Origin of the sequence: Cupriavidus taiwanensis, from assembly GCF_900250115.1 — a bacterium.
Classification (GTDB): domain Bacteria; phylum Pseudomonadota; class Gammaproteobacteria; order Burkholderiales; family Burkholderiaceae; genus Cupriavidus; species Cupriavidus taiwanensis_B.
In genome coordinates, this window is sequence record NZ_LT984803.1 from 1,107,000 (window position 1) to 1,162,187 (window position 55,188).

Annotated in this window: 57 protein-coding genes (2 of these 57 running past the window's edge); 39 read left to right on the forward strand and 18 right to left on the reverse strand. The window is 68.7% G+C overall.

All coding sequences use genetic code 11. The features are described 5' to 3' along the window. Window positions 1-347, forward strand: the 3' portion of a protein-coding gene (locus CBM2586_RS05370; protein ID WP_115662540.1) for an RNA-binding S4 domain-containing protein. Its footprint begins 49 nt before the window's first position; only the last 347 of its 396 coding nucleotides appear in the window; its start codon lies beyond the left edge, outside the window; the stop codon is at window positions 345-347. Window positions 348-413: 66 nt separating this feature from the next. Here the strand turns inward: CBM2586_RS05370 and CBM2586_RS05375 are convergent, their stop codons facing one another. Beyond that, window positions 414-587, reverse strand: coding sequence for a hypothetical protein (locus CBM2586_RS05375; RefSeq protein WP_172583265.1), 174 nt, complete (start codon window positions 585-587; stop codon window positions 414-416). A gap of 275 nt (window positions 588-862) precedes the next feature. On the opposite strand from CBM2586_RS05375, the gene grpE reads away from it, so the two are divergent. Together grpE and CBM2586_RS05385 are read left to right on the forward strand one after the other, a co-directional pair. Next, window positions 863-1,438: a nucleotide exchange factor GrpE gene (grpE, locus tag CBM2586_RS05380; protein ID WP_115662538.1), complete on the forward strand. Its 576-nt coding sequence runs from the start codon at window positions 863-865 to the stop codon at window positions 1,436-1,438. A gap of 112 nt (window positions 1,439-1,550) precedes the next feature. After that, complete coding sequence (locus CBM2586_RS05385; protein ID WP_115686981.1) at window positions 1,551-1,982, forward strand: thioredoxin family protein; 432 nt, start codon at window positions 1,551-1,553, stop codon at window positions 1,980-1,982. Between the two features lie 22 nt (window positions 1,983-2,004). On the opposite strand, the gene CBM2586_RS05390 is transcribed toward CBM2586_RS05385, so the two are convergent. Both CBM2586_RS05390 and CBM2586_RS05395 read right to left on the reverse strand, forming a co-directional pair. Next, window positions 2,005-3,303: a phospholipase A gene (locus CBM2586_RS05390; RefSeq protein ID WP_115686982.1), complete on the reverse strand. Its 1,299-nt coding sequence runs from the start codon at window positions 3,301-3,303 to the stop codon at window positions 2,005-2,007. A 131-nt stretch (window positions 3,304-3,434) separates the two neighbouring features. After that, window positions 3,435-3,866 (reverse strand): DUF1841 family protein, encoded by a 432-nt coding sequence (locus CBM2586_RS05395; protein ID WP_115686983.1) that lies wholly within the window; start codon window positions 3,864-3,866, stop codon window positions 3,435-3,437. 98 nt (window positions 3,867-3,964) lie between these two features. Here CBM2586_RS05395 and CBM2586_RS05400 point away from each other — a divergent pair, with 98 nt between their 5' ends. Both CBM2586_RS05400 and CBM2586_RS05405 read left to right on the forward strand, forming a co-directional pair. Then, window positions 3,965-4,903, forward strand: coding sequence for a DMT family transporter (locus CBM2586_RS05400; protein ID WP_115662534.1), 939 nt, complete (start codon window positions 3,965-3,967; stop codon window positions 4,901-4,903). Between the two features lie 88 nt (window positions 4,904-4,991). Continuing rightward, window positions 4,992-5,579, forward strand: coding sequence for a malonic semialdehyde reductase (locus CBM2586_RS05405; protein ID WP_115662533.1), 588 nt, complete (start codon window positions 4,992-4,994; stop codon window positions 5,577-5,579). Window positions 5,580-5,652: 73 nt separating this feature from the next. Here CBM2586_RS05405 and CBM2586_RS05410 read toward each other — a convergent pair whose 3' ends face one another. The 3 genes from CBM2586_RS05410 to CBM2586_RS05420 are packed head-to-tail and all read right to left on the reverse strand — an operon-like array spanning window position 5,653 to window position 8,937. Continuing rightward, on the reverse strand, window positions 5,653-6,378 hold the full coding sequence (locus CBM2586_RS05410; RefSeq protein ID WP_115686984.1) for a Coq4 family protein: 726 nt from the start codon (window positions 6,376-6,378) through the stop codon (window positions 5,653-5,655). Between the two features lie 16 nt (window positions 6,379-6,394). Next, a complete protein-coding gene (locus CBM2586_RS05415) occupies window positions 6,395-7,387 on the reverse strand; it encodes an alpha/beta fold hydrolase (RefSeq protein WP_373424194.1) in 993 nt (330 codons plus the stop codon). Then, window positions 7,384-8,937 carry a flavin-containing monooxygenase gene (locus CBM2586_RS05420; protein ID WP_115662531.1) on the reverse strand — a complete coding sequence of 518 codons (1,554 nt, stop codon included), beginning with the start codon at window positions 8,935-8,937 and terminating at the stop codon, window positions 7,384-7,386. The genes CBM2586_RS05415 and CBM2586_RS05420 overlap by 4 nt, the downstream gene beginning before the upstream one ends. A 97-nt stretch (window positions 8,938-9,034) precedes the next feature. Between CBM2586_RS05420 and CBM2586_RS05425 the strand changes: the two genes are divergently transcribed. Beyond that, window positions 9,035-9,700, forward strand: coding sequence for a TetR/AcrR family transcriptional regulator (locus CBM2586_RS05425; protein WP_115662530.1), 666 nt, complete (start codon window positions 9,035-9,037; stop codon window positions 9,698-9,700). Here the strand turns inward: CBM2586_RS05425 and nth are convergent. Then, entirely contained in the window at window positions 9,669-10,313 is a 645-nt protein-coding gene (gene nth, locus CBM2586_RS05430) for an endonuclease III (protein WP_115662529.1), read from the reverse strand. The two genes, CBM2586_RS05425 and nth, sit on opposite strands and share 32 nt — an antisense overlap. Further along, entirely contained in the window at window positions 10,310-11,131 is an 822-nt protein-coding gene (gene rsxB, locus CBM2586_RS05435) for an electron transport complex subunit RsxB (RefSeq protein WP_115662528.1), read from the reverse strand. The genes nth and rsxB overlap by 4 nt, the downstream gene beginning before the upstream one ends. A 335-nt stretch (window positions 11,132-11,466) precedes the next feature. Here rsxB and CBM2586_RS05440 point away from each other — a divergent pair, with 335 nt between their 5' ends. Then, window positions 11,467-12,102, forward strand: coding sequence for a TetR family transcriptional regulator (locus CBM2586_RS05440; RefSeq protein ID WP_018006923.1), 636 nt, complete (start codon window positions 11,467-11,469; stop codon window positions 12,100-12,102). 53 nt (window positions 12,103-12,155) lie between these two features. Here the strand turns inward: CBM2586_RS05440 and CBM2586_RS05445 are convergent, their stop codons facing one another. Both CBM2586_RS05445 and CBM2586_RS05450 read right to left on the reverse strand, forming a co-directional pair. Further along, window positions 12,156-13,424, reverse strand: coding sequence for a polyhydroxyalkanoate depolymerase (locus CBM2586_RS05445; RefSeq protein ID WP_115662527.1), 1,269 nt, complete (start codon window positions 13,422-13,424; stop codon window positions 12,156-12,158). A gap of 307 nt (window positions 13,425-13,731) precedes the next feature. Next, on the reverse strand, window positions 13,732-14,928 hold the full coding sequence (locus CBM2586_RS05450; protein WP_115662526.1) for an amino acid aminotransferase: 1,197 nt from the start codon (window positions 14,926-14,928) through the stop codon (window positions 13,732-13,734). Between the two features lie 172 nt (window positions 14,929-15,100). Here CBM2586_RS05450 and uvrB point away from each other — a divergent pair, with 172 nt between their 5' ends. The 14 genes from uvrB to iscX all read left to right on the forward strand — a co-directional run bounded on the left by uvrB (window position 15,101) and on the right by iscX (window position 26,724). Continuing rightward, a complete protein-coding gene (gene uvrB / locus CBM2586_RS05455) occupies window positions 15,101-17,185 on the forward strand; it encodes an excinuclease ABC subunit UvrB (RefSeq protein WP_115662525.1) in 2,085 nt (694 codons plus the stop codon). Window positions 17,186-17,266: 81 nt separating this feature from the next. Beyond that, window positions 17,267-17,488: a hypothetical protein gene (locus CBM2586_RS05460; RefSeq protein ID WP_111519641.1), complete on the forward strand. Its 222-nt coding sequence runs from the start codon at window positions 17,267-17,269 to the stop codon at window positions 17,486-17,488. Window positions 17,489-17,528: 40 nt separating this feature from the next. Beyond that, window positions 17,529-17,771 carry a hypothetical protein gene (locus CBM2586_RS05465; protein WP_062797958.1) on the forward strand — a complete coding sequence of 81 codons (243 nt, stop codon included), beginning with the start codon at window positions 17,529-17,531 and terminating at the stop codon, window positions 17,769-17,771. Window positions 17,772-17,867: 96 nt separating this feature from the next. Then, window positions 17,868-18,356, forward strand: a complete 489-nt coding sequence (locus CBM2586_RS05470; protein WP_115662524.1) for a low molecular weight protein-tyrosine-phosphatase — start codon at window positions 17,868-17,870, stop codon at window positions 18,354-18,356. 82 nt (window positions 18,357-18,438) lie between these two features. Continuing rightward, window positions 18,439-20,535, forward strand: a complete 2,097-nt coding sequence (locus tag CBM2586_RS05475) for a site-specific recombinase (RefSeq protein WP_115686985.1) — start codon at window positions 18,439-18,441, stop codon at window positions 20,533-20,535. Between the two features lie 118 nt (window positions 20,536-20,653). Next, entirely contained in the window at window positions 20,654-21,208 is a 555-nt protein-coding gene (gene iscR / locus CBM2586_RS05480) for a Fe-S cluster assembly transcriptional regulator IscR (protein WP_011614910.1), read from the forward strand. Between the two features lie 52 nt (window positions 21,209-21,260). Next, window positions 21,261-22,484, forward strand: coding sequence for an IscS subfamily cysteine desulfurase (locus CBM2586_RS05485; protein WP_269464852.1), 1,224 nt, complete (start codon window positions 21,261-21,263; stop codon window positions 22,482-22,484). A 75-nt stretch (window positions 22,485-22,559) separates the two neighbouring features. Next, window positions 22,560-22,958: a Fe-S cluster assembly scaffold IscU gene (gene iscU, locus CBM2586_RS05490; protein WP_010809025.1), complete on the forward strand. Its 399-nt coding sequence runs from the start codon at window positions 22,560-22,562 to the stop codon at window positions 22,956-22,958. Between the two features lie 40 nt (window positions 22,959-22,998). After that, window positions 22,999-23,319 (forward strand): iron-sulfur cluster assembly protein IscA, encoded by a 321-nt coding sequence (gene iscA, locus CBM2586_RS05495; RefSeq protein ID WP_115662521.1) that lies wholly within the window; start codon window positions 22,999-23,001, stop codon window positions 23,317-23,319. 24 nt (window positions 23,320-23,343) lie between these two features. Continuing rightward, window positions 23,344-23,568 carry a DUF3565 domain-containing protein gene (locus tag CBM2586_RS05500; protein WP_115662520.1) on the forward strand — a complete coding sequence of 75 codons (225 nt, stop codon included), beginning with the start codon at window positions 23,344-23,346 and terminating at the stop codon, window positions 23,566-23,568. 55 nt (window positions 23,569-23,623) lie between these two features. Continuing rightward, window positions 23,624-24,142, forward strand: a complete 519-nt coding sequence (gene hscB, locus CBM2586_RS05505) for a Fe-S protein assembly co-chaperone HscB (protein WP_115686986.1) — start codon at window positions 23,624-23,626, stop codon at window positions 24,140-24,142. 108 nt (window positions 24,143-24,250) lie between these two features. After that, window positions 24,251-26,116, forward strand: coding sequence for a Fe-S protein assembly chaperone HscA (gene hscA, locus CBM2586_RS05510; protein ID WP_115686987.1), 1,866 nt, complete (start codon window positions 24,251-24,253; stop codon window positions 26,114-26,116). A gap of 40 nt (window positions 26,117-26,156) precedes the next feature. Next, window positions 26,157-26,495: an ISC system 2Fe-2S type ferredoxin gene (fdx, locus tag CBM2586_RS05515; RefSeq protein WP_115686988.1), complete on the forward strand. Its 339-nt coding sequence runs from the start codon at window positions 26,157-26,159 to the stop codon at window positions 26,493-26,495. A 34-nt stretch (window positions 26,496-26,529) separates the two neighbouring features. Further along, a complete protein-coding gene (gene iscX, locus CBM2586_RS05520) occupies window positions 26,530-26,724 on the forward strand; it encodes a Fe-S cluster assembly protein IscX (protein ID WP_018006908.1) in 195 nt (64 codons plus the stop codon). A gap of 165 nt (window positions 26,725-26,889) precedes the next feature. On the opposite strand, the gene lysS is transcribed toward iscX, so the two are convergent. The 3 genes from lysS to prfB all read right to left on the reverse strand — a co-directional run bounded on the left by lysS (window position 26,890) and on the right by prfB (window position 30,455). Then, on the reverse strand, window positions 26,890-28,443 hold the full coding sequence (gene lysS / locus CBM2586_RS05525) for a lysine--tRNA ligase (protein WP_115662515.1): 1,554 nt from the start codon (window positions 28,441-28,443) through the stop codon (window positions 26,890-26,892). Between the two features lie 48 nt (window positions 28,444-28,491). Next, window positions 28,492-29,250 (reverse strand): SDR family oxidoreductase, encoded by a 759-nt coding sequence (locus CBM2586_RS05530; protein WP_115662514.1) that lies wholly within the window; start codon window positions 29,248-29,250, stop codon window positions 28,492-28,494. A 100-nt stretch (window positions 29,251-29,350) separates the two neighbouring features. Further along, window positions 29,351-30,455 (reverse strand): peptide chain release factor 2 gene (gene prfB, locus CBM2586_RS05535; RefSeq protein ID WP_115662513.1). Its coding sequence is split into 2 segments (ribosomal slippage): window positions 29,351-30,373 and window positions 30,375-30,455, totalling 1,104 coding nucleotides; the frame shifts between segments, so codons are not numbered across the junction. 192 nt (window positions 30,456-30,647) lie between these two features. On the opposite strand from prfB, the gene CBM2586_RS05540 reads away from it, so the two are divergent. Beyond that, window positions 30,648-31,373, forward strand: a complete 726-nt coding sequence (locus CBM2586_RS05540) for a peptidoglycan DD-metalloendopeptidase family protein (protein WP_115662512.1) — start codon at window positions 30,648-30,650, stop codon at window positions 31,371-31,373. Window positions 31,374-31,400: 27 nt separating this feature from the next. Here the strand turns inward: CBM2586_RS05540 and recJ are convergent, their stop codons facing one another. Beyond that, window positions 31,401-33,107: a single-stranded-DNA-specific exonuclease RecJ gene (gene recJ / locus CBM2586_RS05545; protein ID WP_115686989.1), complete on the reverse strand. Its 1,707-nt coding sequence runs from the start codon at window positions 33,105-33,107 to the stop codon at window positions 31,401-31,403. Between the two features lie 36 nt (window positions 33,108-33,143). Beyond that, complete coding sequence (locus CBM2586_RS05550; protein ID WP_115662510.1) at window positions 33,144-34,268, reverse strand: hypothetical protein; 1,125 nt, start codon at window positions 34,266-34,268, stop codon at window positions 33,144-33,146. 146 nt (window positions 34,269-34,414) lie between these two features. Here CBM2586_RS05550 and CBM2586_RS05555 point away from each other — a divergent pair, with 146 nt between their 5' ends. The 4 genes from CBM2586_RS05555 to CBM2586_RS05570 all read left to right on the forward strand — a co-directional run bounded on the left by CBM2586_RS05555 (window position 34,415) and on the right by CBM2586_RS05570 (window position 39,775). After that, complete coding sequence (locus tag CBM2586_RS05555) at window positions 34,415-35,665, forward strand: lipoprotein-releasing ABC transporter permease subunit (protein WP_115662509.1); 1,251 nt, start codon at window positions 34,415-34,417, stop codon at window positions 35,663-35,665. Further along, window positions 35,658-36,398, forward strand: coding sequence for a lipoprotein-releasing ABC transporter ATP-binding protein LolD (gene lolD, locus CBM2586_RS05560; protein ID WP_115662508.1), 741 nt, complete (start codon window positions 35,658-35,660; stop codon window positions 36,396-36,398). The genes CBM2586_RS05555 and lolD overlap by 8 nt, the downstream gene beginning before the upstream one ends. 12 nt (window positions 36,399-36,410) lie before the next feature. Beyond that, window positions 36,411-37,271, forward strand: coding sequence for a TatD family hydrolase (locus CBM2586_RS05565; protein WP_115686990.1), 861 nt, complete (start codon window positions 36,411-36,413; stop codon window positions 37,269-37,271). Between the two features lie 71 nt (window positions 37,272-37,342). Further along, on the forward strand, window positions 37,343-39,775 hold the full coding sequence (locus CBM2586_RS05570) for a DNA internalization-related competence protein ComEC/Rec2 (RefSeq protein WP_115686991.1): 2,433 nt from the start codon (window positions 37,343-37,345) through the stop codon (window positions 39,773-39,775). A 21-nt stretch (window positions 39,776-39,796) separates the two neighbouring features. Here the strand turns inward: CBM2586_RS05570 and CBM2586_RS05575 are convergent, their stop codons facing one another. Further along, the gene (locus CBM2586_RS05575) at window positions 39,797-40,750 is read right to left on the reverse strand and encodes a MurR/RpiR family transcriptional regulator (protein ID WP_115662505.1); all 954 of its coding nucleotides are present in this window, start codon (window positions 40,748-40,750) and stop codon (window positions 39,797-39,799) included. Here CBM2586_RS05575 and CBM2586_RS05580 point away from each other — a divergent pair. From CBM2586_RS05580 to ftsB, 13 genes are all read left to right on the forward strand, one after another. After that, a complete protein-coding gene (locus tag CBM2586_RS05580) occupies window positions 40,749-40,943 on the forward strand; it encodes a hypothetical protein (protein ID WP_145987391.1) in 195 nt (64 codons plus the stop codon). The two genes, CBM2586_RS05575 and CBM2586_RS05580, sit on opposite strands and share 2 nt — an antisense overlap. Before the next feature lie 74 nt (window positions 40,944-41,017). Beyond that, the gene (gene edd / locus CBM2586_RS05585; RefSeq protein ID WP_115686992.1) at window positions 41,018-42,910 is read left to right on the forward strand and encodes a phosphogluconate dehydratase; all 1,893 of its coding nucleotides are present in this window, start codon (window positions 41,018-41,020) and stop codon (window positions 42,908-42,910) included. Window positions 42,911-43,074: 164 nt separating this feature from the next. Next, a complete protein-coding gene (locus CBM2586_RS05590) occupies window positions 43,075-43,581 on the forward strand; it encodes a gluconokinase (protein WP_115686993.1) in 507 nt (168 codons plus the stop codon). A 354-nt stretch (window positions 43,582-43,935) separates the two neighbouring features. Beyond that, a complete protein-coding gene (locus CBM2586_RS05595) occupies window positions 43,936-45,411 on the forward strand; it encodes a circularly permuted type 2 ATP-grasp protein (RefSeq protein ID WP_115662502.1) in 1,476 nt (491 codons plus the stop codon). Between the two features lie 46 nt (window positions 45,412-45,457). Then, the gene (locus tag CBM2586_RS05600) at window positions 45,458-46,438 is read left to right on the forward strand and encodes an alpha-E domain-containing protein (RefSeq protein ID WP_115662501.1); all 981 of its coding nucleotides are present in this window, start codon (window positions 45,458-45,460) and stop codon (window positions 46,436-46,438) included. A 38-nt stretch (window positions 46,439-46,476) separates the two neighbouring features. Then, the gene (locus CBM2586_RS05605) at window positions 46,477-47,316 is read left to right on the forward strand and encodes a transglutaminase family protein (protein WP_115686994.1); all 840 of its coding nucleotides are present in this window, start codon (window positions 46,477-46,479) and stop codon (window positions 47,314-47,316) included. Window positions 47,317-47,430: 114 nt separating this feature from the next. Next, window positions 47,431-48,252: a peptidase gene (locus CBM2586_RS05610; protein WP_115662499.1), complete on the forward strand. Its 822-nt coding sequence runs from the start codon at window positions 47,431-47,433 to the stop codon at window positions 48,250-48,252. Window positions 48,253-48,265: 13 nt separating this feature from the next. After that, window positions 48,266-49,072 carry an alpha/beta fold hydrolase gene (locus CBM2586_RS05615; protein WP_115686995.1) on the forward strand — a complete coding sequence of 269 codons (807 nt, stop codon included), beginning with the start codon at window positions 48,266-48,268 and terminating at the stop codon, window positions 49,070-49,072. Window positions 49,073-49,211: 139 nt separating this feature from the next. Further along, window positions 49,212-50,864, forward strand: a complete 1,653-nt coding sequence (locus CBM2586_RS05620; RefSeq protein WP_115662497.1) for a CTP synthase — start codon at window positions 49,212-49,214, stop codon at window positions 50,862-50,864. A gap of 27 nt (window positions 50,865-50,891) precedes the next feature. Continuing rightward, complete coding sequence (kdsA, locus tag CBM2586_RS05625) at window positions 50,892-51,761, forward strand: 3-deoxy-8-phosphooctulonate synthase (protein ID WP_111519668.1); 870 nt, start codon at window positions 50,892-50,894, stop codon at window positions 51,759-51,761. An 88-nt stretch (window positions 51,762-51,849) separates the two neighbouring features. Then, window positions 51,850-52,143 carry a DUF1330 domain-containing protein gene (locus CBM2586_RS05630; protein ID WP_115686996.1) on the forward strand — a complete coding sequence of 98 codons (294 nt, stop codon included), beginning with the start codon at window positions 51,850-51,852 and terminating at the stop codon, window positions 52,141-52,143. Window positions 52,144-52,259: 116 nt separating this feature from the next. Further along, window positions 52,260-53,549: a phosphopyruvate hydratase gene (gene eno / locus CBM2586_RS05635; protein ID WP_115662495.1), complete on the forward strand. Its 1,290-nt coding sequence runs from the start codon at window positions 52,260-52,262 to the stop codon at window positions 53,547-53,549. A 168-nt stretch (window positions 53,550-53,717) separates the two neighbouring features. Then, on the forward strand, window positions 53,718-54,059 hold the full coding sequence (gene ftsB / locus CBM2586_RS05640; protein WP_115662494.1) for a cell division protein FtsB: 342 nt from the start codon (window positions 53,718-53,720) through the stop codon (window positions 54,057-54,059). A 53-nt stretch (window positions 54,060-54,112) separates the two neighbouring features. On the opposite strand, the gene CBM2586_RS05645 is transcribed toward ftsB, so the two are convergent. Both CBM2586_RS05645 and CBM2586_RS05650 read right to left on the reverse strand, forming a co-directional pair. Beyond that, complete coding sequence (locus CBM2586_RS05645) at window positions 54,113-54,532, reverse strand: hypothetical protein (RefSeq protein ID WP_115662493.1); 420 nt, start codon at window positions 54,530-54,532, stop codon at window positions 54,113-54,115. Window positions 54,533-54,687: 155 nt separating this feature from the next. Continuing rightward, a protein-coding gene (locus CBM2586_RS05650) for an Hsp33 family molecular chaperone HslO (protein WP_115662492.1) crosses the window boundary here: on the reverse strand, window positions 54,688-55,188 show its 3' end. The gene runs 501 nt beyond the window's last position; the window shows 501 of its 1,002 coding nt (coding positions 502-1,002); its start codon lies off the right edge, out of view; the stop codon is at window positions 54,688-54,690.

The following is a 55,188-nucleotide window of genomic DNA, read 5'->3' on the forward strand; positions in this document are numbered from 1 at the left end:
TGTGGTGCGCGCGTTTCTTCAAGACCCGCTCGCTCGCGGCCGAGGCCGTGGAGCGCGGCAAGGTCACGGTCAATGGCCAGCTGTGCAAGAACTCGCGCGAGGTCAAGCCCGGCGACAAGGTTGCGCTGGAGGCACACCAGCAGCGCTGGGAACTGGAAGTGAAGGGCATCGCCGCGGCGCGCGGGCCGGCGCCGGTGGCGCAGACGCTGTATCAGGAAAGCGCCGAGAGCCAGTCGCGGCGGGCCGCCGACGCCGAACGCCGGCGCCTGCAGCCCGAGCCTTCCGCGCAGATCCAGGGGCGCCCGACCAAGCGCGACCGGCGCCGCATCGACGACTTCAACGGCTGACATGGCAGCGCGGCGGCACCGTTGCCGGTGCCGCCGCGCCATGGACAGCCAGTTGGGTCAGTCAGCCTATTCCTGGGCGACGTCCGGGCTGACAAAGGGAACGATGTAGTGCTTGAACACCGCCTTGCCGCTGCCATACTCCGTATCGCGCGGGGTGAAGGCGCCGGACAGGCAGATAAAGACGGTCATGACCGCCAATGCGGCCACGAGGCACAGCGTTACGACTGGGAGCTTATGCATGGCCAACCTTTGGGAAGCGGCACAAAAATGAACCATCTCCAGGGCCCTCGCCATTTTTGTCATTTTTCTTACTAAGAATCTTAGTGAGCGCGCTGACGCAAAGCAATAAGGCGTCGATTGCAATGGGCCAGGCTTTGTAACCGTGTGTTTCCGCGTCGCGCCGGCGCCACTCTTGAAATGCGGCGAGCCGCCACCACCTGCATCGGACACACGCCGATTTACCACCCGCGGCCAGCCCCACGGCGGGCCGCGACACTGCATTGATACGGATCGACATGGAAGACCAGAAGCAGACGCCATCCAACCAGACTGCGACGCCTGCGGGCGATGAGGCGGCCAGCACCGCCACCGCCAGCCCGGAGACCGGCGCGCCCGACACTGCGGCTACCGCCGTGGACGACGTGGCGGCCCAGCTGGCCGCCCTGCAAGCCAAGGCCAGCGAGCATTACGACCTGTACATGCGCGCCGTGGCCGAAGGCGAGAACATCCGCCGCCGGGCGCAGGAAGATGTCGCCAAGGCGCACAAGTTCGCCATCGAGAACTTTGCCGACAACCTGCTGCCGGTCATGGACAGCCTGCAGGCCGCGCTGGCCGACGGCTCCGGCGATATCGCCAAGCTGCGCGAAGGCGTCGAACTGACCGCGCGCCAGCTGGCCGCCGCCTTCGAGCGCGGCAAGATCGTCGAACTCAACCCCGTGGGCGAGAAGTTCGACCCGCACCGCCACCAGGCCATCTCGATGGTGCCGGCGGAGCAGGAGCCCAATACCGTGGTGACCGTGCTCCAGCGCGGCTACACCATCGCCGACCGCGTGCTGCGCCCGGCGCTGGTCACGGTGGCGGCGCCGAAGTAAGCCAAGCCGCCTTCCGTTCCGGTCGCAACCCCACGCCCGGCGCCTGGCCGGCCCGGGCGTTTGCGATTGGCCGCGAGCCTCACCCGGGGGCGAACCGCATCAGGAGCGAAGCATGAGCACCGAACCGCAAGCCGGCGCGCCGGACCCGTCCGCGGGCCCGCATCTCGACCACCGCGCCTTTGATGCCTTTGCCATGCGCGAGGTCGATGACGCCACCATCGACGGCGCCATCGCCGCGGCCGGCGATGCGCTGGTGTGCGTGTTCTTCTGGGGCGTGGACTGCTTCAACTGCGAAATGGCCAAGAAGGCCATGCTGGCCAATCCCGGGCCGGTGCGCGCGCTGGAACTGCACTGGCTGCATGCCAACGTCTATGCGCACCCGGAACTGGGGCGGCGCTTCGGCCTGCACGGCATCCCGGTGTTCATGTTCTTCCAGAACGGCAAGAAGCTGGGCCGCGCCACCGGCTGGCACGGCCACGGGCAGTTTGCCGCGGCCGTGGCCAATGCGCGCCTGAAGGCCAGCGGCAAGCCGCTGGCAGGCTAGCGCGGGCCCCGCTTCGGCGGGGTCAGCGCGTCAGCGCGTAGCCGATGCGGAACTGCCACGGCAGCTTGTGGTTGTAGTCGAGCAGGCTCTCGCCATAGCCGACGAAATATCCCGCCATCAGGTACCCGGCCGTGCCGGGGATCAGCCGCGCCATCGGGTAGGTCAGCTGCGCGTCGACGCTGCCGTACCACTTGCGCGTGCCCTTGCGCAGCGTCGCCGAGAACTCCCATGAGTCCGGCCGCCCGTAGGCGATGCCGAGGTCCATGTAGCCGCGGTAGTGGGCGATGTCCGGGTTGTCGGCCTTTTCCACATAGGCGTAGAGCTTGGGCGCGACGCGCCAGTGCCAGTCGTTCTGGTCGCCGAAATAGAAGGTCGGCTTGACGAACACCGTATTGATGCTGCGCGAGTCCGCGCCGTTGCGGCCGTTGGATTCATGCTCCAGGCCGGCGGCCAGCGACAGCCGGCTGATCACGCTGTTGTGCACGCCGGTATCCGACAGGTAGTAGAACAGGCTGGGCCGGTAGTTGGTGTCGCGGAACGGCGCCGATTCCTCGCTCACGTCCCACAACGAGAACTGGGTGTAGCTGAAGTAGAGGTTGTCGAACAGGCGCTTGGAGGCAGGATCCTCGCCTTCGAAGATGCGGTACTTGAAGCTGAACTGGAACTTGGCATTGGCGCCATCGTGCGCGCCGACCATGAAGTACATCGGGTCGTGGAACGACAGCCGGGCGCTGTCGCGCAGGTCGGCCGGCGCGGGGGCCGCGGCCTCGGCGGTGGTGATCCCGGTCACCGGCACGGGCACGCTGTCGGCCGATTCCGGGCTGTCCGCAACCGCGGCCGGCGCCTGGCTGGCGACCGGCGGCGTCGACGTGGCCGCCTCGCCCGGCTGCGGCAGCCGGTTCAGCGTGACCAGCACCGGCGCGGCGTCGATGCCGGTGGCATCGAGCCGCACCTGGCCGCGCAGCGCCGGTGGCAGCGCCACCGTGTAACGAATGGCGCGATGCTCGCCACGGCGCAGGTTGACCACGGCGGGGCCGGAGACTTCGCGCCACAGCACCAGCCGCACCGGCGCCTGCAGGTCGCCGGAGGCGGTCACTTCGAGTGTGTCGGGAATACGGTAGCGGCGCGTGGTGGTGTCGGCCGACACCACCAGGGTCAGCGTCAGCGGCTGGTTGCCGTCGATCACGCGCGGCGGCTGCAGCAGCGCCACGCCGGCATGGCCGGCCAGCGGCCAGGCCAGCATCAACGACAGGCAGAGCGGGGCGACGGCGCGTCTGGCCGGGGCCAGGCGCTGCCGCGGGGAAAGGGCAGTACGGGGCATGAAGATGCGCGACGTTGCCGGGTGATGGCAGCGTAACTAGGGAAAACTCGGAGCCCGAAGCCTACCATGCACCCCCGCAATGGCTTGTGAGGAATTGTACGCTGCACTTTTCGCGCGTACGGCGGGGGCTTTCAGCGCTTGGCGCGGCGCTTGACGCAGTCGACGTAATGGTCGCCATCCGGCGGCTGGCCGGTGCGCTGCGCCTGCCACAGCATCTCGCCCAGGCATTCCATCACCTGGTGCTGGGCTTCGTGCGGGGAATCGAGCCGGCGCGCCAGCGCCTCGTAGGCCTGGCGGATGCCGCGCGGCTGGTCGACCGAGACCTGCTCCGAAATCGACAGGTGCATCGCCAGATGCAGGAAGGGATTGGTCTGGGCTTGCTCGGGGGTGTAGTCCTGCGCCAGCGCGCCTTCGGTGTCGCGCAGCAGCGCGTGGTACTCGGGGTGCTCGCCGATCCAGTCGACGGCGATGGCTTCCAGCGGGGTCAGCACGCCGCCTGCGATCTGCTTCTGCCAGGCATCGCAGAAGAACCGGCGGACTTCTTCTCGTGAGGGATTGAACATGGTGGCGCCATTGTAGTCGACGGGGGCAAGCCTTGCCGGCGGCCGGCCGCGGCGATGGCGCCAAGTAGAATGCGGGATCGCCGACCCCTGCCTGCCCGATGACCGTTTCCGCCCCCACCGCCCCGACCGCTGCCCGCGACAAGCTGGCCGGCGTGCTGCTGATCGCGGTCTCGGCCAGCGCCTTTGGCGCCATGGCCATCTTCGCCCGCTTTGCCTACGCCGCCGGCGCCGACGTGTACGGCCTGCTGCTGGTGCGCTTCATGCTGGCCGCGGCGGCGCTGGCGTGGGTGATGCGCACGCGCGGCATCGCGCTGCCGCCGTGGCGCCGCGTGCTGGCGCTGGCGGCGATGGGGGGCGTCGGCTATGTCGGCCAGTCGTTCTGCTTCTTCAGCGCGCTCAACCATGCGCAGGCCAGCCTGGTGGCGCTGCTGCTGTACCTGTATCCCCTGTTCGTGACGATCCTGGCAGCCATTTTCCTGAAGGAGCGGCTGACCACCGCCGCGGTGGTGGCGCTGGTGCTGTGCTCGGTGGGTGCCGGGCTGACGGTCGGCGGCGGCGCGGGCTCGCCGCTGGGGATCGCGCTGGGGCTGGCGGCGGCGGTGATCTACTCGGTCTACATCATCGTCGGCGCGCGCCTGACCGCCGGCGTCAACCCGATCGCCACCACCACCGTGATCTGCACCGCGGCGGCGCTGGTGTACGGCGCCGTCGGCGTGCTGCGCGCCGGCGCGGGCACGCCGCCGCAGTTCCCGGCCGATGCCGGCGGCTGGCTGGCGCTGGCGGGGATCGCGCTGCTGTCGACCGTGCTGGCGATCCTGACTTTCTTTGCCGGGCTGCAGCGGCTGGGCGCGGCGCAGGCGTCGATGCTGTCGACGCTCGAGCCGGTGGTCACCGTGGTGCTGGCGGCCTTGCTGCTGGGCGAGCAGATCGGCGCGGCGCAGGCCGTGGGCGGCGGCCTGATCCTGGCGGGAGTGCTGTGGCTGACCCGCCGCGGCAGCGCGCCCGCGCCGGCGCGCGCCGACATGCAAGGGAATTGAACGGGTTGCTCAAAGGCGCTGCCGTGGGGCGCGCCGGCGCTTGGGTACAATCGCGCCTTCACTCACCTCCCGTACAGAAAGGACGCGCATGTCCCAGATCGACCACGCCGCGCTGGCGCAACTGTTCACCGAAGCCCGCACGCACAACGTGTGGCAGGACCGCCATGTGGACGACGCCGTGCTGCACCAGGTCTATGAAGCGATGAAGTTCGGCCCGACCGCGGCCAACAGCAGCCCCGCGCGCATCGTGTTCGTCAAGAGCGCCGCCGAAAAGGCGCGCCTGGTGGACTGCGTCTCGGCCGGCAACGTCGACAAGACGCGTTCGGCGCCGGTGACCGCAATCATCGCCTTCGACACCGCCTTCCACGACCAGCTGCCCAAGCTGTTCCCGCACGCCGACGCCCGCTCCTGGTACGCCGGCAACGACGCCAAGATCGCCCGCGACGCGCTGATGAACGGCTCGCTGCAGGGCGGCTATTTCATCCTCGCGGCGCGCGCGCTGGGCCTGGACTGCGGCCCGATGGGCGGCTTCGATGCCGACAAGGTCAACGCGGCGTTCTTCCCGGACGGCAAGTGGCAGGTCAACTTCCTGTGCAACCTGGGCTATGGCGTGGCCGACAAGCTGTATCCGCGCGGCCCGCGCCTGTCGTTCGACGAAGCCTGCCGCATCGTCTGAACACGCCCGCTACCGGCAAGCAAAAAAGCGACCCGCGTGGTCGCTTTTTTTCAGGCTTTGCCCGGCGCCTCGATCAGGCGGTCCATTGCTGCATCGGATGGCAGGCCAGGTAGCGGCGCGGCGCGCCGATCCCAAGCCGCGCGCGCGCCGCGTCGATCGGTTCGTGCAGCAGCTTCTCGTAATCCTCGCCCAGCAGCCACCCGGCGCGGCGGCCCAGCCGGTAGCCTTCCAGCACGGCGCGCGCAAAGGCAAGGCTGCCGGTCACGCGCAGGCTCTTCAGCGACGCCGCGATGGCGATGAAGGCCCAGCCCCTGCCGCCGGTCTGCGCATAGCTGAACGCCACCAGCGCGGCTTCGCCCAGGCTTTCGTCGGCCCGGTAGCCGGTCAGCACGTGCCAGATATCGTGGATGTCGCGCGTGCGCCGGCCGAACCACAGGTAGGCGTCCTCGAGCACCGGCTCCTGGTCCAGGTTCGACACCCTGGCCAGCCCGTCGGCGCTGTATCCGGTCTGTTCGAGGAACGCGCGATAGGCCGCGCCGACCGTGCCCGGCGCGAAGCCGGCCACGTAAGCGGGATCGGACAGGCGCTCGGCCAGCTCGATGCGCTGGTAGACCATGCGGCGCCCGTCGTGCGTGGCCAGCAGGCGGCTGAAGTTGCGCGGCATCGACGGGCCGTTGAGCGCGCGCATGATGCGGAAGACCTGCTCGGTGTCGTTGCCGTCCGCCATCAGCTTGCGCACGGCGCGGAACGCGGCGAAGAGATCCTGCTGGTAGGGGTTGGAACCGGTCGTGGTGGCCATGGGCGGTCTCCCGGAATCAGGCGAATTGAGGCGGCTGCGGTGCCGACGCCCGCATCCGCGCGGCGGCGGCGCGCACGAAATCGACGCTGGTTTCGATGGCGGTCACCGGCAGCATGTGCCCGCCGCTGACCAGGGTCAGCGTGGCGCCCGGCAGCTTGCGCACCAGCGCTTCGCCATGCTCGGCGAAGTCGAGGATGCGGTCGTCGCGGCCGTACAGCACGCTGACCGGCACGCGCACCGTGCCGTAGTGGCGCAGCAGCGCCGGCAGGCTCTGCGCGGCGCCGAGCAGGTCTTCGGACGCCGCCAGGAAATGGCGCGGGCGCAGGGCCAGCAGGCCGCCGCCGCGGGTCGGGAAGTCGTCCGGCACCGGGTCGGGGCCGAACACGATGTCCATGACCTCGGCGCGATGGCGTATCGACAGCGGCACCACCAGGGTCCAGGCCAGCAGCCGGCGCTGCCATGCGCGCGGCACGGTCATGGCCCTGAACACCGGCGAGATCGATCTGGGCGGATGCGTCAGCGGCGCAATCAGCGCCAGGCCGCCGACGCGTTCCGGATGCCGGATCGCCAGCGCCAGCGCAATCGCGCCGCCCAGCGAATGGCCCACCACCAGCGGCCGTTCCAGGTCCAGCCGGTCGCACAGCGCGGCGAGCGCATCCGCCTGCGCGGGCAGGTCGGCGGCGCTGCCGGGCGTGCGCGTGGAATGGCCGGCGCCGGGACGGTCGACGGCGATGACGCGGAAGCTCTCCGCCAGCGGTGCGATCATGCCGTAGCCGAAGTTCTCGAGCTGGCCCGACAGCCCATGCACCAGCAGCAGCGCCGGGCCTTGCCCGCGCTCCACCACATGCAGCCGCGCGCCGGCCACGTCGACAAAGCGGCCGGGCGGCGGCATCGCCGCTTCGATGCGGCGCGCGGTGCGCCGGGTGTATAGCCATAGCGCGATGCCGGACAGCAGCAGCAAGGCCAACAGCACGGCCAGGAAGGCGAGCACGATGAGCACGACCGTCATGGCTGCGCCTCGCTGGCGGCGACGGCGGCGACTGTGTCGGCGCCCGTTGCCGCCGGCGCGTTGCGCGGCTCGCGCAGCGCCGGCGGGGTGCCGAACTGCAGCACGCCATCGGCGATGCGCCCGTGCCGGATCGTCAGCAGGTCTTTCAGGTAGTTCTGGTGCACGCGCCACGGCTTGCGGTCACCCTGGCGCGGCAGCACGCTGGCGGCGCGCTGCACATAGCCCGAGGTGAAATCGAGGAACGGCGTCGGCTGCACCGCCGCGGGCGCGCGCGGCACGGCGATGCGGTGGCCATGGCGGTCCATGTGGCGCAGCAGGCGGCAGACGTACTCGGCCGTCAGGTCCGCCTTGAGCGTCCACGAAGCGTTGGTGTAGCCGAACGCCAGCACCAGGTTGGGCACGTCGCTGAGCATCATGCCCTTGTAGGCCAGGCATTCGGCGGGGCGGCGCGGCTGACCGTCGACGTTGAGCGCAATGTCGCCCAGCATGTTCAGCTTCAGCCCGGTGGCCGTGACCACGATATCCGCGTCGAGCGACTCGCCGCTGGCCAGCTCGATGCCATGTTCGGTGAAGCGCTTGATGGTGTCGGTCACCACCGCGGCGCGGCCCTCGCGCAGGGCGCGGAACAGGTCGCCGTCGGGCACCAGGCACAGGCGCTGGTCCCAGGGTTTGTAGCGCGGCGTGAAATGCGTCGCCACGTCGAAGCCCGGCGGCAGCTGCGCCGCGGCCATGCCGACCAGGCGCGCCTTGATGCGTTGCGGCCGGCGCCGTGCCAGCTGGAAGAAGGTCATGCCGAGCAGCACGTTCTTCCAGCGCGTGGCGGCGTAGGCCAGCCGCTCCGGCAGCACGCGGCGCAGCGCGCGCGCCATGGCGTCCTCGCCGGGGCGCGCCACGATATAGGTGGGCGAGCGCTGCAGCATGGTCACGTGCGCCGCGCTGGCGGCCATCGCCGGCACCAGCGTGACCGCGGTGGCGCCGCTGCCGATCACCACCACGCGCTTGCCGGCGTAGTCGAGCGCCTCGTCCCAGAACTGCGGATGCACGATGCGGCCGCGAAAACGGTCCTCGCCATCGAAGGCGGGACGGTGCGCCTCGGCATAGCTGTAATAGCCGGCGCAGACATAGAGCAGGCGCGCGCGCAGCCGCACCCGGCCGCGCCCGGCGCCGCGTTCGGCCTCGACGGTCCAGCAGGCCTGGGCGCTGTCCCACGCCGCGCTGACCACGCGGTGGCCGAAGCGGATCTGGCGCGTGATGCCGGCTTCTGCGGCAGTCTCGCGGATATAGGCGCGGATCGACGGGCCGTCGGCGATGGCCCTGGCGCCGCGCCAGGGCTTGAAGCGGTAGCCCAGCGTGTACATGTCCGAATCCGAGCGGATGCCCGGGTAGCGGAACAGATCCCAGGTGCCGCCGATGGCGTCGCGCGCCTCGAGGATGGCGTAGCGCTTGCCGGGGCAGCGCCGTTGCAGCTGGCGCGCCGCACCGATGCCGGACAGGCCGGCGCCCACGATCAGGACATCGAGAACTGCGTCATCGGAACTGGCATCGCGCATGGGAAGCATCCGGACGAGTGGCGCTTCTGACAACATAGATTGTCAGAAGCGATCCGGCAAGTTTTCTGCAGGTTTTCTGGCCATAGGGAATGCCATAATGGCGCACATGACCCCCGAGCTGACTCCCGCGCGCCGCTACCGTGGCGCCGAAGCCGAAGAGCGGCGTGCCCAGCGCCGCGCGCAACTGGTCGCCGCGGCCGTGCAGGTTTACGGTGAGCGCGGTTACCAGAACGCCACGGTCAAGGCCGTGTGCGAGGCCGCGGGCCTGACCGAACGCTATTTCTACGAGTCATTCGCCAACAGCGAGGCCCTGCTGCTGGCTTCGTTTCAAACGGTGACCCACCGGTTGCTGCACACGCTGGTGCAGGCGGGCGAGGCCGCCGGACGCGACGGACCGCCACGGGCGCTGGCGATGCTGCGTGCCTATTTCGGCGCGCTGCAGCGCGAACCGCGTTCGGCGCGCGTGTTCCTGGTGGAGATCCGCGGCGTCAGCAAGCTGGTCGACGGCGCGCTGGCCGACTCGCTGGATGAGTTCGGCGGGCTGCTGGCGCAAGCGCTGCTGCCGCCGGGGCGCGAGCGCGATCCGCTGCTGGCGGCGGGCGTGGCGGGCGGCGTGGTCCACCTTGCCGTGCGCTGGATCCGCCACGGCTACAGCCCCGATGTCGAGGTGGTCGCGCGCACCGCGCTGCAGCTTGCGCTGGTCCTGGCGCGCGCGCCCGAGCCGGCCGCGGCTACAGCGCCGGCGCCGGGGTTTTCTCCCTGAACTCGCACAGCGGCTCGATCGCGCAGTGCCAGCATTCCGGCTTGCGCGCCTTGCACACGTAGCGGCCGTGCAGGATCAGCCAGTGATGGGCGTCGTGCAGGAATTCATGCGGCACGCACTTGAGCAGCTTCTGCTCGACCACGTCCACGTTCTTGCCCGGCGCCAGGCCGGTGCGGTTCGAGACGCGGAAGATATGCGTGTCGACCGCGATGGTGGGCTGGCCGAAGGCGGTGTTGAGCACCACGTTGGCGGTCTTGCGGCCCACGCCCGGCAGCGCCTCCAGCGCTTCACGCTGTGCCGGCACCTTGCCGCCATGGCGTTCGACCAGGATGCGGCAGGTCTCGATCACATGCTTGGCCTTGGTCTTGTACAGGCCGATGGTCTTGATGTATTCGCTCAGGCCGGCTTCGCCCAGTTCCAGCATCTGCCGCGGATTATGCGCCACCGGGAACAGCCGGCGCGTGGCCTTGTTCACGCCGACGTCGGTGGCCTGCGCCGACAGCAGCACGGCGATCAGCAGCTCGAATGGCGAGCTGTACTCCAGTTCCGTGGTCGGGGCCGGATTGACTTCGCGCAGCGTCTCGAAGATGGCACGGCACTTGGCAGCGTTCATGGTTCTTTTTTTAGGTCGTTGGCCGGGTCCTGGGCGGGCTTGGCTTCGTCCTGCCGCGGCGTCAGCCCGGCGCGCGCGCGCCGCGCTTCGGCGGCGTCGATCTGCGCCTGCACCGCGGCCGACACGTTGTCGGTATTGCGCGGCCGCGCGGCCTGCTGCTTCTGCCGCGCGCGTTCGATCGCGGCCTGGATGATGGCGCGCTTGCGTTCCTGCGCGGCGCGCTCGGCATCGTTCTCCGGCGTCTCGGCCTGCACCGCGGCAAGCTTGGCGGCGGCCTTGGCGGCCAGCCGCGCATCGTTTTCCTCGCGCTCGCGCACCTGCCGCGCAGTGCGCGCCAGGTAGCGTGCGTGCGCGGCATCGGCCTGCGCCTGCGACCACGCGTCCCAGCCGGTACGGTCGCCGGTGACCGGCACCATATCGATGCAGTCGACCGGGCAGGGCGGCACGCACAGGTCGCAGCCGGTGCACAGCTCGGGGATCACGGTGTGCATCTGCTTGGCGGCGCCGGCGATGGCGTCGACCGGGCAGGCCTGGATGCAGAGCGTGCAGCCGATGCACAGGCTCTCGTCGATGCGGGCGACCGCGCGCGGTTGCTCGGTGCCGCGTTCCGGATCGAGCGGCAGGGGCTCCGTGTCCAGCAGCGCGGCCAGGCGCACGATGCCCTGCGCGCCGCCGGGCGGGCAACGGTTGCAGGCGGCTGCGCCGCTGGCCATGGCCTCGGCATACGGGCGGCAGCCGCTGAAGCCGCACTTGGTGCACTGGGTCTGCGGCAGCAGCGCCTCGAGACGGTCGGCGAGGGACTTGGCGACGGGATTCACGACAACGGACGGCAATTCAGGGGACAAGAGCGGGGTCAAAAAGGCGCACCAGCAGCCGCAACGGCAGCGGCGCCAGCGTGGCGGCGACCAGCGGCACAGCACGAAATTTGCGCGGTGCTGTGAGCGGTTGGCGACATAACGGCGGCCCTGTCGGGGCGGACAATGTGCTGGCGGCCCGTGCGGCACTGGGGTCTCTGCGGACCCTGCGGTTTTCGCGCCGCAAGGGATTATCCCCGATTTCGCCGGCGGACAGAAACGGCGATGATGCGCGTCGCGCGGCCGGATTGCCGCAATCCGGCCTGTGCCATAATCCGCGCAACGATCGACCACACCCCATGTCAACAGAGCCCAAGACCAAACGCGACCCGGAAGGGACGCGCCGACGCATCCTCGCTGCGGCCACCGAGGAATTCGCCAAGGGTGGTCTGGCCGGCGCCCGCGTCGACCAGATTGCCCGGCGCGCGGAAACCAACGAGCGCATGCTGTATTACTACTACGGCAGCAAGGAGGGCCTGTTCCTGGCGGTGCTCGAGAAGCAATACGCTAACTTCCGCGCCGCCGAAGAGCAACTGCACCTGGTCGACGAAGACCCGGTCGAGGGCGTGCGCACGCTGGCCCGCTTCGTCTGGGACTGGTACTACGAGCACCCCGAGTTCATCCGCCTGGTCAACAGCGAGAACCTGCACGAGGCGCGGCACCTGAAGAAATCCGCGCAGCTGCAGCAGCTGATCAACCCGGTGGTCGACGTGCTCGCCGACGTGATCCGGCGCGGCCAGCAGCAGGGGCTGTTCCGCGACCATATCGACGTGCCGCAGTTCTACCTGACGATTTCCGCGCTGGGTTACTACGTGCTGTCGAACCGCTACACCATCAGCGCCGTGATCGGCCGCGACGTGGCGTCGCAGCAGGAACACGAGCGCTTTGCCGAACTGCACACGGACATGCTGCTGAGCTACCTGAAGAAGCCCTGAGCCGCCGGCAGCGCTGCCCGGACAGAAACGCTCGCTTGCGCGGGCGTTTTTTTTTACTTGCTAGCCACGGCCACCGGGGCCTGGTGGTATTTGCGGATAAACTCGCGCAGCTGCGGGTAGATGTCCTCGCGCCAGCGCCGGCCCGAGAAGATCCCGTAGTGGCCGCAACGCTCGGCGTTCAGGTGCAGCTTGCGGTTTTTCGGGATGCCGGCGCACAGGTCGTGCGCGGCGGCGGTCTGGCCCGCGCCGGAAATATCGTCGAGCTCGCCCTCGATGGTCATCAGCGCCGTGCCCTTGATGTCCTGCGGGCGCACCGGCTTGCCGTCGATGGCCCAGGTGCCGTTGGCCAGGCGGAACTCCTGGAACACCTCGCGGATGGTGTCGAGGTAGTACTCGGCGGCCATGTCGAGCACCGCGTTGTATTCATCGTAGAAGCGCACGTGGGCCTCGGCGTCGTCGGCATCGCCCTCGACCAGGCTCAGGTAGTAGTCATAGTGCGACGACAGGTGCCGGTCCGGGTTCATCGCGACGAAGCCGGCATGCTGCAGGAAGCCCGGGTAGACGCGGCGGCCGTGGCCGGGATAGTTTGCCGGCACGGTGTAGATGACGTTGTTCTCGAACCACTCGTAGGACTTGTTGGTCGCCAGCGAGTTGACCGCGGTCGGGCTTTTGCGGGCGTCGATCGGGCCGCCCATCATGGTCATGGTGCGCGGGGTCTTCTCGCCGGCGGACGCCATCAGCGAAATGGCGGCCAGCACCGGTACCGTGGGCTGGCACACCGAGATCACGTGCAGGTTCTCGGCGCCGATATGGCGGATGAATTCCTGGATGTAGTAGATGTAGTCGGACAGGTGGAAGGCGCCTTCCTCGACCGGCACCATGCGCGCGTCGATCCAGTCGGTGACATAGACCTTGTGGTCCTGCAGCAGCGTGCGCACGGTGTCGCGCAGCAACGTGGCATGGTGGCCAGACAGCGGCGCGGCCACCAGCACCACGGGCTCGTCCTTGAGCAGCTTGATGGTCTCGGGGTCGTCGGCATAGCGCTTGAAGCGCAGCAGCTTGCAGAAAGGCTTTTCCAGCACGGTCTGCTCGACGATGGGGATGTCGCGCCCGTTGGAGCGCACCGACTTGATGTCGAACGCCGGTTTTTCGTATTCCTTGCCGAGCCGGTACAGCAGTTCGTAGCCGGCGGCCAGGCGGGGTGCGCCAGGTACCAGCGACATCGGGCTGAGAGGGTTGGTGAAGGTCTTGGCGGTCGCCTGGGCCCACGCGGTCAGCGGGTGCAGGATCGAGCGCTGGAACTCATGCAATTGATAGAGCATGCCGTTTCTGCCTGGTCTTACTGAGAATGCGTACCACCAAGTAACAATGTACTGACAATACACCTTGGATCGTGTGGCGCCGATTATGCCTGAACCGAACGACCGTGCTAACGATCTTGCTTTGCAGCATATACCTTAAAGTACTTCCCTATGCGCGGAACACAATAAGGCATAGGCCTGATTTTTCGGTGACAACGTCCTACAACATCGCAAACAAATGCAAAAAGCGGCCGAAGCCGCTTTTTTGTTATTGCTTTGTGATGCAAGCGCCAGTTCCCGCTGTTGCGGCGCGGCAACTGGTGGCGGGTTACATCACGGCTGCGATCGCGTCGACGACTGCATCGATGTTGCGGCTGTTCAGCGCCGCCACGCAGATGCGGCCGGTGCCGACGGCGTAGATGCCGTGCTCGTTGCGCAGGCGGTCGACCTGGGCCGAGGTCAGGCCCGAGTACGAGAACATGCCGCGCTGGGCCTTGACGAAGGAGAAGTCGCCCGGCACGCCCTTGGCGGCCAGCTTGTCCACCAGCGCGTGGCGCATCAGCTTGATGCGGTCGCGCATTTCGGCCAGTTCTTCTTCCCACATGGCGCGCAGTTCCGGGCTGTTCAGCACGGTGGCGACCACAGTGCCGCCGTGGGTCGGCGGGTTGGAATAGTTGGTGCGGATCACGCGCTTGACCTGCGACATCACGCGCTGCGCTTCTTCCTTGCTGGTGGTGACGATCGACAGCGCGCCGACGCGCTCGCCATACAGCGAGAAGCTCTTCGAGAACGAGCTCGAGACGAAGAACGGCAGGCCGGAGTCCGCGAACAGGCGCACCGCGGCGCCATCGGCATCGATGCCGTCGGCAAAGCCCTGGTAGGCCATGTCCAGGAACGGAATCAGGTTGCGCTCCTTGACCAGTTCGACCACTTGCTGCCACTGCTCGGGCGACAGGTCGACGCCGGTCGGGTTGTGGCAGCAGGCGTGCAGCACGACGATGGTGTTGGCCGGGAACGACTTCAGCGATTCCACCATGCCGGCGAAGTTCAGGCCGTGGCTGGGGGCGTCGTAGTAGGCGTAGTTGACTACCGGGAAGCCGGCGGACTCGAACAGCGCGCGGTGGTTTTCCCAGCTCGGGTCGCTGATGGCGACCTTGGCCTCCGGGTACAGGCGCTTCAGGAAGTCGGCGCCGATCTTCAGCGCGCCGGTACCGCCAAGTGCCTGGGCCGTCACCACACGACCTTCCGTGATCAGCGGAGATTCCTTGCCGAACAGCAGCGTCTGCACCGCCTGGTCATACGCCGCGATGCCTTCGATCGGCAGGTAGCCGCGCGGGGTGGCGGTGCTCAGACGGGCTTTTTCTGCCTCCTGGACGGCGCGCAGCAGGGGGATTTTCCCTTCGTCGGTGAAGTACACGCCAACGCCCAGGTTGACCTTGGTCGGGCGGGTGTCGGCATTGAAGGCTTCGTTGAGGCCCAGGATCGGGTCGCGCGGGGCCATCTCGACGGCAGAAAACAAACTCATTTGGAATCTCGTGGTCGGCTATGTGAAAAACGGAAGGCGTAGAATGCTCCGTACTGCGCTGGAGGCTGGCAGGCCCGGCCGCGCTCTTCTTGGCTTGAAGCGGGGGCTGACAACCCCAAGATTCTAGCGTAATCCGCCCGTTTTCCTCAGGTATTTCCCTAGTCGCGCCCCTATGACGAACCTTGCCGAAGCCGCGCCGGCCCTGGACGAAGACAAATTCGTCACATTTCCCGGCTCCCCGTTCCAGCTGTACCAGCCGTTCCCGCCCGCAGGCGACCAGCCCGAGGCAATCCGGCAGCTGGTGGAGGGGGTGGAAGACGGCCTGTCGTTCCAGACCCTGCTGGGCGTCACCGGCTCCGGCAAGACCTTCACCATGGCCAACGTGATCGCCCGCATGGGGCGGCCGGCCATCGTGTTCGCGCCCAACAAGACGCTGGCGGCGCAGCTCTACGCGGAATTCCGCGAGTTCTTCCCGCGCAATGCCGTCGAGTACTTCGTCAGCTACTACGACTACTACCAGCCCGAAGCCTACGTCCCGCAGCGCGACCTGTTTATCGAGAAGGACTCGTCGATCAACGAGCATATCGAGCAGATGCGGCTGTCGGCGACCAAGAGCCTGCTGGAGCGCCGCGACACCGTCATCGTCGCGACCGTGTCGGCGATCTACGGTATCGGCAACCCGACCGAATACCACCAGATGATCCTGACGCTGCGGGCCGGCGACAAGATCAGCCAGCGCGACGTGATCGCGCGCCTGATCGCGATGCAGTACACCCGCAACGAGACCGACTTCCAGCGCGGCACCTTCCGCGTGCGTGGCGACACCATCGACATCTTCCCGGCCGAGCACGCCGAGATGGCAGTGCGGCTGGAGATGTTCGACGACGAGGTCGAGTCGCTGCATTTCTTCGATCCGCTGACCGGCCGGGTGCGGCAGAAGATCCCGCGCTTCACGGTCTACCCGTCGAGCCACTACGTGACCCCGCGCGAGACCGTGCTGCGCGCGATCGAGGCGATCAAGTCCGAGCTGCGCGAGCGGCTCGAGTTCTTCCACAAGGAAAACCGGCTGGTGGAAGCGCAGCGGCTCGAGCAGCGCACCCGCTTCGACCTCGAGATGCTGTCGGAGCTGGGCTTCTGCAAGGGCATCGAGAACTATTCGCGGCACCTGTCCGGCGCGCGCCCCGGCGAGCCGCCGCCGACGCTGGTCGACTACCTGCCGCCCGACGCGCTGATGTTCCTGGACGAGTCCCACGTGCTGATCGGCCAGCTCAACGGCATGTACAACGGCGACCGCGCGCGCAAGACCACGCTGGTGGAATACGGTTTCCGGCTGCCGTCGGCGCTGGACAACCGGCCGCTCAAGTTCGACGAGTTCGAGCGCAAGATGCGGCAGGTGATGTTTGTCTCCGCGACGCCGGCGCAGTTCGAGCAGGAGCACGCCGGCCAGGTAGTGGAGCAGGTGGTGCGCCCGACCGGTCTGGTCGACCCCGTGATCATGGTGCGCCCGGCGACCACGCAGGTGGATGACCTGCTGTCCGAGATCCACGTCCGGGTCGAGGCCGGCGAGCGCGTGCTGGTGACCACGCTGACCAAGCGCATGGCCGAGCAGCTGACCGAGTTCCTGACCGAGAACGGCGTCAAGGTGCGCTACCTGCACTCGGACATCGATACCGTCGAGCGCGTCGAGATCATCCGCGACCTGCGCCTGGGGACCTTCGACGTGCTGGTGGGGATCAACCTGCTGCGCGAGGGCCTGGACATTCCCGAGGTCTCGCTGGTGGCGATCCTCGACGCCGACAAGGAAGGCTTCCTGCGCGCCGAGCGCTCGCTGATCCAGACCATCGGCCGCGCCGCGCGCAACGTCAACGGCACCGCCATCCTGTACGCGGACCGCATGACCGACTCGATGAAGAAGGCCATCGACGAGACCGAGCGCCGCCGCGCCAAGCAGATCGCCTTCAACGAAGCCAACGGCATCACGCCGCGCGGCGTGGTCAAGCGCATCAAGGACATCATCGACGGCGTCTACAACGTCAGCGATGCGCGGGCCGAGCTGCAGGCGGCGCAGGAGCAGGCCCGCTATGAGGAGATGAGCGAAAAGCAGGTCTCCAAGGAGATCAAGCGGCTGGAGAAGCTCATGCTCGAGCATGCGCGCAACCTGGAGTTCGAACAGGCGGCGCAGGTGCGCGACCAGCTGGCCAAGCTCAAGGCGCAGGTGTTCGGCGCCAGCGGCGAGGGCGCGCTGCCGCCTGCCTGATACGCCGCAATGCCCGGCGCGCTTCGCCTATAGTGAAATCCTCGGCGGCGCCTACAGCAGAGGCGCTGCAAAGGAGGCACGATGGAACGCCAGTTTGAATACGGCGGCTACGCGGTGGTGGTCACCGCGGTCCCGAATGCCGCCGGCGGCTTTGCCGCGCAGATGCGCATCGCCGACGCGTTCGGCGAACCGACCGGGCCGAGTTTCGAGGCGATCGCCGGCGACGCGCCGACGCCCGAAGCCGCCATTGCCCTGGCGGAGGCGGGCGCGATGCGCGCGATCGACGCGGGCGAGGTCAGCTAGCGCGCCGGCGGGTACCCCCATATCCCGTGGAGACACCACAATGACCGACATCGGCGAATGGAAAAAGAAGGTCTATGAAACCCACGAAGTGCAAGTGCAGGTCAGGCAGCGTTCACAGAGCGAATGGTCGTACACCGTGCGCGTCTGCCGCCCCGGCACCAATATCCGGGCGGCCGGCACGCTGACCGATAGCTCGCGCATCACCGACCACTACAAGTCGGCCGAGGCCGCGCAGGTGGCCGGGTTTGCGCACGGCGAGAGGCTGGCCAAGCAGCTCGCCTAGCGCCGCGATCCGTCGCGACCCGCGGCAAGCCCGGCCGGCGCAAAGGGCGGCAGGTAGAATCGCGCCTGCCTTGCCACCTTGCCAAGCCTTGATCCGATGAAGCCATACGCCATCCTGATGTGTTGCATGGGAAATATCTGCCGTTCTCCCACGGCGGAGGGCGTGCTGCGCGCCAAGCTCGATGCCGCCGGGCTGGCAGCGCTGGTTGAGCTGGATTCCGCCGGCACGCATGAATACCACCTCGGCCGCGCCCCCGATCCCCGTACCCAGCGCCATGCGTTGCGGCGCGGCTATGACCTGTCGGCGCTGCGGGCGCGCAAGGTCGGCGTGCCGGACTTCGAGCGCTTCGACCTGATCCTGGCGATGGACCGCGAGAACCTCGCGGGCCTGCTGCGGCTGCGCCCGGATGCCGCCGACAAGGTGCGGCTGCTGATGAGCTTCGCCACCCGCCACGACGCCGACGAGGTCCCGGACCCGTATTACGGCGAAGGCGACGGCTTCGAGCGTGTGCTCGACTACATCGAGGATGCCTGCGACGGCCTGGTGGCCGAACTGCGCCAGCGCCTGCAGCATCCGGCCGGCTGAGCCGGCCCGCCGCACGGTCTTCCCCGGCCCCCGCCGCGGCGTGCTGCGCCCGCCGCCGGCGGCCCGATCCCGACGAGAATCCATGCTTCGCAAACTGTTCCGCAAATGGCGCGAGTCGCGCAATGCCAGCCTGCAGCTCGACGCCATCCTGGCCGCGGCCGATCCGGACGCGCCGCTGGCCGAGCGCAACGGCTGGCTGATCGAACTGGCCTTCTGGATCCGCCGCGATGGCGGCCTCGGCGCCGATGCCGACAGCCAGGAAGACGGCGCGCCGCGCCGCCATCCGGAGCACGTGCGCCTGCGCTACCTGCTGCAGGTGCTGGAGCGGCATCCGGACTGGGCCGCGCGCTTTGCCCAGACGGTGCGCAGCCTGCTGCGCGACAACGACCCCACCGGCCTGTTCTGCGATACCGGCGTGGCGCAGCATCCCGGCTTCGTCAGCGAGATGGTGAGCCGGCTGCAGAGCCGCTTCCTGCCGCCGCCGCCGAACCGCAGCGACATGGCCGCGCTGTTTGCACTGGTATTTGTCGGCGACGACGACGCCGACTGGGTCGAGGCCATCGACGCTGCGCTGATGGCGCGGCTGGCACGCGTGCTGGAGGCCGGACGCGCCGCTGGCGCGGCGGCGGGCCTGGCGCGCTATCGCGAGGCGCTCGGCCAGACCCTGGCCACCAGCATCGCGGTGCTGGTCAGCCAGGTGCGCGCCACCGGGCTGAGCCAGGCGATACGCTCGCGGCTGGCCGGGCGGGTCGAGGACACGCCGTTCTTCCGCCTGGACGACGCCATCCAGGCCCTGCGCGAGGACGGCCTGCGCCGCGACGACAACAGCTTCGGACACCGCCTGAACTACTTCCGCGCGCTGCTCGATGGCTGCCACGCGGCCGCCCGCCATGTGTACGAGGACCTGGACGAGAACGGCGTGTCGGTCGAGGTGGTGTTCCAGATCGAGCGCATGAAGGTGCAGCTGAGCCGCATCGAGCTGCTGCTGGCGGCATGGGTGGAGCCCGGGCGCCCCGGCATGCCGGCGCACCTGGTGGCCGAGCTGATCCGCTCGACCCAGGCGCGGCGCAGCATTGCGCATCTGGCCGGCACCTCGTTCGCGCAACTGGCGCGCAAGGTGGTGGAGCGCTCGGCCGAGACCGGCGAGCACTACATCACGCGCGACCGCCGGGAATACGCGGAGCTGGTGCGGGCGGCGGCGGGCGGCGGCCTGGTCTCGGTGGCCACGGTGTACCTGAAGTTCCTGATCTACGGGCTGCACCTGGACAAGTTCAGCGAAGGCCTGCTGGCCTCGCTCAACTACGCCGGCAGCTTCCTCGCGATCCATTTCGCGCACTTCACGCTGGCGACCAAGCAGCCGGCCATGACCGGGCCCGCGCTGGCGCACCGGCTCGATCACGCGGGGCGGCCGGAAGGGCGCGAGATCTTCGTCGACGACACCGTCGCCATGATCCGCTCCAACGCGGCGGCCATTGCCGGCAACCTCGCGGTGGTGTTCCCGGTGGCGCTGGGCGTCCAGTGGCTGGCGCACAGGCTGCTGGGTACCAACCTGATCACGCCGGCCAAGGCGATCGCCACCATCGAGTCGTTCTCGATCCTGGGCCCGACGCCGCTGTACGCTGCCTTTACCGGCGTGCTGCTGTGGCTGTCGAGCCTGTTCGCGGGCTGGGCCGACAACTGGTTCGCGCTGCACCGCGTGCACGACGTGATGGCCTACCACCGGCGCCTGCAGTACGTGCTCGGCGCGCACGGCGCCACCCGGGTGGCTGACTTCTGCAAACGCAATTTGTCGGGGATCGTCGCCAATGTGTCGCTGGGACTGCTGCTGGGACTGGGGCCCGAGATCCTGAGCTTTTTCGGCCCGCATATGGAGGTGCGCCATGTGACGCTGTCGACCGGCTCGGTCGGCGCGGCGCTCGGGGTGCTGGGCTGGGACGCGCTGCGCCTGCCGGCGCTATGGCTGGCGGTGGCGGGCATCGCGCTGATGGGCATGCTGAACGTGGCGGTCAGCTTTGCGCTGGCATTCAATATGGCGCTGCGGTCACGCAATCTGCGGCGTATCGATCGCGCCGCGCTGAGCGCGGCGGTGCGGCGGCGCATCCTGAAACAGCCGCTGTCGTTGCTGGTGCCGCCCCGCGCGGCACGCACGCAAGCGGCTGCGGGCGGGCGCCAGGCCTGAGGACGGGGTGGTGCGGTGCGCCAGGGGTAGTTGACTGAATTAGTCGGGTACCTTTATACTTGACGGAAACGATCAAGTATTAGCTTCACCCCCACGCTTCACGCCAGAGCCCTGCACCATGAGACTGACCACCAAAGGCCGCTTCGCGGTCACTGCGATGATCGACCTGGCCATGCGCCAGGACCAGGGACCGGTCACGCTCGCCGGCATCAGCCAGCGGCAGAAAATCTCGCTGTCGTACCTGGAGCAGCTGTTCGGCAAGCTGCGCCGGCATGAGATCGTCGAAAGCGTGCGCGGCCCGGGCGGCGGCTACAGCCTGGCGCGCAAGGCCGAGGACGTCACCGTGGCGGACATCATCATCGCCGTGGACGAGCCCCTGGATGCCACCCAGTGCGGCGGCAAGGGCAATTGTAACGGAGATGACGGCTCGGGGCGTTGCATGACCCACGAACTGTGGGCCACGCTGAACCAGAAGATGGTCGAGTACCTCGACTCGGTTTCCCTCAAGAACCTGGTGGACCAGCAGCGCGAGCGCCAGCCCGCCGTGCTGCACGACATGCGCGAAGACGCCGCGCAGCCGGTCGCCGCCGCCGCGCGCGGCAAGGCCGACAAGCAGGAAAAACCGGTCCGGGCCAGAATGGTGAATTCAGTTTTCAGCCTGGCGCAGTCCTGAGCGCGCCGGCAAGACAGCAACACAGCGATCAGCGGTCCCTTACAAGGCAGTCATAACGATGAGCACCCCACATTTCCCCATCTACATGGATTACTCGGCGACCACGCCGGTGGACCCGCGCGTGGCGGACAAGATGATTCCGTACCTGCGCGAGCAGTTCGGCAATCCCGCCTCGCGCAGCCATGCGTACGGCTGGGAAGCGGAGCGCGCGGTGGAAGAGGCGCGCGAGCAGGTGGCCGCACTGGTCGGCGCCGACCCGCGTGAAATCGTGTGGACCTCGGGGGCGACCGAATCGGACAACCTTGCGATCAAGGGCGCCGCGAATTTCTATTCGGGCAAGGGCAAGCACATCATCACCGTGAAGACCGAGCACAAGGCCGTGCTCGACACCACGCGCGAGCTGGAGCGCCAGGGCTTTGAAGTGACCTACCTGGACGTGAAGGACGACGGCCTGCTCGACATGGACGTGTTCAGGCAGGCGCTGCGCCCGGACACCATCCTGGTGTCGGTGATGCTGGTCAACAACGAGATCGGCGTGATCCAGGACGTCGAGCAGATCGGCGAGATCTGCCGGGAGAAGGGCATCATCTTCCACTGCGACGCCGCGCAGGCGACCGGCAAGGTGGTGATCGACCTGAACAAGCTGAAGTGCGACCTGATGTCGTTCTCGGCCCACAAGACTTACGGCCCGAAGGGCATCGGCGCGCTGTACGTGCGCCGCAAGCCGCGCGTGCGCATCGAGGCGCAGATGCACGGCGGCGGCCATGAGCGCGGCATGCGCTCGGGCACGCTGGCTCCGCACCAGATCGTCGGCATGGGCGAAGCCTTCCGCATCGCCCGCGAAGAGATGGCCACGGAAAACGAACGCATCCGCATGCTGCGCGACCGCCTGTGGAACGGCCTGTCGGACATGGAAGAGGTCTACCTGAACGGTGACCTGGAACACCGCGTGCCGCACAACCTGAACGTCAGCTTCAACTTCGTCGAAGGCGAGTCGCTGATCATGGCGATCAAGGACGTGGCGGTGTCGTCGGGCTCGGCCTGCACCTCGGCCTCGCTGGAGCCGTCGTACGTGCTGCGCGCACTGGGCCGCAACGACGAACTGGCGCACAGCTCGATCCGCTTCACGGTCGGCCGCTTCACCACCGAGCAGGAGATCGACTACACCGTCGAGCTGCTCAAGAGCAAGATCGGCAAGCTGCGCGACCTGTCGCCGCTGTGGGAAATGTTCAAGGACGGCGTCGACCTGAATTCGATCCAGTGGGCCGCGCACTGAGCGCATTGGGTACCCGCAGGATCCCGCGAAAATAACAGCAAGACCCCCGTAAAAGATACGCAAGAGGTAAGCCAAATGTCATACAGCACGAAGGTTCTCGATCACTATGAAAACCCCCGCAACGTCGGTTCGTTCGACAAGAACGACGATGCGGTCGGCACCGGCATGGTCGGCGCCCCGGCTTGCGGCGACGTGATGAAGCTGCAGATCAAGGTCAACGAGGCGGGCGTGATCGAAGACGCCAAGTTCAAGACCTACGGCTGCGGCTCGGCCATCGCTTCGTCGTCGCTGGTGACCGAGTGGGTCAAGGGCAAGACCGTGGACCAGGCGCTGGAGATCAAGAACACCCAGATCGCCGAGGAACTGGCGCTGCCGCCGGTGAAGATCCACTGCTCGATCCTGGCCGAAGACGCGATCAAGGCCGCCGTCGAAGACTACAAGAAGAAGCACGGCGCCGAGCAGAAGGCCGCCTGATCTGTCGCACCGACCACGGCACCGACGAAGGAACGCAACGATGATCACCATGACCGAGAAGGCCGCCACCCATGTGGCGCGCTACCTGGAACGCCGCGGCAAGGGCGTGGGCCTGCGCCTGGGCGTGAAGACCACCGGCTGCTCGGGCCTGGCCTACAAGCTGGAATACGTCGACGAACTGCTGCCGGAAGACCAGGTGTTCGAATCGCACGGCATCAAGGTCATCGTCGACGCCAAGAGCCTGCCGTATATCGACGGCACCGAACTCGACTACGCGCGCGAAGGGTTGAACGAAGGCTTTCGCTTCAACAACCCCAACGTCAAGGACGAGTGCGGCTGCGGCGAGTCGTTCACGGTCTGACGCGCGCTCACGCAGGCAGGGCCGGTGGAGCGCAGCATCGTCGGCTTCCGCCGGGACGAGGAAGGCCACTGGGTGGCCGAGCTCGACTGCGGCCATGGCCAGCATGTGCGGCACGATCCGCCGTGGCAGTCGCGGCCGTGGACGCAAACCGAGGCGGGCCGCGCCGCCATGATCGGCACGCGGGTCAATTGCCTGAAGTGCGACCGCAACGAGCCGCCGGCCGAGTGGGCCAGCCAGCCCGCGCGGTAGCACTGGCAGCACGGACGAAGGGCGGCGCGGCCGCTCTTTTTTCTTGGGGAAGCAGTTGAAAGACGATTTTTTTGCGCTGTTCGGCCTGCCGGTGCAGTACGGCGTCGACGAGGTCGCGCTGGACGCGGCGTACCGGACCGTACAGTCGCAGGCGCACCCGGACCGCTTTGCCAAGGCCGGCGATGCCGAGCGCCGCGTGGCGATGCAGTGGGCCGCGCATGCCAACGAAGCCTACCGCACGCTGCGCCAGCCGCTGCGGCGCGCGACCTACCTGCTCAAGCTGCGCGGCGTCGACGTGCAGGCGGAGAACAACACCGCCATGTCGCCCGCGTTCCTGATGCAGCAGATGGAATGGCGCGAGGCGCTGCAGGACGCGGTGCAAGCGCGCGACGTGGACCGCCTTGACGCGCTGCTGCGCGAGCTGCGCCAGGAAAAGCGCGAGCGCCACGCGGCGCTGGGCGCGCTGCTCGATGCCGGCGACAACGACGCAGCCGGCGGCGCGGTGCGGCAACTGATGTTTATCGAGAAGATCGAGCACGATACCAGCGAGGCCATCGACCGGCTGGAAGACTGACCGGCAAGATCGCCGGGGCCATGACACAATGGCGCCCGGCCTGAAAACCGCACGCATGCCGCCCCGCATGGCGGTTTCCCCTGCCGTACAAGACAGCGAAGAATTACCATGGCACTGCTCCAGATTTCCGAACCCGGCATGTCGCCGGCGCCCCACCAACGCCGCCTCGCCGTCGGCATCGACCTCGGCACCACCAACTCGCTGGTGGCCGCGGTACGCAGCAGCATTCCCGAAGTGCTGGCCGACGAGCGCGGCCGCGCGCTGCTCCCCTCGGTGGTGCGCTACCTGCCGGACCGTACCGCGCATATCGGCTACCGGGCCCAGGAAGAAGCGGTGCGCGACCCCAAGAACACCATCGTCTCGGTCAAGCGCTTCATGGGCCGCGGCCTGCGCGACGTCGCCAATATCGAGCACAGCCCGTATGACTTCGTCGATGCGCCCGGCATGGTGCAGATCAAGACCGCGGCCGGCGTGAAGAGCCCGGTGGAGATCTCGGCCGAGATCCTGGCCACGCTGCGCCAGCGCGCCGAAGACAGCCTCGGCGACGACCTGGTCGGTGCCGTGATCACGGTGCCGGCGTATTTCGACGAGGCCCAGCGCCAGGCCACCAAGGACGCGGCGCGCCTGGCCGGCCTGGAAGTGCTGCGCCTGCTCAACGAGCCCACCGCCGCGGCCATTGCCTACGGCCTCGACAACGCCGCCGAAGGCATCTACGCGGTGTACGACCTGGGCGGCGGCACCTTCGATATCTCGGTGCTCAAGCTGACCCAGGGCGTGTTCGAAGTGCTGGCCACCGGCGGCGATTCGGCGCTGGGCGGCGATGACTTCGACCAGCGCCTGCTGTGCTGGATCGTCGAGCAGGCCAGCCTGCAGCCGCTGTCGGCGCAGGACATGCGCCTGCTGATGGTGCGTGCGCGCGCCGCCAAGGAAGCGCTGTCGGAAGCGGACAGCACGGTGATCGACGCGGTGCTGGAGTCCGGCGAGATCGTGCACCTGACGCTGACCGGCGAGACCTTCGAGGAGATCACCGCCCACCTGGTGCAGAAGACCCTGGCGCCGGTGCGCAAGGCGCTGCGCGATGCCGGCGTGACGCCCGCGGACGTCAAGGGCGTGGTGCTGGTCGGCGGCGCCACGCGCATGCCGTCGATCCGCAAGGCGGTGGGCGATTTCTTCGGCCAGAACCCGCTCACCAACCTCGATCCGGACCGCGTGGTGGCGCTGGGCGCGGCGATGCAGGCCAACCTGCTGGCCGGCAACCATGCCCCGGGCGAAGACTGGCTGCTGCTCGACGTGATCCCGCTGTCGCTGGGCGTCGAAACCATGGGCGGCCTGGTCGAGAAGATCATCCCGCGCAACAGCACCATTCCGGTGGCGCGCGCGCAGGAATTCACCACCTTCAAGGACGGCCAGACCGCGATGGCGATCCACGTGCTGCAGGGCGAGCGCGAACTGGCCAGCGACTGCCGCTCGCTGGCGCGCTTCGAGCTGCGCGGCATCCCGCCGATGGTGGCGGGCGCGGCGCGGATCCGCGTGACCTACCAGGTGGATGCCGACGGGCTGCTGTCGGTGACGGCGCGCGAAACGCATTCGGGCGTGGAAGCCTCGGTGGCGGTCAAGCCGTCGTACGGGCTGGCCGACGACGATATCGCCCGCATGCTGCAGGACAGCTTCCGCGAAGCGGAGCACGACATGAAGAGCCGCGCCCTGGCCGAAGAGCGCGTGGAAGCGGACCGCCTGGTCGAGGCCACGCAGCGCGCGCTGGAAACCGACGGCGACCTGCTGTCCGCCGACGAGCGCGCGGCGGTGGAAGCGCTGATGGCAACGGTGCGCGAAATCGCCGCCGGCGAAGACCATCTCGCCATCCGCGCCGCGGTGGAGCAGCTCTCTCACGGCACCGACGAATTTGCGGCGCGCCGCATGGACCGCTCGATCAAAAGCGCACTGGCGGGGCGCAAGGTGCAGGAGCTGGGCTGATCACCACATCCGCACCGCACTACAGAACCCAGGAAACGACATGCCACAGATCATTGTTTTGCCCCACGTCGAATACTGCCCGGAAGGGAAGGTGATCGAGACCGAGAAGGGCGTCAGCGTGCTCGACTCGCTGCTCGCCAACGGCATCGATCTCGAGCACGCGTGCGAGAAGTCCTGCGCCTGCACCACCTGTCACGTGATCGTGCGCGAGGGCTTCGACTCGCTCAACGAGGCCGAGGAGAAGGAAGAGGATCTGCTCGACAAGGCCTGGGGCCTGGAGCCGAATTCGCGCCTGTCGTGCCAGGCCATCGTCGACGAGGACGACCTGACCGTCGAGATTCCCAAGTACACCATCAACCACGCCAAGGAAGGCCACTGAGCGGCCGGCACAGACCTCAGCGGAGAACAAGCCCATGAAGTGGACCGATACCTACGCCATCGCCGAAGCGCTGTACGACAAGTTCCCGGATGTCGATCCGGCCGGGGTGCGCTTTACCGACCTGCGCCGCTGGGTGCTGGAGCTCGACGGCTTTGCCGACGATCCCGCGCGCTCGGGCGAAAAGATCCTGGAGGCGATCCAGCAAGCGTGGATCGAGGAAGCGGAATAAATTCCTGACGTCAGGAATAAGCAAAAGGCCGGCTTGATGCCGGCCTTTTGCTTTGGTGCGTGGCGACGCGATCTGCTCGACCGCTTGGTTGCTCCCTCTCCCGCACGCGGGAGAGGGGGAGCACACCGCCGGTACCACAAGGCGCTAGGGTAGCAACAGCTCCGATCAGTCTTCCCGCCGCAGGTGCGGGAACAGGATCACGTCGCGGATATTCGGGCTGTCCGTCAGCAGCATCACCAGCCGGTCGATGCCGATGCCGCAGCCGCCCGTGGGCGGCATGCCGTATTCCAGCGCGCGGATATAGTCGGCGTCGAAGTACATCGCTTCCTCGTCGCCGGCGTCCTTCTGCTCGACCTGCTTGCGGAAGCGGTCGGCCTGGTCCTCGGCATCATTCAGCTCCGAGAAGCCGTTGGCGATCTCGCGGCCGGTGATGAACAGCTCGAAGCGCTCGGTGATGCCCGGTACCATGTCCGAGGCGCGCGCCAGCGGGGAGACCTCGACCGGATAGTCGACGATAAAGGTCGGCTCCCACAGCTGGCTTTCGGCGGTTTCCTCGAACAGCACCAGTTGCAGTGTGCCCAGTCCGGCGTTGAGGAACTGCGGCGCATTGGTGTTGACGCCGAACTTCTTCAGCTCGGTGCGCAGGAACTCGGCATCGGCCAGCTGCGCGTCGGTGTACTGCGGCGCGAACTTCTGGATCGCCTGGCAGATGGTCAGGCGGTGGAACGGCTTCGACAGGTCGAGCTCGCGCTCCTGGTAGGTCAGCACGGCGCTGCCGCGCGCGTCGATCGCGGCCTTGCGGATCAGGTCCTCGGTGAAGTCCATCAGCCAGCGGTAGTCGGTGTACGCCGCGTAGAACTCCATCATGGTGAACTCGGGGTTGTGGCGCGGGCTCACCCCCTCGTTGCGGAAGTTGCGGTTGATCTCGAACACGCGCTCGAAGCCGCCGACGATCAGGCGCTTCAGGTACAGCTCAGGCGCGATGCGCAGGAACATCTGCATGTCCAGCGCGTTGTGGTGCGTGATGAAGGGCTTGGCCGCGGCGCCGCCCGGGATCGGGTGCAGCATCGGCGTTTCCACCTCCATGAAGCCGGCATCGGCCATATGGCGGCGCAGCGACGAGATCGCGTCGGTGCGCGCGCGGAAGGTGTTGCGCGTCTCCGGCGACACGATCAGGTCGACATAGCGCTGGCGGTACTTCATTTCCTGGTCGGCCAGGCCGTGGAACTTGTCCGGCAGCGGGCGCAGCGACTTGGACAGCAGGCGCAGCTCGCGCACCTGCACCGACAGCTCGCCCTTGTTGGTGCGGAACAGTTCGCCGCGGGCGCTGATGATGTCGCCCAGGTCCCAGTGCTTGAAGGCGGCGTAGACCTCTTCGCCGACCTTGTCGCGGGTGATGTAGAACTGGATCTGGCCGCTGCCGTCCTGCACCGTGGCGAAGCTGGCCTTGCCCATCACGCGCTTGAGCATCATGCGGCCGGCGATGGCGACCTCGACCGGGCTGGCTTCGAGCGCGGCCTGGTCGGTCTCGCCATATTGCGCATGCAGCGCGGCGGCCTGGTGGGTGGGGCGGAAATCGTTGGGGAAGGCCACGCCTTGCTGGCGCAGCGCCGCCAGTTTTTCGCGCCGCTCCGCAATGATCTTGTTTTCGTCGACGGCGGGCGTGTCGGCGGCGGCCTTGTTCTGCGCCTGGGCCTGGGCGCGGTTCGGTTCGGTCATGATGTCGTGTCGGTCGCGCGCCGGATGGCGTGCGGGTTCAGTATGGCTTCAGTAGTTGCGGAGATCGTCCAGCTCGGTGCTGCCGAAATCCGGGCGGTGCAGGTAGGCGACGATGCGGCCGGCGGTTTCCTCGGCTGAGGCGAGCTGCTGGTTGGCCTTGAGCTCGCGGAAGCGCTGCACCTGGGCAAAATCGGCATCGCGGATGGTGGCCTGCATGCCGGTATCGATCACGCCCGGCGCCAGCGCCACCGCGCGCACGGTGCGCGGCGCCCCGGCCTGGGCGTACTCGGCGTTGACCGAGCGCATGAACATGTCGAGCCCCGCCTTGCCGGCGCAGTAAGCGCTCCAGCCTTCGATCGGGCGCCGTGCCGCGCCGGAGGAGATCGCCAGCACCTTGCGCGGGCAGCCGAACTTCTCGGTGCGCTCCAGGAACGCCGCGGTCATGGTCATCGGCGCGGCCAGGTTGGTCAGCAGGTGCGGCACCAGCGTCTTTTCCTGCAGCGCCGCGACCGGCCCGATCGGCTCGACCACGCCGGCGTTCAGGATCAGCGTGGCGCTGGTCGGCGGCAGGTCGAGCGTGTCGAGCACGCTGGCCAGCCAGGTCGCCGCGGGGCCGGCCTGCGCCAGGTCCTGCAGGTGCCAGGCCACCGGCACGCCGCTGAGCGTGGCGATGCGTTCCAGTTCGGTGTTGCGGCTGCGCGCAACGCAGATCAGGCGGTTGCCCGGCACCAGCAGGGCGTTGGTCAGTGCCGCGCCCAGCCCGCGCGAGGCGCCGGTGATGATGTACAGGTGATTGGCTTCGCTCATGGTGCCCCGGTCGGAAAGGCCGTCGTGCCGGCATGGCGCGGGCGGCGGTACAGCGATGGATGGGTTGCTGTGCCGCCGCCGGCCGGCGGCGGGTACGGTCTCAGAGTCCCTGCTTGAGGCTGGCCTCGATGAACGGGTCCAGGTCGCCGTCCAGCACCTTCTGGGTGTTGGACATCTCCACGTTGGTGCGCAGGTCCTTGATGCGGCTCTGGTCCAGCACGTAGGAGCGGATCTGGTGGCCCCAGCCCACGTCGGTCTTGCCGGCCTCGAGCTTGTCGGCCTCGGCCTGGCGCTTGCGCATCTCGTGCTCGTACAGGCGCGACTTCAGCATCGACATGGCTTCGGCGCGGTTGCGGTGCTGCGAGCGGTCGTTCTGGCACTGCACCACGATCCCGGTCGGAATGTGCGTGATGCGCACGGCCGAATCGGTCTTGTTGATGTGCTGGCCGCCCGCGCCCGACGCGCGGTAGGTATCCACGCGCAAGTCCGCCGGGTTGATCTCGACCTCGAACGAATCGTCCACCTCGGGATAGACGAACACCGACGAGAACGAGGTATGGCGCCCGCCCGACGAATCGAACGGCGACTTGCGCACCAGGCGGTGCACGCCGGTTTCGGTGCGCAGGTAGCCAAAGGCGTATTCGCCCTCGATCTTGATGGTCGCGCTCTTGATGCCGGCCACGTCGCCTTCGGACTCTTCCAGCACCTCGGCCTTGAAGCCCTTGCGCTCGCAGTACTTCAGGTACTGGCGCAGCAGCATCGAGGCCCAGTCGCACGCTTCGGTGCCGCCGGCGCCGGCCTGGATGTCGATAAAGGCGTTGGCCTGGTCCATCTCGCCGGCGAACATGCGGCGGAATTCCATGTCCGCCACCACCGCCTCGAAGCCCTTGACGTCGGTCTCGATCGACTCGAGGGTGTCGTCGTCGCCTTCTTCCCGGGCGAGCTCGAACAGCTCTTCGGCACCGACGAGGTCATCGGTGAGCTTGCCCAGGACGCCGACCACGCCCTCGAGCATCTTCTTTTCCTTGCCTAGGTCCTGGGCCCGCTTGGGGTTGTTCCAGACGTCGGGGTCTTCCAGCAGGCCGTTGACTTCGTCCAGCCTTCCTACTTTGACATCGTAGTCAAAGATACCCCCGTAGATCTTCCGTCCGGGAACGGAGATCGGAGATGGCACCGGAGATGGCGTTGAGGCGTTCTGCTTCCATGATGTTCCTGCGCTTCGAAAACCTCGAATTATAGCGGATCGGCACGGCAGATCGGGGCTTCGCGGGCGCAGCGGCGCGGCCGCGAACCGAACGGAACTGCGCCGGCGCGGTCTATCCCGCGGTGCCGGCCGGCGCACGCGGCGATAATACGGGTCGCAAGCCGCCCCCGGCACAGACCAAGAACAGGGACGCATGACGAAAACCAGACATGACATCGAGCCAGGCCGGCGCCGCGCGCTGGGCCTGCTGCTGGCGGCCGCGACGGCGGCGCTCACGGCCGCCTGCGGCACCACGGGCGGGCCCGTGCCGGACGGCTACTACCGCGTCGAGCGCGGCGACACGCTGTATTCGATCGCGCGCAAGCACCGCCGCAGCGTGCGCGACCTGAGCCGCTGGAACAGCGACATCACCAGCCCGGGCCAGATCGAGGTGGGGCAATTGATCCGGGTGCGGCCGCCCGGCGCCGCGGCCAGTGGCGCCACGGCGTCGAGCGGCACCGGCCAGGCCGTGACCGATACGCCGCGGGTCGACGGCGCCGCGGCATCGCGGCCGCCGGCCAGCAGCATCAGCCTGCAATGGCCGGCCGACGGCCGCGTCACGGCCGGCTTTGCGCCGCCCGCCAGCAAGGGCCTGAGCATCGCCGTGCCGGCCAACGGCACGGTGCGCGCCGCCGCCGCCGGCCGCGCCATCCATGTCGGCAACCTGCGCGGCTATGGGATGCTGGTGATCGTCAAGCACAACGACGACTGGCTCACCGTCTATGGCAACCTCGACCAGCCGCTGGTCAGCGAGGGCGCGCAGGTGTCGGCGGGGCAGGACGTGGGCCGCATGGGCGCGAGCCCGAGCGAGCTGCACTTCGAGGTGCGCGGCAACGGCAAGCCGGTGAATCCGGCCAGCTACCTGCCGTCGCGCGGCTGAGCGGGGCGCGCCGCGCCCCCGGGCACGCTACTGCGCGTGCTCGATCACCAGTTGCACGCGGGTAACGCCGTTGAAGGTGTTGTTGTCGAGCCGGTAGGCCACCTGCGCGCTGGCGCCGAGCGAGTCGGCATGGTTGAACCAGATCGCGTCGAAGCGCTGGCTGCCGCGCCCCAGCTGCAGCTTGAGGTGCTTGCCCTTGAGCACGCTCTGGCGCAGCACCTCGAATTCGCCGCAGAAGGTCGGCGCCGGAAAGCCCTGGCCCCACACCTGCTGCTCCAGCAGGGTGACGAACTCCGGGCTGAAGCACTGGTCCTCGATATCGCCGTCGGTCTCGATCACGCGTGCCAGCTGGTCGTCGGTCAGCCACTCGCGCCCGACCGCCTCGAACGCTTCCTGGAATTCGGCAAAGCGCTCGGCGCGCACGGTCAGCCCCGCCGCCATGGCGTGGCCGCCGAACTTGAGGAGCATGCCGGGATGGCGCTTGGACACCAGGTCGAGCGCATCGCGCAGGTGGAAGCCCGGGATCGAGCGGCCCGAGCCCTTGACCGTGGTCTCGTCGCCCGGCGCGAAGGTGATGGTGGGGCGGTGGAACCTGTCCTTCAGCCGCGACGCCACGATGCCGATCACGCCCTGGTGCCAGGTATCGTTGAACACGCTCACGGTATAGCGCGCCGACGCGTCGGCGCCGGCGAGCCCGGCCATGGGCTGCTCCAGGATGCGCAGCGCCTCCTGCTGCATGCCGGCCTCGATGTCGCGCCGCTCGCGGTTCATGCTGTCCAGCTCCTGGGCGATTTCCCAGGCGCGGCTGGCATCGTCGGTGAGCAGGCATTCGATGCCCAGCGACATGTCGGCCAGCCGGCCGGCCGCGTTCAGCCGCGGCCCGAGGCCGAAGCCCAGGTCGAAGGTATTGGCGCGCGCGGCCTCGCGGCCGGCGGCGCGGAACAGCGCGGCCACGCCGGGCTGCATGCGGCCGGCGCGCATGCGGCGCAGGCCCTGCGCCACCAGGATGCGGTTGTTGGTGTCCAGCTTGACCACGTCGGCCACGGTGCCCAGCGCCACCAGGTCCAGCAGGGTCTGCAGCGGCGGCTGGGTCTGCTGGGTGTACACGCCGCGCCGGCGCAGCTCGGCGCGCAGCGCCAGCAGCACGTAGAACATCACGCCCACGCCTGCCAGGTTCTTGCTGGGGAATTCGCAGCCCGGCTGGTTCGGGTTGACGATCACCGCGGCCTGCGGCAGTTCCGAGCCCGGCAGGTGGTGGTCGGTCACCACCACGTCGATGCCCAGCGCATTGGCCGCAGCGACGCCGTCGACGCTGGCGATGCCATTGTCGACCGTGACGATCACGTCCGGATTCTGCCTGGCCGCCAGCGCGACGATCTCCGGGGTCAGGCCGTAGCCGTACTCGAAGCGGTTGGGCACGATGTACTCGACCCGCGCGCCCAGCATGCGCAGCCCGCGCACGCCCACCGCGCAGGCGGTGGCGCCGTCGCAGTCATAGTCGGCGACGATCAGCAGGCGCTTGCCGGCGGCGATGGCGTCGGCCAGGTAGGCCGCGGCGTGGCCGATGCCCTTCATGGCCGCGGGCGGCACCAGTTCGGGCAGATCGGTGGCCAGTTCGGTGGTGCGGGCCACGCCGCGCGCGGCCAGGATGCGCGCCAGCGTCGGGTGCAGGCCGGTGGCCGCCAGCGCGCTGGCGTGTTCAGGGGAATATTGGCGGATGGCGATCCGGGTCATGGGCGGGGCGGCAGTGGGGTGTCGGGGGCGATAACTTCAGGCGGCGAGGGCGAGGTCGGACAGCAGCGCGCGCCAGTCGCCGCGCTGCCCCATGCCGCGCCAGAACTTGCGCAGGTCGGCGCGCCGCACGGTGAACTCGGCAAAGTGGTTCTCGCCGCCCAGCACCAGCGTGATGGCGCCGATATTGCCGGCCGCCAGCGCTTCCAGCGCCGGGCCGAACCAGTCGGCATCGAGCGCGTGCATGCGGTCCAGCCACAGCCCCCAGTCTTCGGCGATATGCGCCTCGGTGGCGCTGTCGAGCATGGCCAGCACCGAGCCCTCGAGCGCGGCCGCGCCGGCCAGCCCTGCCGGCGCCGGCAGCACGCGGCTGCCGGCGGCCAGCGCCAGGCCGCTCAGGAACGGGTCGTTGCTCAGCACCGTGCCGGCCAGTTGCGGCACCGGCTGCAGCGCGCCGCCGCCGTACAGCCAGACCGAATTGACCGGCACCTCGCCGGCGGCCTCGCGCGCCTGGTTGACGCGGTGGTCGAACCACGTCATCTGGATTTCGTTCTGCAGCCGGCGCCAGTCGCGCGCGCGCGCGCCGGCCTGCATCCAGATGTCGATATTGCGGCCCGCCGCGCGCAGCGGCGTGGTCGCCTCGAGCGGGCCGAACACGGCTTCGGGCAGGTACCAGCGCTGCGGGCAGGGCGTCTCCAGCGCGATGCCGGACTCCTGCAGCAGCGCGTCGATGGCCTCGCGCAGCGCGCTCGCTTCCTGCTGGCGCAGGCCGAGCTGGCCCGGCGGCATCAGCACCAGGTGATCGCGCGCGGCATGGATGTGCACCGGCTGCAGGCAGGCCCAGGACTGGCCGTCGGCGGCGCTGCCCGCGGGAGTGCCGGCGGCCGCGCCGCCGCTGTCGGCCAGCCGCATATAGGGCGCCAGCGGCACCCGCACCGTGTCCAGTCCGGCCTTGCCGGCCAGCCAGCGTTCCTGCGGCAGGCTGCGCAGGAAAGGTTCGTCGTGCCGCTCGCGCGGGCCGGGGGCGGCCCGGGTCAGCAACTTTCCGAGCGCCGGCAGCTCCAATTGCCGCAGCAGCGCGCCGGGGACGACGTCGTCGCGGCCGTCGTCGCCGGCGCCGGGCGGGACGGAAAAGGGCACAATCAGGGTCAGGTGCGTCATCATGGTGGCGAGATTGTAAACTCCCGGCTGGCTCGCGCCAGTCCCGGACGCTGCCGCGGCGTGACCGTGGCGCCGCCCTCCCTTGGCGAGCGTGCCGCCGGCGGCGCCCCGAAGGGCACTGGCGCTATCCCGAAACAACAGGAATCCTCTTGAAATTTCCCTACGAGTGGCAGATCGGCTGGCGATACACCCGCGCAAGCAAGCGCGCCAGCCGCAACACCTTCATTTCGTTTATCTCGATGATCTCGATGCTGGGCATCGCACTGGGCGTGGCCGCGCTGATCGTGGTGCTGTCGGTGATGAACGGGTTCCAGAAGGAAGTGCGCGACCGCATGCTGTCGGTGCTGGCGCATATCGAGGTGATCGGCCCGTCGGCGCTGCCGGACTGGCAGAAGACCGCGGCCGAGGCGCTGCAGAACAAGGAAGTGGTCGGCGCCGCGCCCTACGTGGCGGCGCAGGCCATGCTGACCCGCGACGATGCCGTGCGCGGCGTGCTGCTGCGCGGCGTGGAGCCGTCGCAGGAACCCAAAGTGTCCGAGATCGGCAGCCAGTTCCGCGCCGGCAGCATGGCGGCGCTGGTGCCGGGCAGCTTCGGCATCGCGCTGGGCAACGAGCTGGCCAATGCCATGGGCGTCCAGGTCGGCGACAAGGTCACGCTGCTGGCGCCGCAGGGCACCATCACGCCGGCGGGCGTGCTGCCGCGGCTCAAGCAGTTCACCGTGGTGGGCGTGTTTTCGTCCGGCCACTTCGAGTTCGACAGCGCGCTGGCGCTGGTCAACCTGCAGGACGCCGAGACCCTGTTCCGCCTGAGCGGCCCCACCGGGGTGCGCCTGAAGCTGCAGGACATGCAGCGCGCGCCGCTGGTGGCGCAGGAACTGGCCGGCACCATGTCCGGCGAGCTTTACCTGCGCGACTGGTCGAAGCAGAACCGCAACTGGTTTGCCGCGGTGCAGACCGAGAAGCGCATGATGTTCATCATCCTGACCCTGATCATCGCGGTGGCCGCGTTCAACCTGGTGTCGACGCTGGTGATGACCGTCACCGACAAGCAGGCCGATATCGCCATCCTGCGCACCATGGGCGCGCAGCCGGGCTCGATCATGAAGATCTTCATTGTGCAGGGCGTGGCCATCGGCTTTATCGGCACGCTGCTGGGGGTGGCCGGCGGCACGCTGATCGCCACCAATATCGACGTGATCGTGCCCTTCATCGAGCGGCTGCTGCACGTGCAGTTCCTGCCGCGCGACATCTATTTCATCAGCCAACTGCCTTCCGATCCCCGCGTGAACGATATCGCCACCATCGGCATCATCTCTTTCGTGCTGGCCACGCTGGCCACGCTCTATCCCAGCTGGCGCGCCGCCCGCGTCAACCCGGCGGAGGCGCTGCGCTATGAGTGAAGCCGTGCTGCAAGCCGATACCTCCACATCCGCGCCGGGCCTGCCGCGCACCGGTGCGCCGGTGCTGGTGGCCGAGGGCCTGACCAAGCGCTTCCGCCAGGGCGAGCTCGACGTCGACGTGCTGCGTGGCGTCGACGTGCGCGTCAATGCCGGCGAAAAGGTGGCCATCGTGGGCGCCTCGGGTTCGGGCAAGAGCACGCTGCTGCATGTGCTGGGCGGGCTCGACGAGCCCGATTCCGGCCGCGTCGCGCTGCTCGGCAAGCCCTTCACGGCGCTGCGCGAGCGCGAGCGCAACGTGGTGCGCAACCGCTCGCTGGGCTTTGTCTACCAGTTCCACCACCTGCTGCCGGAATTCACCGCGCTCGACAACGTGGCGATGCCGCTGCGCATCCGCGGGCTGACCCAGCATGCCGCGCGCGAGACCGCGCAGGCAATGCTGGAGCGCGTCGGGCTGGGCGGGCGCTCGCGGCACCGGCCGGGCGAGTTGTCGGGCGGCGAGCGCCAGCGCGTCGCCATCGCGCGCGCGCTGGTGGGCCAGCCGGCCTGCGTGCTGGCCGACGAGCCCACCGGCAATCTCGACGACCACACCGCCGGCGGCGTCTATGACCTGATGCTGGAACTGTCGCGCACGCTCGGCACCAGCTTCGTCATCGTCACCCACGACCTCGACCTGGCCGGCCGCTGCGACCGCGTGCTGCGGCTGCGCGACGGCCACCTGCACCAGGAACGCTGAAGCGGCGCGGCCATGTGGATCGACACCCATTGCCACCTCGACGCCGGCGAGTTCGACGCGGACCGCGAGCAGGTCACCGACGCGGCCGAGGCCGCCGGCGTGCGTGGCATCGTGGTGCCGGCGGTGGCCGCGTGGAACTTCGACACCGTGCGCGCGCTGGCGCAGCGCGATGCGCGCTGCGTCTACGCACTCGGCATCCATCCGCTGTGCTCGCCCGGCGCGGGCCAGCCCGAGCTGGACACGCTGCGGCGCCAGGTGGCCGCCAGCATGGGCGACCCGCGCTTCGTCGGCATCGGCGAGATCGGGCTCGACTTCTTCGTCGCCGGGCTGGACCCCGACCACCAGACCTGGCTCTACGTCGAGCAACTGAAGCTCGCGCGCGAGTTCGACCTGCCGGTGCTGCTGCACGTGCGCAAGTCGCAGGACCAGGTCGGCGCGCAGCTGCGCAAGCTGGGCGTGAAGCGCGGCATCGCCCATGCCTTCAACGGCAGCCACGAACAGGCGCGGCGTTTCGTCGAGCAGGGCCTGAAGCTGGGCTTCGGCGGCAATCTCACCTTCAGCCGCGCGCGCCAGATCCGCCGGCTGGCGACGGAGCTGCCGCTGGAGGCGCTGGTTCTGGAAACCGATGCGCCGGACATCGCGCCGGCCTGGCTCGCGGACGACCAGTTCGGGGAACAGCACAAGGCGCGCAACACGCCGGCGGAGGTGGCGGGCGTGGCGCGCGTGATGGCGGAACTGCGCGGCATCGACTTGCAGACGCTGGCGCAGGCGACCTGGCGCAATGCCGTGGCGGCGCTGCCGCGCCTGGCGGCGTTCGCCGACACCATGGCGCCGCCACTGGCCGGCGGTCACACAACTTCCACGCCTTCTTGACAAGCTGACAAGCTTGCCGCGGCTGCGCGCGGGTACAACTCCGGGGATACAAGATCAACGGAGGAGGTGCCGTGCGTCGCTTCGTGGTGGCATTCGTGTCCGGGTGCTGGGCCCTGCAGCAGCAGTCGACGCTGCCGCAGCCGCACGGGCTGCGGCTGGCCGCCGCGCTGCTGGCCTTGAGCGCCATCGGCATGGCCCTGTGGGGCAGGCGCCTGCCTGCGATGCTGCAAGGCCTGGCGCTGGCGGCGCTGGCCTTCGCCATTGCGTTCTGCTGGGCCGCCTGGCGCGCCGAGCTGCGCCTGCACCAATGGCTGCCCGTGGCGCTGGAAGCGCGCGACCTGGACGTGCGCGGGGTGGTCTCGGGGCTGCCCACCCAAACCGCCGCCGGCACACGTTTCGCGTTCACCGTCGAGCAGTGCGCGGGGCCGGAGCTGCCGCTGCCGCGCCGGGTCATCCTCAACTGGCGCGATGCGCCGCCTGAGCTTAGCCCGGGACAACGCTTTTCGCTGACGCTGCGCCTGCGGCGCCCGCGCGGGCTCGCCAATCCGTCCGGCTTCGATTACGCCTACTGGCTGCTGGCGCAGGGCTATGGCGCGACCGGCTACGTGCGCCGCGCGCAGGGTCCGCCGCAGGAAGCCGCCCCCGAGCGGCTGGCCTGGCGCGTCGAAGCCTGGCGTGCCGCGGTGCGCGACCACCTGCGCGCCGCGCTGCCGCCCGGGGCGCGCTATGGCGCGGTGCTGGTGGCGCTGGTGATCGGCGACCAGCGCGGCATCGAGACGGAAGACTGGCAGCTGTTCCGGCGCACGGGCGTCAGCCACCTGGTCGCCATTTCGGGACTGCATATCACCATGGTGGCCGGCATGGCGGCGTCGCTTGCCGGACTGTTGTGGCGCCACTCGTTCGGCTGCGGCCGCTGCCTGCGCCGGCGGCTGCCATTGTGGCTGCCGGCCCGGCAAGCCGCGCTGGTGATGGCGGTGGCCACCGCGCTGGGCTACGGCGTGCTGGCCGGCATGCAGATCCCCGCCCTGCGCACCGTCGCCATGCTCTGCGTCGCGGCGATTGCGGTGTGGGGGGCACGCGCGCCGCCGGCGTCGATCGTGCTGGCGTGGGCGGCGCTGGTGGCGCTGCTGCTGGATCCGTGGGCGGTGATGCTGCCCGGTTTCTGGCTGTCCTTCGGTGCCGTCGCGGTGATCTTCCTTGCTGCCCGGCCGGGACGCGAGGCCGCGCTCGCAGCGCGCTGGCAACGGCTGCGGGCCACGCTTGTCGCGGGCGCGCGCACCCAATGGGCCGTGACCATCGGGCTGGTGCCGCTGACGCTGCTGCTGTTCGGCCAGGTTTCGGTGGTGTCGCCGCTTGCCAATGCGGTGGCAATCCCCGTGGTCAGCCTGCTGGTCACGCCGCTGGCGCTGCTGGGCGCCGCGTTGCCACTGTGGCTCGCGGCGCCGGTCATGGCGGTCGCCCCTTTGGCGATGGTGGTGCTGGCTGCCGTGCTGGAATGGTTCGCCATGCTGCCCTGGGCGATGTGGGAGGCCGCTGGCGCGGGGCCGGTGGCGCTGCTGCTGGCGGCGCTCGGCGCGGCCGTGCTGGTGGCGCCAGTGGCTTCGGCGCGCTTGCGCCGGCATGGCGGGCTGCTGATGCTGCCGATGCTGGTGGCGCGCGGCCCGCCGGTTGCCGACGGCCAGTTCCGCGCGGTGATGTTCGACGTCGGGCAGGGTACGGCGGTGCTGGTGCGCACGCGCTCGCACGCACTGCTGTACGACACCGGGCCGGGCTATGCCACCGGGTCCAGCGCGGGCGCGCAGGTGGTGGTGCCGCTGTTGCGCGCCGAGGGGGTGACCCGGCTCGACCACCTGATGGTCAGCCATGAAGACATCGATCATGCCGGCGGCGTGGCGGACATTGTCGGGACGGTGGCGGTCGTGGCGCGCAGCACCGGTGCGCCCGCCGGCCACCCGCTGCTGGCCAGCCGGCAGCCTCGGGCCAGCCCGGCGCAATGGCCGCCTTGCGCGGCAGGGCAGCAGTGGGAGTGGGACGGTGTGCGCTTTACCGTGCTGCATCCCCCGCCCGAGCAGTCCCAGCGGGACGCCATCCCGAGCAATGCGCGCAGTTGCGTGCTGCGCGTGGAGACGGCTGCGCACAGCCTGCTGCTGACCGGTGATATCGGACTGGTGCAGGAGCGTGACTTGATCGGGCGCCTGCCGGCCGGAGCCTTGCGCGCCGATGTGCTGGTGGTGGCGCATCACGGCAGCGGCACGTCGTCCGGCGCGGACTGGATCGAGGCGGTCGGGCCCGCGGCCGCGGTGTTCCAGCTTGGCTATGGCAACCGCTATCGCCATCCTGGCGCAGCAGTCTGGGAGCGTTTCGGCCGCGCTGGCATCCTGCGCTATCGCACCGACGAAACCGGCGCGGTGACCTTGGACACGGCGCGCGCGGGTTACACGCTGTCGATGTTCCGGCAGGCGGAGCCGCGCTACTGGCGGGAACGGCCACCGGCGCCCCGCTAAGGCGGGGCGGCGCGCGGGCGGTCAACCGGCCTTGCGGCGGCTGGGGCGCGCCGCGGGCGCTGCAGGCCTGGCAGGCGTAGCAGCGGTGGCGGGCTCGGCCGCCGCGGCGCGGCCCCGGCTCCGTGCCGGCGCCGGCTCGGCACCGGCGATGCGCCGCTCGCGCAGATGCGCCTTGGCGCGCTGCAGGCGCGGCGCGACGGTGTCCGCGCGCGCCAGCGCGACGCCGGCCGCGAGCACGTCGCCGAGCACCAGGTGGCTGATGCGCGAGGTCATCGGGGTGTAGACCTCGCTGTCCTCCTCGACGTCGGAGAACACGCAGACATCGGCCAGCCGGGCCAGCGGCGAGCCGCTGTGGGTCAGCGCCAGCACGCTGGCGCCGCTGCTGCGCGCCAGCGTGGCGGCGGTCAGCATGTCCCAGGTGCGGCCGCTGTTGGAGACCAGCACGGCCACGTCGCCCGGGGCCAGCAGCGCCGCCGACATGCTGAACACGTGCGGGTCGGCATAGGCGACGGTCGGCACGCCCAGGCGGAAGAACTTGTGCTGCAGGTCGAGCGCGACAATGCCGGAGTTGCCGCAGCCATAGAACTCGATGCGCCGCGCGCCGGCGAGCAGCCGGATGCCATGCTCGATCTGGTCGGCCGACAGGGCGTTGCGCACGCTCATCAGCGTGGCAATGGTGCGGTCGAACACCTTGCCGGCGATGTCCGCCGGGCGGTCGTCGGCGGCGACATCCTGGTGCACGAAGGGTGTGCCGCCGCCGACGTTCTGCGCGAACTGCAGCTTGAATTCGCGGAAGCCGTCGTAGCCCAGCGCCGCGCAGAAGCGTGCGATGGTGGGCTGCGACACGCCGGCGCGCTCGGCCAGTTCCGGCATCGACAGCCGGATCACGGCAGCCCCGTGGCGGGCGACATAGTCGGCCAGGCGGCGTTCTGAAGGACGAAGGGTGTCGTAGACGGCAAGGATGCGGTCGCGCATGGCGGCAGGCGGCGGTATCGGCGTGGAAAGGAAAGATGTAGAGATTCTACATCGGCTGGCGCCGCATCTTGCCCGAAATACGGCGAGGCTGGCGCTTGGGGTTTGTCCTGATTTTGGAATTTTCCGCGAGATTTTGCTGCACGGCCGGATCGACGGCGGGCGGACGCTGGGTATAATGGCGCCCGATCTGTAGAAAATCTACAGGCGACGGCGCCGTAACGGCGCCGGACCGCCATGCCTCAATCCGCCCCCAAGGACCGTCACGCCATGCCTTCCGCCGTCCATGCCGAGCTTCAGGCCGTTACCGACCGCATCGTTGCGCGCAGCCGCGCCAGCCGTGCCGCCTACCTTGCCCGCTGCGAGCGTGCGCAGGCGGAGCTGGGCCCGCTGCGCGGCATGTCGTGCGCCAACCTGGCGCACGGCTTTGCCGCGCTGCCGGCCAGCGACAAGCTGAAGCTGCGCGTCGAGCATGCGCCCAACCTTGGCATCGTCACCGCGTACAACGACATGCTGTCGGCGCACCAGCCCTATGAGCGCTATCCCGCGGTGATCCGCGAGGCCGCGCGCGCGGTCGGCGCGGTGGCGCAGGTGGCGGGCGGCGTGCCGGCGATGTGCGACGGCATCACGCAGGGCAACGCCGGCATGGAGCTGTCGCTGTTCTCGCGCGATGCGATTGCCATGGGCACCGCGGTGGCGCTGTCGCACAACACCTTCGATGCGGCGCTGATGCTGGGCGTGTGCGACAAGATCGTGCCGGGCCTGCTGATGGGCGCGCTGCAGTTCGGCCACCTGCCGATGGTGTTCGTCCCTGCGGGTCCGATGGCCAGCGGGCTGCCCAACAAGGAAAAGGCGCGCGTACGCCAGCTCTACGCCACCGGCCAGGTCGGGCGCGATGCGCTGCTGGAAGCCGAATGCCAGGCCTATCACGGCGCCGGCACCTGTACCTTCTACGGCACCGCCAACAGCAACCAGTTCCTGATGGAGATCATGGGCCTGCACCTGCCGGGCGCGGCCTTCGTCCATCCCGACAGCGGCCTGCGCGATGCGCTGACGGCCGCGGCGGCGCAGCGCGCGATCGCGCTGCGCGCGCGCGGCGACAGCTACCTGCCGCTGGCGCGCATCGTCGACGAACGCGCCATCGCCAATGCCATGGTCGGCCTGCTGGCCACCGGCGGGTCGACCAACCACACCATCCATCTGGTGGCGATGGCGCGCGCCGCCGGCATCGTCATCGACTGGAACGACTTTGACCTGCTGTCGCGCATCACGCCGCTGCTGGCGCGGGTCTATCCCAATGGCTCGGCCGATGTGAACCACTTCCATGCCGCCGGGGGCGCCGGCTTCGTGATCCGCGAGCTGCTGCAGGCCGGGCTGCTGCACCAGGACGTGCAGACCGTGGCCGGTCCGGGCCTGGCCCGTTACGCGCAGGAACCGGTGATGACGGACGGCGTGCTGCGCTGGCGCGACGGCGCCGCACAGACCGGCGACCCGCAGGTGCTGGCGACCGCCGCCGCGCCGTTCTCCGCCGAGGGCGGCCTGCGGCTGATGCAGGGCAACCTGGGCCGCGGCGTGATCAAGGTCTCGGCGGTGGCGCCTGAGCACCGCGTGGTCGAAGCCCGGGTGCGGGTGTTCGATTCGCAGGAGGCGCTGCAGGCCGCGTTCGATGCGGGCGAGCTGGGCGGCGACCTGGTCGCGGTGGTGCGTTTCCAGGGGCCGAATGCCAACGGCATGCCCGAACTGCACCGGCTGACCCCGGTGCTGGGCGCGCTGCAGGATGCCGGCCACAAGGTGGCGCTGGTGACCGACGGGCGCATGTCCGGCGCCTCCGGCAAGGTGCCGGCGGTGATCCACGTCGGCCCCGAGGCGCTGGCGGGCGGCGCGCTGGCGCGTGTGCGCGACGGCGACCGCATCCGGGTCGACGCCGTCGCCGGCACGCTGCAATGGCTCGGCGACGAGGCCGGATTCGCGGCGCGCGCGCCGGCACGCGTGCCGGCCGATCCGTTCGCGCAGTTCAGCCTGGGGCGCGGCCTGTTCGGCCTGTTCCGGCGCCACGCACGGATCGCGGAAGAGGGTGGCAGCGCACTCGACCTGTCGGAGCTGGATGCCGCAGCCGCGGGCGCCGACGGCGATACCGCCGCGTTGCGATCCGTCGCACAATAGCCGGGCCAGAGGCCGATTTTTATCGTGAAGTTTCCCGCGGGGACCACAGCGCCCCGCGACGTCCCTGGGATCGGCCGCAACCGCGTTCAGCCGGACCGACCCGGACAGGCAGGCAACCGACAAGGATGGCACCACCATCCGATACCAAGACCGACGGAGCAGACATGATCTATATCCTGATGGGCGTTTCAGGCAGCGGCAAGACCACGGTCGGCCAGTTGCTGGCGCAGCGGCTGGGCTGCGGCTTCCACGACGCCGACGACTTCCACAGCGATGCCAACAAGGCCAAGATGCACGCCGGCATCCCGCTGACCGACGAAGACCGCTGGCCCTGGCTGGCCGCGATGCGCGCGGCCATCGACACGGCCCGGGCCGAGGGCCGCACCCATGTGTTCACCTGCTCGGCGCTGCGCCAGGCCTACCGCGACCGGCTCACCCCGCCGGATGGCGGCGTGACTTTCGTGTTCATGAAAGGAGATGCGGCACTGATCGGCCAGCGCCTGTCGGCGCGCACCGAGCATTTCTTCAACCCCGAGCTGCTGCAGAGCCAGTTCGATACCCTGGAAGAACCGGGCGACGCGCTGGCGCTCGACATCCGCCAGCCACCCGAGGCGCTGGTGGACACCATCCTGCAGGCCAGCGCGCGGCAGGGCGCCGGCGGGGCGCGCTGACCAGCCGCCACCGTGCCCACGGAGGGGCATGGTCGGGGGCGGGCTTCCCTTTTTCCATGGATCGCAACCACGGCCACCGGCCACGCCGGCGGCCGTTTTTGCATGCGCTGGCAGGCATCTTGCTAGATCGGCTTCGGTGCCGGTGTGGCGGCATGAGCCGCCCGCCGGGCCACCTTGCGGCTTTCGCCGGCACGGGTATGCTGGAAGGGCCAGTGACTCGACGGCATCACCGCGGCTTGCGCCAGCCGGCGCGGCCGCGCGGCAGGGCAAGACAGCCCGGGCAACCAGGGCGGCCGACAACGGCGCGAACGCGCGCCGCAGCGCCGGCGCCCGCGACATGGAGGAGCGGCCATCATGGCGGCGCGGTATTTCGACGAGATGCTTGACTGGCGCGAGCACAATGCGCCGGCGCTGATCCACGCGGGACTGGCCTTGCCTGACGCGGCGGTCCGCCCGCACTACCGGCATTTCGCCGAATGGCTGGCGCGCCAGTCCGAAAGCACCATGGCCAACAAGCGCGCGGAGGCCGACCTGGTGTTCCGGCGCGTGGGCATCACCTTTGCCGTCTACGGCGACAAGGACGAGGCCAACAGCGGCACCGAGCGCACCATTCCGTTCGACGTGGTCCCGCGCATTTTCCCGGCGGGCGAATGGGCGCTGCTGGAAAAAGGCCTGCGCCAGCGCGTGGCCGCGCTGAACCGCTTCATCCATGACATCTACCACGGCCAGGACATCATCCGCGCCGGCGTGATCCCGCCCGACCAGATCTACAACAACGCCCAGTACCGGCCCGAGATGCTCGGCGTCAGCGTGCCGCACGACGTCTATGCGCATGTCGCCGGCATCGATGTGGTGCGTGCCGGCGAGGGCGAGTTCTACGTGCTGGAAGACAACCTGCGCGTGCCGTCGGGCGTGTCGTACATGCTCGAGAACCGCAAGATGATGATGCGCCTGTTCCCGGACCTGTTCGCGCGCAACCGCGTGGCGCCGGTGGCGCACTATCCCGACCTGCTGCTCGACATGCTGCGCGGGGTCTCGCCGCAGGCCATCGCCGATCCCACCGTGGTGGTGCTGACGCCGGGCATGTATAACTCGGCGTATTTCGAGCACGCCTTCCTGGCGCAGCAGATGGGGGTCGAGCTGGTCGAGGGCAGCGACCTCTTCGTCGAGGACAACCACCTGTTCATGCGCACCACGCAGGGCCCGCAGCGCATCGACGTGATCTACCGGCGCGTCGACGATGACTTCCTCGACCCGCTCGCGTTCCGTCCCGATTCCGCGCTCGGCGCCGCGGGGCTGCTGTCGGTCTACCGCGCCGGCAACGTGACCATCTGCAATGCCATCGGCACCGGCGTCGCCGACGACAAGTCGATCTATCCGTATGTGCCGGACATGATCCGCTTCTACCTCGGTGAAGAGGCCATCCTCAGCAACGTGCCGACCTACATGTGCCGGCGCGCCGACGACCTGCAGTACGTGCTGGACCATATGGCCGAACTGGTGGTCAAGGAAACCCACGGCGCCGGCGGCTACGGCATGCTGGTCGGCCCGGCCGCGACGCGCGCCGAGATCGATGCCTTCCGCGAGGTGGTCAGGGCCAGGCCCGAGCAGTACATCGCGCAGCCCACGCTGGCACTGTCGACCTGCCCGACCTATGTCGAGGCCGGCATCGCCCCGCGCCATATCGACCTGCGCCCGTTCGTGCTGTCGGGCAAGGAGGTGCGCATGGTGCCGGGCGGGCTGACGCGCGTGGCGCTGCGCGAGGGGTCGCTGGTGGTGAATTCCTCGCAAGGCGGCGGCACCAAGGACACCTGGGTGCTGGAACGATGAACGCGATGCCGGCCATGACGACCGCCGCCAACCCGGGAGAATCCACATGCTGAGCCGCACCGCCGACCACCTGTTCTGGATGGCCCGCTACACCGAGCGCGCGGAGAACACCGCGCGCATGCTCGACGTCAACTACCAGACCTCGCTGCTGCCGCAATCGGCCGAAGTGGCAGAGCAGGGATGGTGGGCCATGCTCGATATCTCGGAGCTGACCGAGGTCTTCGACCACAAGTACGGGCTGCTGTCGCGCGATGACGTGATCGACTTCATGGTCCGCGACATGACCAATGCCTCGTCGATCATGAGCTGCCTGCGCGCGGCGCGCGAGAACGCGCGCGCGGTGCGCGGCTCGCTGACCACCGAGGTCTGGGAAACCGTCAACACCACCTGGCTGGAGGTGCAGCGCCTGATTGCCGACGGCGTGCTGAAGGAAGACCCGGCGCGCTTCTTCGAATGGGTCAAGTTCCGCTCGCACCTGGCGCGCGGGGTGCAGTTCGGCACCATGCTCAAGGACGATGCCTTCCACTTCATGCGCCTGGGCACCTTCCTGGAGCGCGCCGACAATACCGCGCGCATCCTCGACGTCAAGTTCCAGGCGTCGTCCGGCGCGGAAGGCGCAGAGGGGGAGCAGGCCGAGGCCGACCCCGAGCAGGGCGCCCACAACGATTTCTACCACTGGGCGGCGATCCTGCGCTCGGTGTCGGGCTTCGAGGTCTACCGCAAGGTCTACCGCGCGGTCATCACGCCGCAGCGCGTGGCCGAGCTGCTGGTCCTGCGACCGGACATGCCGCGTTCGCTGGTGTCGAGCATGGACGAGGTGGTGGCGATCCTGCATACGGTGCGCAACCAGCATTCGGCGGAAACCGAGCGGCAGGCTGGTAAACTCCATGCCGACCTGAAGTACGCGCGCATCGACGATATCTTTGCCGTTGGCCTGCACGCGTACCTGACCAGCTTCCTCGAGCGCATCGGCGACCTCGGCAACGGCATCAGCCGGGACTTCCTGGTGCCGCTGCAGGCGGCCTGAGCCCGGGCCGCCGGCCGCCCCCGCCGCGCCCTGATACCGTGAAATACAAGATCCACCACCATACCGTCTACCGCTACGCCGAACCGGTGCGGCGCAGCGTGCACGAAGTGCGGCTCGAGCCGCGCTCGGGCCCGCTGCAGACCGTGAGCCACTGGCAGCTGTCGGCGCCGGGCAACCCGTCGGCGGCGCGCGACGGCTTCGGCAACATCGTGCACAACTTCACCGTGGCCGGGCCCGCCAGCACCATCGCCATCGAAGCCAGCGGCGAGGTCGAGGTGCTGCCGCCCCATGGTGACCTCGACCGCGACGGGCACCATGCTTTCTGCGACGCGCCGCCGGATGGCGAAGCGCGGGTATCACCGCTGTACTTCCTCGGCAGCACGCCGCTGACCACGGCGCCGGCGCCGATGCGGGCGTTTGCCGCGCCGTTCCTGGCGGCCGGGCACGACATCGATGCGCTGCTGGCGCTGGCGCGCGGCATCGGCGAGCGCGTGCGCTACAAGCCCAATACCACCGATGTCGGCACCTCGGCGGCGGAGGCCTTCGCGCTGGGCAGCGGGGTGTGCCAGGACCAGGCGCAGGTGATGGTGGCGGCGTGCCGGGCACTGGGCATTCCGGCGCGCTATGTCAGCGGATATTTCTACGACCCGGCCGCCACCGAACTGGCCAGCCATGCCTGGGCCGACGTGTGCCTGGACCCGGCCGGCGAAATCTGGTGCAGCATCGACATCACCCATGGCTGCCTGACCGACGAGCGCCATATCCGGCTGGCGGTAGGGCGCGATTACGCGTCAGCGGCACCAGTGCGGGGCATCCTGGACGGCGGCGCCGGCGAAACGCTGGAAGTCAATGTAATCATAACGCCACTTTCGACCTGATTAGGTGCTTGCTTCCAGACGTAGCGCGGTTGCGGTGCACGGGCGCTAGAATCCGGAGTGATGCAGGCCACTGCCGGCCCGGGCCGGCCGCCACCAAGAACACCAAGACAAACCATGACGTATTGTGTAGCCATGCGGCTGGATGCCGGCCTGGTATTCCTGTCCGACTCCCGCACCAATGCCGGGGTAGACGCCATCTCGACCGCGCGCAAGATGACCGTGTTCGAGGAGCCCGGCGACCGGGTAATGGTGCTGATGACCGCCGGCAACCTCGCGATCAGCCAGTCGGTGCGCCAGATCCTGATCGAGGACCATGACGAGAAACGCTCGCTGTGGACCGCGCGCGACATGTTCGAGGCCGCCTCGATCGTTGGCGATGCGGTGCGCCAGGTGCACCGGCGTGATGCGCACGCGCTGCGCGACGCCGGCATCGAATTCAATGTCAGCCTGATCTTCGGCGGCCAGGTACGCGGCGAGCGGGCCCGGCTGTTCAACATCTACGCGGCCGGCAATTTCGTCGAGGCCACGCCCGAGAACTGCTACTTCCAGATCGGCGAGGCCAAGTACGGCAAGCCCATCGTCGACCGCGTCGTGCATCCGTCGCTGCCGCTGGCGGAAGGCGCCAAATGCGCGCTGATCTCGATGGACTCGACGCTGAAGTCGAATATCTCGGTGGGCCTGCCCCTGGACCTGCTGGTCTACGAGGCGGATTCGCTGCAGGTGACGCGCTTTGTCAATATCGACGAGCGCAATGCCTATTTCCGCATGATCCGCGACACCTGGGGCCATCGCCTGCGCCAGGTCTTCGGCGAGATCCATAACCCCGAGTGGGATCCGGCCGCGCCCGCGGAGTTCTCGCTGGCGCGCTCCGGCGAGGCCGACCGCTGGGCCCAGCCGGTGCGGGCCAGGCGCGTGCATCCGCGCAAGCCGGACTGAGGCGCGGACAGGCATGCGCGAGATCATCCATTTTTCCCACGCCAACGGCTTCCCGGTGACGACTTACCGCAAGCTGTTCGGCGAACTCGACGGCGAGTTCGAATTCCGCGCCGTGGACCGCTACGGCCACAAGCCGGAATTCCCGGTGACGCGCGGCTGGCCGCACCTGGTGGAAGAGTTGCTGGGCGACATCGACCGCCAATACCGCCAGCCGGTGTGGCTGGTGGGCCATTCGCTGGGCGGCTTCCTGTCGCTGATGGCGGCACTGCGCCGCCCGGAACGGGTGCGCGGCGTGGTCATGCTGGACTCGCCGATCATCGCCGGCTGGCGCGCGTCGCTGCTGAAGACCGCGCAGATGCTTGGCATCGACGAAAAACCCGGCCCGGCGGCGGTGACCAAAAACCGGCGCACGCACTGGCCGGACGCCGAGGCGGTGTGGGAACACTTCCGCGCCAAGCCCAATTTCGCGGTGTGGGACCAGGACGTGCTGCGCGACTACGCCATCCACGGCACCGAACCCACCGGCAAGGACAGCGAGCGCCGGCTGCGCTTCGACCGCGAGGTCGAATACTGGATCTACCGCACGTTGCCGACCAGCCTCGGGCGCAAGGTCGCGCGCGGCGCGCCGGTGCCGGTCGGCTTCGTCGCCGGCACGCGCTCGCGCGAGGTGCGGCAGTGCGGGCTGGGCGCGACGCGCCGGCTGGTCGGGTCCAACCTGCGCTTCATCGAGGGCGGCCACCTGTACCCGATGGAACGGCCGCAGCAGACCGCGCAACTGGTGCGCGAACTGATCGGCGCGATGCGCCAGCAGGGGCGCTGAGCCGGTGTGCGGCGCATGCGCCGCAGCCCGGCGGCAACAGGCTGCGCGGCGCGCCGGAGCCGGGCTGCTGTCACAATTTCCGGGTCGGCGGGGAACGGGCTCTCATGTATAATCCCGATTTCCCCGGCAAGCTCGGTTTATGACCAAATTCGTCTTCGTCACCGGTGGCGTCGTCTCTTCTCTTGGCAAGGGCATCGCTGCTGCCTCGCTCGCGGCCATTCTTGAGTCGCGCGGCCTCAAAGTCACCCTCCTCAAGCTCGATCCCTACATCAACGTCGACCCCGGCACGATGAGCCCTTTCCAGCATGGCGAGGTGTTTGTCACGGAAGACGGTGCGGAAACCGACCTCGATCTCGGCCACTACGAGCGTTTCGTCTCGGCCAAGATGCGCAAGTCGAACAACTTCACCACCGGCCAGATCTACGAATCGGTGATCCGCAAGGAGCGCCGCGGCGAATACCTGGGCAAGACCGTGCAGGTGATCCCGCATATCACCAACGAGATCCAGGCCTTCGTCGAGAAGGGCGCGGCCGCGTCGCACGACGGCAAGGCCGACGTGGCGCTGGTGGAAATCGGCGGCACCGTGGGTGACATCGAGTCGCTGCCGTTCCTGGAAGCCGCGCGCCAGATGAGCCTGCGCATGGGCCGCAACCACTGCGCTTTCGTGCACCTGACGCTGGTGCCGTTCATTGCCAGCGCCGGCGAGCTGAAGACCAAGCCGACCCAGCACTCGGTGCAGAAGCTGCGCGAAATCGGCATCTCGCCGACCGCGCTGCTATGCCGCGCCGACCGTCCGATCCCGGACGACGAGCGCGCCAAGATCTCGCTGTTCGCCAATATCCCGCAGGACGCCGTGATCTCGGTGTGGGACGCCGACAGCATCTACAAGATCCCGCAGATGCTCAACGAGCAGGGCCTGGACCGCCTGATCTGCGAGGAACTTCGCCTGGACCCGCGCCCGGCCGACCTGTCGATGTGGCAGAAGCTGGTCAACGCCCAGGAAAATCCCGAGCATGAAATCACCATCGGCATGGTCGGCAAGTACGTCGACCTGACCGAGTCGTACAAGTCGCTGATCGAGGCGCTGCGCCACGCCGGCATGCACACCGCCACGCGCGTCAACATCGAATACATCGATTCCGAGGAACTGGAATCGGGCCACCTCGAGGTGCTGGCGCCGCTCGACGCGATCCTGGTCCCGGGCGGCTTCGGCAAGCGCGGCACCGAAGGCAAGATCCGCGCGATCCAGTACGCGCGCGAGAACAAGATCCCCTACCTGGGCATCTGCCTGGGCATGCAGCTGGCGGTGATCGAATTTGCGCGCCACCTGGCCGGCATGGCCGACGCCAACTCGACCGAGTTCAACCTGGAAACCGAGCACCCGGTGGTCGCGCTGATCACCGAGTGGGTCGACCGCGAAGGCAAGGTCGAGCAGCGCTCGGCCGATTCCGACCTGGGCGGCACCATGCGCCTGGGCGCGCAGCGCGTGCCGGTCAAGGAAGGCACCAAGGCCGCGGCAATCTATGGCGCCGAGGTCAACGAGCGCCACCGCCACCGCTACGAGGTCAACAACCACTACGTGCCGACGCTGGAGAAGGCCGGCATGGTGATCTCGGCGCGCACCCCGACCGAGAACCTGCCGGAGATGATGGAGCTGCCGGAGTCGATGCACCCGTGGTTTGTCGGCGTGCAGTTCCACCCGGAATTCACCTCGACGCCGCGCGACGGCCATCCGCTGTTCAAGGCCTACGTCGAAGCCGCGCTGGCCAGTCAGCAGCGCAAGGGCGCGTAAGGCCCGGCGCAAGCAGGAGAGACAGTCATGAAACTCTGTGGATTCGAGGCCGGCCTCGACCAGCCGTTCTTCCTGATCGCGGGTCCGTGCGTGATCGAGTCCGAGCAGATGGCGCTGGATACCGCGGGCGAGCTCAAGGCCATCACCACCGAGCTCGGTATCCCGTTCATCTACAAGTCGTCGTTCGACAAGGCCAACCGCTCGTCGGGCAAGTCGTTTCGCGGGCTGGGCATGGAGAAGGGCCTGGAGATCCTGGCCCACGTCAAGCGCGAGATCGGCGTGCCGGTGCTGACCGACATCCACGAGATCGACGAGATCAAACCCGTCGCCGCGGTGGTCGACGTGCTGCAGACGCCGGCGTTCCTGTGCCGCCAGACTGATTTCATCCGTGCCTGCGCGCAGAGCGGCAAGCCGGTGAATATCAAGAAGGGCCAGTTCCTGGCGCCGCACGACATGAAGAACGTGATCGACAAGGCCCGCGATGCCGCGCGCGAAGCCGGCCTGCCCGACGATGTCTTCATGGCCTGCGAACGTGGCGTCTCGTTCGGCTACAACAACCTCGTGTCCGACATGCGCTCGCTGGCGATCATGCGCGAGACCGGCGCCCCGGTGGTGTTCGACGCCACCCACTCGGTGCAGCTGCCCGGCGGCCAGGGCACCAGCTCGGGCGGCCAGCGCGAGTTCGTGCCGGTGCTGTCGCGCGCGGCGGTCGCCACCGGCGTCGCCGGCCTGTTCATGGAAACGCACCCGGACCCGAGCAAGGCCATGTCCGACGGCCCCAACGCGGTGCCGCTGTCGCGCATGAAGGAACTGCTGTCCGTGCTCAAGGAACTCGACACGCTGGTCAAGCGCGCCGGCTTCCTCGAAGACAACTTCGGCTGGCCGGCCTGCGCCTGAGCCAGCTGGCTTGTCGCCGCCGCGCCGCGCGGATGCCGGCGGTGACAAACCATATCGAAAGACCATACAAAAAATCGGGAGATTCTCCATGGCCGCGGGCTTTATCATCGCCTACGTCGTCGTGACCGACCCCCAGCAGTACGAGGAATACAAGGTGCTTTCGAGCAAGGCCATGCAGATCCATGGCGCCGAGGTGCTGGTGCGCGGCGGCAAGACCGAGCCGCTCGAGGGCGAGTGGGCGCCGACGCGCGTGGTGGTGCTGAAATTCCCGAGCTATGACGCCGCCAAGGCCTTCCACGACGGCGAGGCCTACCGCGCCGCGCGCAAGTCGCGCGAGCATGCGGCGAAGATGAACATGATCGTGGTCGAAGGCGCCGCCTGAGCCGGCTGGCGCCTGGCCGGCGTCGTGCGCGCGGCTTGCGCACATGACACGCGCCTGACACGCGCGCAGGTTGAAGTGATCAGCAGCAGCAAGAATCAACAGTCAGAGAGGAATTCATGAGTGCAATCGTAGATATCATCGGTCGCGAGGTTCTCGACTCGCGCGGCAATCCCACGGTCGAGTGCGACGTGCTGCTGGAATCCGGCGTGATGGGCCGCGCCGCGGTGCCGTCGGGCGCGTCGACCGGTTCGCGCGAAGCCATCGAGCTGCGCGACGGCGACAAGGGCCGCTACCTGGGCAAGGGCGTGCTGAAGGCGGTCGAGCATATCAATACCGAGATCTCCGAAGCCATCATGGGCCTGGATGCCTCCGAGCAGGCCTTCCTGGACCGCACCCTGATCGACCTCGACGGCACCGAGAACAAGAGCCGCCTGGGCGCCAACGCGATGCTGGCAGTGTCGATGGCGGTGGCCAAGGCCGCCGCCGAAGAAGCCGGCCTGCCGCTGTACCGCTACTTCGGCGGTTCGGGCGCGATGCAGCTGCCGGTGCCGATGATGAACATCGTCAACGGCGGCGCGCATGCCAACAACAGCCTGGACATCCAGGAATTCATGATCATGCCGGTGTCGGCGACCAGCTTCCGCGAAGCGCTGCGCTGCGGCGCCGAGATCTTCCATGCGCTGAAGAAGATCCTGGCCGACAAGGGCATGTCCACCGCGGTGGGCGACGAAGGCGGCTTTGCCCCCAACTTCTCCTCCAACGAGGAATGCCTGAACACCGTGGTGCAGGCCATCGAGAAGGCCGGCTACCGCGCCGGTGAAGACGTGCTGCTGGCGCTGGACTGCGCCGCCAGCGAGTTCTACCACGAGGCCGAGGGCGTGTACCAGCTCGAAGGCGAAGGCCTGAAGCTGAGCTCGACCCAGTTCGCCGATTACCTGGCCAACCTGTGCGACAAGTTCCCGATCGTGTCGATCGAGGACGGCATGGCCGAAGGCGACTGGGACGGCTGGAAGACCCTGACCGAAAAGCTGGGCACGCGCGTGCAACTGGTCGGCGACGACCTGTTCGTCACCAACACCAAGATCCTGAAGGAAGGCATCGACAAGGGCATCGGCAACTCGATCCTGATCAAGATCAACCAGATCGGCACCCTGACCGAGACCTTCGCCGCCATCGAGATGGCCAAGCGCGCCGGCTACACCGCCGTGATCTCGCACCGCTCGGGCGAAACCGAGGACAGCACCATCGCCGACATCGCCGTGGGCACCAACGCCGGCCAGATCAAGACCGGCTCGCTGTCGCGCTCGGACCGCATCGCCAAGTACAACCAGCTGCTGCGCATCGAGGAAGACCTGGGCGATATCGCCAGCTACCCGGGCAAGAGCGCGTTCTACAACCTGCGCTGACGGCTTGCCGAGTCGTTCCCGCGCCAGCGGGAGCGGCTGCGGGCGAATGGCATGGCGGCGGCCGGGACTACCCGGCCGCCGCCGTTTTTGTATCGAAATCTGCCTGGCGATTGCCTTCCAGGCGGAGTTCGCAGATCATTGTGCGGAAATTCCTGTCCGCCACCGTTCATGCGCCTGATTTCGCTGCTGTTGTTCGTGCTGCTGCTTGCCATCCAGTACCCGCTCTGGCTTGGCAAGGGCGGCTGGCTGCGCGTGTGGGATCTGAACCGCCAGCTGACCGAGCAGGGCACCCGCAACCAGACGCTCAAGCTGCGCAACGCCAAGCTGGAAGGCGAAGTGGCCGACCTGCAGGACGGCACCGGCGCCATCGAGGAACGCGCCCGCTATGAGCTGGGCATGGTGCGCGAAGGCGAGGTCTTCGTGCAGTTCGTCGCGCCGGCGCCCAAGATCAGCGCCACGCCACCGCTGCCGCCGCCGCCGAATTCGGTTGCCGGCCGGGGCGGCCACTAGGCCCCGTTTCACCGCCAATCGCCGGCTGCGCGCTCATGCCGGCCGGATCTTCCTCACCACCAGCCGTACGGATAGCCGCCCCAGCCCCAGCCGGGCATGCCGACGCTGACGCCACCGCCCCAGTGGCCGCCACCCCATCCGCCGTAAAACAGGTTCCAGCTGGTGTTGGGATAGGCATAGGCCGCGCGCGCGGCCGCCGCCTGCTGGTCCAGCGCGATCGCCGCGGCCTGGTCGCGCAGCACCTGCTGGTTGAGCGCGTCGAGCTTCTCCTTCTCCTCCGCGCTCAGCGGTGCCGGCGGCACGGCATTGGGCGCCAGCCGCGCGGTGGGCGGCGAGCCATTGGCGTCGCGCGGAATCTGCACGCAGCCGGCGGCCAGCAGTATTACGCCGAGCGCGGCGTACGCTGTGGCGCGCCGCGGATGGCGGGCGCTGGCGGCGCAATCAGGCAAGGGAGGGTTGGCTCGGGCGGACATGGCGGTTCTCAGGCTCGCTGACCGGCAGCTGGATGCTGCCATCGTACAGCCGTTGGACCGGGCGGCAACACCGATGTTTCCAGCGCGCCGCCGGCCGGCTGCCCCGCATTGCCCGCGCCGGTGCGGCAGCGCACGCAGGCGCCGCCGCAGGCGGATCAGTGGTGCTGCGTTGCGCCGGCGCCGGCGCCGGTGGCGACCGGGGTGGGCGAGAACAGCTGCGCGCAGTCGACCGGGTCGAACTCATAGCGCTGGCCGCAGAAGTCGCAGTGGATCTCGACATGGCCGCGCTCGGCGATGATGCTTTCGATCTCCGCCTGGCCCAGTGACTGCAGCATGCCGGCCACCTTCGGGCGCGAGCAGCTGCAGTGGAAATGCGGCGTCAGCGGCTCAAATACGCGCAGGCCGGCGTCCTGCAGGTCTTCCCAGAACAGGCGGCGCAGCAGGGTGTCGGGGGTCTCGGCCAGCAGTTCTTCGGCCTTCAGCGTGGTGCCGAGCTGGACCGCGCGATCCCAGGTATCGAGGTCCTGCGCCTTGGCATGGCTCGCCAGCGGCGCACCGGTCTCGCCGACGTCGGCGGTGCCGCCATAGGCCGGCAGTTTCTGCAGCAGCATGCCGGCGGCGACATGGTCGTCGGCGGCCAGCCACAGGCGCGTGTC

Excerpts from the sequence above, each read along its gene's own strand:
- fdx (WP_115686988.1), top strand. The coding sequence starts at position 26,157 with ATGCCACAGATCATTGTTTTGCCCCACGTCGAATACTGCCCGGAAGGG.
- lysS (WP_115662515.1), bottom strand. The coding sequence starts at position 28,443 with ATGACCGAACCGAACCGCGCCCAGGCCCAGGCGCAGAACAAGGCCGCC.
- CBM2586_RS05550 (WP_115662510.1), bottom strand. The coding sequence starts at position 34,268 with ATGATGACGCACCTGACCCTGATTGTGCCCTTTTCCGTCCCGCCCGGC.
- CBM2586_RS05590 (WP_115686993.1), top strand. The coding sequence starts at position 43,075 with ATGATCTATATCCTGATGGGCGTTTCAGGCAGCGGCAAGACCACGGTC.
- CBM2586_RS05540 (WP_115662512.1), top strand. The coding sequence starts at position 30,648 with ATGACGAAAACCAGACATGACATCGAGCCAGGCCGGCGCCGCGCGCTG.
- CBM2586_RS05595 (WP_115662502.1), top strand. The coding sequence starts at position 43,936 with ATGGCGGCGCGGTATTTCGACGAGATGCTTGACTGGCGCGAGCACAAT.
- CBM2586_RS05425 (WP_115662530.1), top strand. The coding sequence starts at position 9,035 with ATGGCGCACATGACCCCCGAGCTGACTCCCGCGCGCCGCTACCGTGGC.
- recJ (WP_115686989.1), bottom strand. The coding sequence starts at position 33,107 with ATGACCCGGATCGCCATCCGCCAATATTCCCCTGAACACGCCAGCGCG.
- nth (WP_115662529.1), bottom strand. The coding sequence starts at position 10,313 with ATGAACGCTGCCAAGTGCCGTGCCATCTTCGAGACGCTGCGCGAAGTC.
- edd (WP_115686992.1), top strand. The coding sequence starts at position 41,018 with ATGCCTTCCGCCGTCCATGCCGAGCTTCAGGCCGTTACCGACCGCATC.
- grpE (WP_115662538.1), top strand. The coding sequence starts at position 863 with ATGGAAGACCAGAAGCAGACGCCATCCAACCAGACTGCGACGCCTGCG.
- CBM2586_RS05415 (WP_373424194.1), bottom strand. The coding sequence starts at position 7,387 with ATGACGGTCGTGCTCATCGTGCTCGCCTTCCTGGCCGTGCTGTTGGCC.
- CBM2586_RS05580 (WP_145987391.1), top strand. The coding sequence starts at position 40,749 with ATGGCGGCAGGCGGCGGTATCGGCGTGGAAAGGAAAGATGTAGAGATT.
- CBM2586_RS05375 (WP_172583265.1), bottom strand. The coding sequence starts at position 587 with ATGCATAAGCTCCCAGTCGTAACGCTGTGCCTCGTGGCCGCATTGGCG.
- CBM2586_RS05390 (WP_115686982.1), bottom strand. The coding sequence starts at position 3,303 with ATGCCCCGTACTGCCCTTTCCCCGCGGCAGCGCCTGGCCCCGGCCAGA.
- CBM2586_RS05530 (WP_115662514.1), bottom strand. The coding sequence starts at position 29,250 with ATGAGCGAAGCCAATCACCTGTACATCATCACCGGCGCCTCGCGCGGG.
- CBM2586_RS05395 (WP_115686983.1), bottom strand. The coding sequence starts at position 3,866 with ATGTTCAATCCCTCACGAGAAGAAGTCCGCCGGTTCTTCTGCGATGCC.
- CBM2586_RS05615 (WP_115686995.1), top strand. The coding sequence starts at position 48,266 with ATGCGCGAGATCATCCATTTTTCCCACGCCAACGGCTTCCCGGTGACG.
- CBM2586_RS05620 (WP_115662497.1), top strand. The coding sequence starts at position 49,212 with ATGACCAAATTCGTCTTCGTCACCGGTGGCGTCGTCTCTTCTCTTGGC.
- CBM2586_RS05475 (WP_115686985.1), top strand. The coding sequence starts at position 18,439 with ATGCTTCGCAAACTGTTCCGCAAATGGCGCGAGTCGCGCAATGCCAGC.
- CBM2586_RS05575 (WP_115662505.1), bottom strand. The coding sequence starts at position 40,750 with ATGCGCGACCGCATCCTTGCCGTCTACGACACCCTTCGTCCTTCAGAA.
- CBM2586_RS05405 (WP_115662533.1), top strand. The coding sequence starts at position 4,992 with ATGTCCCAGATCGACCACGCCGCGCTGGCGCAACTGTTCACCGAAGCC.
- CBM2586_RS05465 (WP_062797958.1), top strand. The coding sequence starts at position 17,529 with ATGACCGACATCGGCGAATGGAAAAAGAAGGTCTATGAAACCCACGAA.
- CBM2586_RS05630 (WP_115686996.1), top strand. The coding sequence starts at position 51,850 with ATGGCCGCGGGCTTTATCATCGCCTACGTCGTCGTGACCGACCCCCAG.
- CBM2586_RS05385 (WP_115686981.1), top strand. The coding sequence starts at position 1,551 with ATGAGCACCGAACCGCAAGCCGGCGCGCCGGACCCGTCCGCGGGCCCG.
- CBM2586_RS05460 (WP_111519641.1), top strand. The coding sequence starts at position 17,267 with ATGGAACGCCAGTTTGAATACGGCGGCTACGCGGTGGTGGTCACCGCG.
- iscU (WP_010809025.1), top strand. The coding sequence starts at position 22,560 with ATGTCATACAGCACGAAGGTTCTCGATCACTATGAAAACCCCCGCAAC.
- CBM2586_RS05565 (WP_115686990.1), top strand. The coding sequence starts at position 36,411 with ATGTGGATCGACACCCATTGCCACCTCGACGCCGGCGAGTTCGACGCG.
- hscA (WP_115686987.1), top strand. The coding sequence starts at position 24,251 with ATGGCACTGCTCCAGATTTCCGAACCCGGCATGTCGCCGGCGCCCCAC.
- CBM2586_RS05470 (WP_115662524.1), top strand. The coding sequence starts at position 17,868 with ATGAAGCCATACGCCATCCTGATGTGTTGCATGGGAAATATCTGCCGT.
- CBM2586_RS05445 (WP_115662527.1), bottom strand. The coding sequence starts at position 13,424 with ATGCTCTATCAATTGCATGAGTTCCAGCGCTCGATCCTGCACCCGCTG.
- CBM2586_RS05645 (WP_115662493.1), bottom strand. The coding sequence starts at position 54,532 with ATGTCCGCCCGAGCCAACCCTCCCTTGCCTGATTGCGCCGCCAGCGCC.
- uvrB (WP_115662525.1), top strand. The coding sequence starts at position 15,101 with ATGACGAACCTTGCCGAAGCCGCGCCGGCCCTGGACGAAGACAAATTC.
- CBM2586_RS05610 (WP_115662499.1), top strand. The coding sequence starts at position 47,431 with ATGACGTATTGTGTAGCCATGCGGCTGGATGCCGGCCTGGTATTCCTG.
- CBM2586_RS05440 (WP_018006923.1), top strand. The coding sequence starts at position 11,467 with ATGTCAACAGAGCCCAAGACCAAACGCGACCCGGAAGGGACGCGCCGA.
- CBM2586_RS05410 (WP_115686984.1), bottom strand. The coding sequence starts at position 6,378 with ATGGCCACCACGACCGGTTCCAACCCCTACCAGCAGGATCTCTTCGCC.
- CBM2586_RS05600 (WP_115662501.1), top strand. The coding sequence starts at position 45,458 with ATGCTGAGCCGCACCGCCGACCACCTGTTCTGGATGGCCCGCTACACC.
- lolD (WP_115662508.1), top strand. The coding sequence starts at position 35,658 with ATGAGTGAAGCCGTGCTGCAAGCCGATACCTCCACATCCGCGCCGGGC.
- iscX (WP_018006908.1), top strand. The coding sequence starts at position 26,530 with ATGAAGTGGACCGATACCTACGCCATCGCCGAAGCGCTGTACGACAAG.
- CBM2586_RS05420 (WP_115662531.1), bottom strand. The coding sequence starts at position 8,937 with ATGCGCGATGCCAGTTCCGATGACGCAGTTCTCGATGTCCTGATCGTG.
- CBM2586_RS05400 (WP_115662534.1), top strand. The coding sequence starts at position 3,965 with ATGACCGTTTCCGCCCCCACCGCCCCGACCGCTGCCCGCGACAAGCTG.
- iscR (WP_011614910.1), top strand. The coding sequence starts at position 20,654 with ATGAGACTGACCACCAAAGGCCGCTTCGCGGTCACTGCGATGATCGAC.
- eno (WP_115662495.1), top strand. The coding sequence starts at position 52,260 with ATGAGTGCAATCGTAGATATCATCGGTCGCGAGGTTCTCGACTCGCGC.
- ftsB (WP_115662494.1), top strand. The coding sequence starts at position 53,718 with ATGCGCCTGATTTCGCTGCTGTTGTTCGTGCTGCTGCTTGCCATCCAG.
- kdsA (WP_111519668.1), top strand. The coding sequence starts at position 50,892 with ATGAAACTCTGTGGATTCGAGGCCGGCCTCGACCAGCCGTTCTTCCTG.
- iscA (WP_115662521.1), top strand. The coding sequence starts at position 22,999 with ATGATCACCATGACCGAGAAGGCCGCCACCCATGTGGCGCGCTACCTG.
- CBM2586_RS05450 (WP_115662526.1), bottom strand. The coding sequence starts at position 14,928 with ATGAGTTTGTTTTCTGCCGTCGAGATGGCCCCGCGCGACCCGATCCTG.